The sequence below is a fragment of the Neobacillus pocheonensis genome (assembly GCF_050477905.1).
GTDB classification, from domain to species: domain Bacteria; phylum Bacillota; class Bacilli; order Bacillales; family Cytobacillaceae; genus Neobacillus; species Neobacillus pocheonensis_A.
In genome coordinates this window covers 115,343-161,218 of sequence record NZ_JBCNAD010000032.1, presented here as the reverse complement: position 1 = coordinate 161,218, position 45,876 = coordinate 115,343, and the positions used below count along the sequence as shown (strand labels likewise).

At 38.6% G+C, this 45,876-nt stretch carries 52 protein-coding genes and 1 pseudogene (1 of these 53 running past the window's edge); 10 read left to right on the top strand and 43 right to left on the bottom strand.

Annotated elements, in window-relative coordinates; genetic code table 11:
* Positions 1-187: 187 nt before the first annotated feature.
* The 8 genes from ABES02_RS18145 to rpsU all read right to left on the bottom strand — a co-directional run bounded on the left by ABES02_RS18145 (position 188) and on the right by rpsU (position 5,644).
* Positions 188-1,156 carry a PhoH family protein gene (locus ABES02_RS18145; protein ID WP_430137877.1) on the bottom strand — a complete coding sequence of 323 codons (969 nt, stop codon included), beginning with the start codon at positions 1,154-1,156 and terminating at the stop codon, positions 188-190.
* The gene (gene yqfD, locus ABES02_RS18140; RefSeq protein ID WP_430137874.1) at positions 1,157-2,356 is read right to left on the bottom strand and encodes a sporulation protein YqfD; all 1,200 of its coding nucleotides are present in this window, start codon (positions 2,354-2,356) and stop codon (positions 1,157-1,159) included. It lies immediately after the preceding gene.
* On the bottom strand, positions 2,353-2,655 hold the full coding sequence (gene yqfC / locus ABES02_RS18135) for a sporulation protein YqfC (protein WP_430137871.1): 303 nt from the start codon (positions 2,653-2,655) through the stop codon (positions 2,353-2,355). The genes yqfD and yqfC overlap by 4 nt, the downstream gene beginning before the upstream one ends.
* A gap of 81 nt (positions 2,656-2,736) precedes the next feature.
* Positions 2,737-3,219, bottom strand: coding sequence for a hypothetical protein (locus ABES02_RS18130; RefSeq protein ID WP_430137868.1), 483 nt, complete (start codon positions 3,217-3,219; stop codon positions 2,737-2,739).
* A 17-nt stretch (positions 3,220-3,236) separates the two neighbouring features.
* Complete coding sequence (gene floA, locus ABES02_RS18125; protein ID WP_430137866.1) at positions 3,237-4,226, bottom strand: flotillin-like protein FloA; 990 nt, start codon at positions 4,224-4,226, stop codon at positions 3,237-3,239.
* A 20-nt stretch (positions 4,227-4,246) separates the two neighbouring features.
* Positions 4,247-4,882: an NfeD family protein gene (locus ABES02_RS18120; RefSeq protein WP_430137863.1), complete on the bottom strand. Its 636-nt coding sequence runs from the start codon at positions 4,880-4,882 to the stop codon at positions 4,247-4,249.
* A gap of 127 nt (positions 4,883-5,009) precedes the next feature.
* On the bottom strand, positions 5,010-5,456 hold the full coding sequence (locus ABES02_RS18115) for a GatB/YqeY domain-containing protein (protein WP_430137860.1): 447 nt from the start codon (positions 5,454-5,456) through the stop codon (positions 5,010-5,012).
* Between the two features lie 14 nt (positions 5,457-5,470).
* Positions 5,471-5,644, bottom strand: a complete 174-nt coding sequence (gene rpsU / locus ABES02_RS18110) for a 30S ribosomal protein S21 (RefSeq protein ID WP_007087607.1) — start codon at positions 5,642-5,644, stop codon at positions 5,471-5,473.
* Positions 5,645-5,872: 228 nt separating this feature from the next.
* On the opposite strand from rpsU, the gene ABES02_RS18105 reads away from it, so the two are divergent.
* The gene (locus ABES02_RS18105; protein ID WP_430137858.1) at positions 5,873-6,802 is read left to right on the top strand and encodes a Na/Pi symporter; all 930 of its coding nucleotides are present in this window, start codon (positions 5,873-5,875) and stop codon (positions 6,800-6,802) included.
* A gap of 22 nt (positions 6,803-6,824) precedes the next feature.
* Here the strand turns inward: ABES02_RS18105 and deoC are convergent, their stop codons facing one another.
* From deoC to gpr, 13 genes are all read right to left on the bottom strand, one after another.
* Positions 6,825-7,496 (bottom strand): deoxyribose-phosphate aldolase, encoded by a 672-nt coding sequence (gene deoC, locus ABES02_RS18100; RefSeq protein WP_430137855.1) that lies wholly within the window; start codon positions 7,494-7,496, stop codon positions 6,825-6,827.
* A 110-nt stretch (positions 7,497-7,606) separates the two neighbouring features.
* On the bottom strand, positions 7,607-8,980 hold the full coding sequence (gene mtaB, locus ABES02_RS18095; RefSeq protein WP_430137852.1) for a tRNA (N(6)-L-threonylcarbamoyladenosine(37)-C(2))-methylthiotransferase MtaB: 1,374 nt from the start codon (positions 8,978-8,980) through the stop codon (positions 7,607-7,609).
* 6 nt (positions 8,981-8,986) lie between these two features.
* On the bottom strand, positions 8,987-9,736 hold the full coding sequence (locus ABES02_RS18090; RefSeq protein ID WP_430137849.1) for a 16S rRNA (uracil(1498)-N(3))-methyltransferase: 750 nt from the start codon (positions 9,734-9,736) through the stop codon (positions 8,987-8,989).
* 100 nt (positions 9,737-9,836) lie between these two features.
* Positions 9,837-10,778, bottom strand: a complete 942-nt coding sequence (gene prmA, locus ABES02_RS18085) for a 50S ribosomal protein L11 methyltransferase (RefSeq protein WP_430137846.1) — start codon at positions 10,776-10,778, stop codon at positions 9,837-9,839.
* Positions 10,779-10,795: 17 nt separating this feature from the next.
* Positions 10,796-11,929, bottom strand: coding sequence for a molecular chaperone DnaJ (dnaJ, locus tag ABES02_RS18080; RefSeq protein ID WP_430137843.1), 1,134 nt, complete (start codon positions 11,927-11,929; stop codon positions 10,796-10,798).
* Between the two features lie 125 nt (positions 11,930-12,054).
* Positions 12,055-13,890 (bottom strand): molecular chaperone DnaK, encoded by a 1,836-nt coding sequence (gene dnaK / locus ABES02_RS18075; protein WP_430137840.1) that lies wholly within the window; start codon positions 13,888-13,890, stop codon positions 12,055-12,057.
* A gap of 34 nt (positions 13,891-13,924) precedes the next feature.
* Positions 13,925-14,524, bottom strand: a complete 600-nt coding sequence (gene grpE / locus ABES02_RS18070) for a nucleotide exchange factor GrpE (RefSeq protein WP_430137837.1) — start codon at positions 14,522-14,524, stop codon at positions 13,925-13,927.
* Between the two features lie 112 nt (positions 14,525-14,636).
* Positions 14,637-15,668: a heat-inducible transcriptional repressor HrcA gene (gene hrcA / locus ABES02_RS18065; protein WP_430137885.1), complete on the bottom strand. Its 1,032-nt coding sequence runs from the start codon at positions 15,666-15,668 to the stop codon at positions 14,637-14,639.
* An 85-nt stretch (positions 15,669-15,753) separates the two neighbouring features.
* On the bottom strand, positions 15,754-16,899 hold the full coding sequence (gene hemW / locus ABES02_RS18060) for a radical SAM family heme chaperone HemW (RefSeq protein ID WP_430137835.1): 1,146 nt from the start codon (positions 16,897-16,899) through the stop codon (positions 15,754-15,756).
* A 70-nt stretch (positions 16,900-16,969) separates the two neighbouring features.
* Positions 16,970-18,805 (bottom strand): translation elongation factor 4, encoded by a 1,836-nt coding sequence (gene lepA, locus ABES02_RS18055; protein WP_430137832.1) that lies wholly within the window; start codon positions 18,803-18,805, stop codon positions 16,970-16,972.
* Between the two features lie 303 nt (positions 18,806-19,108).
* The gene (locus tag ABES02_RS18050) at positions 19,109-19,426 is read right to left on the bottom strand and encodes a DUF3679 domain-containing protein (RefSeq protein WP_430137829.1); all 318 of its coding nucleotides are present in this window, start codon (positions 19,424-19,426) and stop codon (positions 19,109-19,111) included.
* Between the two features lie 18 nt (positions 19,427-19,444).
* Entirely contained in the window at positions 19,445-20,641 is a 1,197-nt protein-coding gene (gene spoIIP, locus ABES02_RS18045; protein ID WP_430137827.1) for a stage II sporulation protein P, read from the bottom strand.
* Positions 20,642-20,770: 129 nt separating this feature from the next.
* On the bottom strand, positions 20,771-21,895 hold the full coding sequence (gene gpr, locus ABES02_RS18040; protein ID WP_430137824.1) for a GPR endopeptidase: 1,125 nt from the start codon (positions 21,893-21,895) through the stop codon (positions 20,771-20,773).
* Positions 21,896-22,112: 217 nt separating this feature from the next.
* On the opposite strand from gpr, the gene rpsT reads away from it, so the two are divergent.
* Positions 22,113-22,373: a 30S ribosomal protein S20 gene (rpsT, locus tag ABES02_RS18035; protein ID WP_430137822.1), complete on the top strand. Its 261-nt coding sequence runs from the start codon at positions 22,113-22,115 to the stop codon at positions 22,371-22,373.
* A 35-nt stretch (positions 22,374-22,408) separates the two neighbouring features.
* On the opposite strand, the gene holA is transcribed toward rpsT, so the two are convergent.
* Positions 22,409-23,425, bottom strand: coding sequence for a DNA polymerase III subunit delta (gene holA / locus ABES02_RS18030; protein WP_430137819.1), 1,017 nt, complete (start codon positions 23,423-23,425; stop codon positions 22,409-22,411).
* Positions 23,426-23,728: 303 nt separating this feature from the next.
* On the opposite strand from holA, the gene ABES02_RS18025 reads away from it, so the two are divergent.
* Positions 23,729-23,863 carry a YqzM family protein gene (locus ABES02_RS18025; protein WP_430137816.1) on the top strand — a complete coding sequence of 45 codons (135 nt, stop codon included), beginning with the start codon at positions 23,729-23,731 and terminating at the stop codon, positions 23,861-23,863.
* Between the two features lie 271 nt (positions 23,864-24,134).
* Here ABES02_RS18025 and ABES02_RS18020 read toward each other — a convergent pair whose 3' ends face one another.
* From ABES02_RS18020 to ABES02_RS18010, 3 genes and pseudogenes are all read right to left on the bottom strand, one after another.
* Positions 24,135-26,462, bottom strand: coding sequence for a DNA internalization-related competence protein ComEC/Rec2 (locus ABES02_RS18020; RefSeq protein ID WP_430137813.1), 2,328 nt, complete (start codon positions 26,460-26,462; stop codon positions 24,135-24,137).
* 74 nt (positions 26,463-26,536) lie between these two features.
* Positions 26,537-26,983: pseudogene (locus tag ABES02_RS18015) on the bottom strand (ComE operon protein 2); the annotation flags it as partial.
* 227 nt (positions 26,984-27,210) lie between these two features.
* Positions 27,211-27,855, bottom strand: a complete 645-nt coding sequence (locus tag ABES02_RS18010) for a helix-hairpin-helix domain-containing protein (RefSeq protein WP_430137810.1) — start codon at positions 27,853-27,855, stop codon at positions 27,211-27,213.
* Between the two features lie 87 nt (positions 27,856-27,942).
* On the opposite strand from ABES02_RS18010, the gene comER reads away from it, so the two are divergent.
* Positions 27,943-28,767, top strand: coding sequence for a late competence protein ComER (gene comER / locus ABES02_RS18005; RefSeq protein WP_430137807.1), 825 nt, complete (start codon positions 27,943-27,945; stop codon positions 28,765-28,767).
* Positions 28,768-28,839: 72 nt separating this feature from the next.
* Here comER and ABES02_RS18000 read toward each other — a convergent pair whose 3' ends face one another.
* Genes ABES02_RS18000 through ABES02_RS17965 form a run of 8 tightly spaced genes read right to left on the bottom strand, consistent with a single transcriptional unit; the run spans position 28,840 to position 33,870 of the window.
* Positions 28,840-29,589 (bottom strand): class I SAM-dependent DNA methyltransferase, encoded by a 750-nt coding sequence (locus tag ABES02_RS18000; protein WP_430137805.1) that lies wholly within the window; start codon positions 29,587-29,589, stop codon positions 28,840-28,842.
* Positions 29,586-29,942 carry a ribosome silencing factor gene (rsfS, locus tag ABES02_RS17995; protein ID WP_430137802.1) on the bottom strand — a complete coding sequence of 119 codons (357 nt, stop codon included), beginning with the start codon at positions 29,940-29,942 and terminating at the stop codon, positions 29,586-29,588. The genes ABES02_RS18000 and rsfS overlap by 4 nt, the downstream gene beginning before the upstream one ends.
* Positions 29,943-29,945: 3 nt before the next feature.
* A complete protein-coding gene (yqeK, locus tag ABES02_RS17990; RefSeq protein ID WP_430137800.1) occupies positions 29,946-30,512 on the bottom strand; it encodes a bis(5'-nucleosyl)-tetraphosphatase (symmetrical) YqeK in 567 nt (188 codons plus the stop codon).
* The gene (locus ABES02_RS17985; protein ID WP_430137798.1) at positions 30,502-31,071 is read right to left on the bottom strand and encodes a nicotinate-nucleotide adenylyltransferase; all 570 of its coding nucleotides are present in this window, start codon (positions 31,069-31,071) and stop codon (positions 30,502-30,504) included. The genes yqeK and ABES02_RS17985 overlap by 11 nt, the downstream gene beginning before the upstream one ends.
* A gap of 18 nt (positions 31,072-31,089) precedes the next feature.
* Complete coding sequence (yhbY, locus tag ABES02_RS17980; protein WP_289988074.1) at positions 31,090-31,380, bottom strand: ribosome assembly RNA-binding protein YhbY; 291 nt, start codon at positions 31,378-31,380, stop codon at positions 31,090-31,092.
* On the bottom strand, positions 31,374-32,213 hold the full coding sequence (aroE, locus tag ABES02_RS17975; RefSeq protein ID WP_430137795.1) for a shikimate dehydrogenase: 840 nt from the start codon (positions 32,211-32,213) through the stop codon (positions 31,374-31,376). The genes yhbY and aroE overlap by 7 nt, the downstream gene beginning before the upstream one ends.
* A gap of 31 nt (positions 32,214-32,244) precedes the next feature.
* Complete coding sequence (gene yqeH / locus ABES02_RS17970) at positions 32,245-33,351, bottom strand: ribosome biogenesis GTPase YqeH (RefSeq protein ID WP_430137793.1); 1,107 nt, start codon at positions 33,349-33,351, stop codon at positions 32,245-32,247.
* 3 nt (positions 33,352-33,354) lie between these two features.
* Positions 33,355-33,870 carry a YqeG family HAD IIIA-type phosphatase gene (locus ABES02_RS17965; RefSeq protein WP_430137790.1) on the bottom strand — a complete coding sequence of 172 codons (516 nt, stop codon included), beginning with the start codon at positions 33,868-33,870 and terminating at the stop codon, positions 33,355-33,357.
* A gap of 423 nt (positions 33,871-34,293) precedes the next feature.
* On the opposite strand from ABES02_RS17965, the gene ABES02_RS17960 reads away from it, so the two are divergent.
* Positions 34,294-34,434: a sporulation histidine kinase inhibitor Sda gene (locus tag ABES02_RS17960; protein WP_430137787.1), complete on the top strand. Its 141-nt coding sequence runs from the start codon at positions 34,294-34,296 to the stop codon at positions 34,432-34,434.
* A gap of 61 nt (positions 34,435-34,495) precedes the next feature.
* Here ABES02_RS17960 and ABES02_RS17955 read toward each other — a convergent pair whose 3' ends face one another.
* Positions 34,496-35,275 carry a phosphatidylserine decarboxylase gene (locus ABES02_RS17955; protein WP_430137784.1) on the bottom strand — a complete coding sequence of 260 codons (780 nt, stop codon included), beginning with the start codon at positions 35,273-35,275 and terminating at the stop codon, positions 34,496-34,498.
* Positions 35,276-35,403: 128 nt separating this feature from the next.
* On the opposite strand from ABES02_RS17955, the gene pssA reads away from it, so the two are divergent.
* Together pssA and sigK are read left to right on the top strand one after the other, a co-directional pair.
* Entirely contained in the window at positions 35,404-35,946 is a 543-nt protein-coding gene (pssA, locus tag ABES02_RS17950; RefSeq protein ID WP_430137781.1) for a CDP-diacylglycerol--serine O-phosphatidyltransferase, read from the top strand.
* A gap of 170 nt (positions 35,947-36,116) precedes the next feature.
* Complete coding sequence (gene sigK / locus ABES02_RS17945) at positions 36,117-36,833, top strand: RNA polymerase sporulation sigma factor SigK (protein WP_430137778.1); 717 nt, start codon at positions 36,117-36,119, stop codon at positions 36,831-36,833.
* Between the two features lie 13 nt (positions 36,834-36,846).
* Here sigK and ABES02_RS17940 read toward each other — a convergent pair whose 3' ends face one another.
* Complete coding sequence (locus tag ABES02_RS17940) at positions 36,847-37,815, bottom strand: F510_1955 family glycosylhydrolase (protein WP_430137776.1); 969 nt, start codon at positions 37,813-37,815, stop codon at positions 36,847-36,849.
* 13 nt (positions 37,816-37,828) lie between these two features.
* Positions 37,829-38,509, bottom strand: coding sequence for a response regulator transcription factor (locus ABES02_RS17935; protein ID WP_430137774.1), 681 nt, complete (start codon positions 38,507-38,509; stop codon positions 37,829-37,831).
* A 162-nt stretch (positions 38,510-38,671) separates the two neighbouring features.
* Between ABES02_RS17935 and ABES02_RS17930 the strand changes: the two genes are divergently transcribed.
* Complete coding sequence (locus ABES02_RS17930) at positions 38,672-38,833, top strand: hypothetical protein (protein WP_430137771.1); 162 nt, start codon at positions 38,672-38,674, stop codon at positions 38,831-38,833.
* 118 nt (positions 38,834-38,951) lie between these two features.
* Complete coding sequence (locus ABES02_RS17925) at positions 38,952-40,751, top strand: M3 family oligoendopeptidase (RefSeq protein ID WP_430137769.1); 1,800 nt, start codon at positions 38,952-38,954, stop codon at positions 40,749-40,751.
* 444 nt (positions 40,752-41,195) lie between these two features.
* Here the strand turns inward: ABES02_RS17925 and ABES02_RS17920 are convergent, their stop codons facing one another.
* From ABES02_RS17920 to mtnN, 6 genes are all read right to left on the bottom strand, one after another.
* Complete coding sequence (locus tag ABES02_RS17920; RefSeq protein ID WP_430137766.1) at positions 41,196-41,336, bottom strand: YrzI family small protein; 141 nt, start codon at positions 41,334-41,336, stop codon at positions 41,196-41,198.
* A 38-nt stretch (positions 41,337-41,374) separates the two neighbouring features.
* On the bottom strand, positions 41,375-41,515 hold the full coding sequence (locus ABES02_RS17915) for a YrzI family small protein (RefSeq protein ID WP_430137763.1): 141 nt from the start codon (positions 41,513-41,515) through the stop codon (positions 41,375-41,377).
* A gap of 430 nt (positions 41,516-41,945) precedes the next feature.
* Complete coding sequence (locus ABES02_RS17910) at positions 41,946-42,206, bottom strand: YrhC family protein (RefSeq protein WP_430137760.1); 261 nt, start codon at positions 42,204-42,206, stop codon at positions 41,946-41,948.
* 141 nt (positions 42,207-42,347) lie between these two features.
* A complete protein-coding gene (locus tag ABES02_RS17905) occupies positions 42,348-43,481 on the bottom strand; it encodes a bifunctional cystathionine gamma-lyase/homocysteine desulfhydrase (RefSeq protein WP_430137758.1) in 1,134 nt (377 codons plus the stop codon).
* Position 43,482: 1 nt separating this feature from the next.
* Positions 43,483-44,406, bottom strand: a complete 924-nt coding sequence (locus ABES02_RS17900; RefSeq protein ID WP_430137755.1) for a PLP-dependent cysteine synthase family protein — start codon at positions 44,404-44,406, stop codon at positions 43,483-43,485.
* A gap of 18 nt (positions 44,407-44,424) precedes the next feature.
* A complete protein-coding gene (gene mtnN / locus ABES02_RS17895; RefSeq protein ID WP_430137752.1) occupies positions 44,425-45,120 on the bottom strand; it encodes a 5'-methylthioadenosine/S-adenosylhomocysteine nucleosidase in 696 nt (231 codons plus the stop codon).
* A gap of 280 nt (positions 45,121-45,400) precedes the next feature.
* Here mtnN and ABES02_RS17890 point away from each other — a divergent pair, with 280 nt between their 5' ends.
* Entirely contained in the window at positions 45,401-45,610 is a 210-nt protein-coding gene (locus ABES02_RS17890) for a DUF2536 family protein (protein ID WP_430137749.1), read from the top strand.
* Between the two features lie 214 nt (positions 45,611-45,824).
* Here ABES02_RS17890 and ABES02_RS17885 read toward each other — a convergent pair whose 3' ends face one another.
* Positions 45,825-45,876 carry the end of a YrrS family protein gene (locus ABES02_RS17885; protein WP_430137746.1) on the bottom strand. It continues 602 nt past the right edge of the window, so only the last 52 of its 654 coding nucleotides appear in the window; the start codon falls outside the window, past its right edge; the stop codon is at positions 45,825-45,827.

The following is a 45,876-nucleotide window of genomic DNA, read 5'->3' as shown; positions in this document are numbered from 1 at the left end:
GGGCGTGCTGGGGAGCCTCCTCGTCGCTTCGCTCCTGCGGGGTCTCCCCTACCCCGTACTCCCGCAGGAGTCTTCGCGCCTTTGCTCCAATCAACGAGCTTAAATAATCAACAATGTTCTTTAACATAGCTAATAACAAAAAAAGGGATTAACCATGATCCGGTGCATCCCTTTAAATGAAGTGGAATTAATTTTGTTTTGCCTTTTTTTCATAGGCGTTAATGATCTTTGCAACAAGTGGATGACGGACCACGTCACTTTGCTCTAAAAAGACAAAGGAAAGACCGGTCACATTTTGCAGGATTTCTTCTGCCATGATTAAGCCTGATTTTGCACCTTTTGGCAAATCGATTTGAGTTTGATCACCTGTAATGACCATTTTTGAACCAAATCCAAGTCTGGTTAAAAACATTTTCATTTGAGCATGGGTTGTATTTTGAGCCTCATCTAAAATAACAAATGCATCATCCAATGTACGCCCTCTCATATAGGCTAAAGGGGCAATTTCGATTGTACCACGCTCAATTAACCGTTGAGTATGTTCTGCCCCTAATACGTCATGCAGGGCATCGTACAGTGGCCTTAAGTATGGGTCCACTTTCTCTTTTAAATCCCCAGGAAGGAAACCAAGGCTCTCCCCTGCCTCAACAGCAGGCCTTGTTAAAATGATTTTATTAACCTGTCCATTTTTAAGTGCATTTACCGCCATAACAACCGCAAGATAGGTTTTACCTGTTCCTGCAGGTCCAATCCCAAACACCAAATCATTTTTCTTGATAGCCATCACGTATTGTCTCTGACCAAGCGTTTTAATTCTTATTGTTTTTCCTTTTACATTTTTCGCTATTTCTTCATCATATAAATTTACAAAATAATCAAGCGTTCCTTTGTTAGCCATTTGAATGGCATAGATCACATCTCGCTGGCTTATATTTATTCCCTTTCGGATGACAAACATTAATCGATCCAAAATTTGTCCGGCTAGAGAGACCTTGTCTTCATCACCTGATAAGCTTACTGATTCACCTCTTGTGATGATAGAAACGCCAAGTTCCTGCTCAATGATTTTTAAATTTTGATCAGCATTTCCTAGCAGCGTAATCGCTTCTGCCGGATTTTCAAGCCGTACATTGATCGTTGTTAATTTCTCTGTCATTCATGAGTCTCCTTGGATATCAGATATCGGTTGTCCGACTGCAATGTTTTCTATTATCTTAAAATGGATATCTAGTATAACCTTACCATTTTTAAATGCTTTGTGTAAAATTTTTTCATCTTTGATGATAGCATCTTCATCTAATTGGCTTTTTATTTGCTTTTTAGCCAGGTCTAACGCATTTTGTTCCGCCTCTTTATTTGTATACGTCCGTGTAAATTCTTCACGTTCGCGAATTGTTTTATGAATATAGGAAATTGGTAGATCCCACTTTAAGAAATGGATTTGATGAACATTCCTTTCCGTTTCGAATTCTTTGAAACCGTGTTTTCCAAAGCCCCAAATCGGTATTTCTACCTTTCCAATTGATAGGGAATACTTCTGCTTTTCTTTTCCATTAAATACCTTGAAGTTTGTTTTAAATGGAAGTTCAACATGGCTTTTATACCATGTTTCCCCCCAAATCTCACCTTGTGCAGAAACCAATTCAGGTTTTAAACCATCTTGTCCGATAACACCAGATACCAGTAATTGTCCTGGTTCCACATGGTCATTGATGTCCACAGCCTTTTGACCGTAATCAACATTCATTCGAACAATAATTGCTTTCTTTTTTGCGATCAGATTCTGTGGGGATAATTGTTCCTGCTTCTTTGGTTCATTTTTTTCCACCACTTGCAGATGGTAGGTTGTCCCGTTTAACTCCACACCAACCCATGTAAGGTCACCAACGTTATTGGTTAACCTTCTTTGAATCCCTTCAACATTGTCTACAAAAAATTGAAGCTTTCCTATTTTTACACCCATCTTGTCTAATTCTTTACGAATCTTATACTCGGTTGCTGGTTTAGCACCTTTAATCTCAATTCCCCAAATAACATTGGATAAGAGCATAAGGATGAAAAGAAAAATGCCTGCCCCTATTAAAAATCCACTGTTTTTAAACAAGCGTTTAATTAAAAAGGGCACTCCACTTCTTTGTAAGAAGGAAATGGAACACTCACTTTTTCTTGCAAAATGTCTAATATTTTTGGCATCCTTCAGCCTCATTTTAAAGGTAATGGTTTCTGTTCCATGCCTTTTTACATTCCAAATTTGCAGTCCGTTTCTTGTTAGGACGTTTAAAAAGCGCTCAATTCCTTTTCCCGAAACTTTTACAGTAACTTTGCCAAATATAAATTCAATCCACTGGTTTTTCATTGTGTTCCTCCCGGATTTTCTGTTAAATATATGACTTGATCAATTTTCCCTTCCAGTAATATCTCTTCAGGTAAAATGGTTTTAATAACAAAGGATTTCCCTTTTATCAATATTTGTCCCTGCTTCAGAAGCAGACGGAGTTCTTTGTCTGTAAACGCCAAAAGACCTCGATGATTTTCAATATATATATGAATTTGTCCAATCATGGTTATGCGGGGTAAATCCATCATGACATCTTGAGGAAGATCCATTTTATTAGCCATCCAATTTCGGACTCTTTGGCCCCATTTTTTTGCCATAAAAAAAGAACCCCCTTTCATCTCATATTTATGAAACGAAGGGTGGTTCTAGCACATCTTTTTCCATTCAGTTAGATTGTTTTATTCTGATTCAACCTGTCTTTTCCTAGGAAAATACGGCTTCCTCGATCGCGGTTCCCCAAGGATTTCAGACCAAATAATACCGTTTATTAATGTATTGGCATCCGGTGCTTCAGAGACAAGGACTTCATAATCACTTGAAGTTGAAGATATTGGGTCTTTATGTTTATCTAGTTTTTGTATGCTTGAATTGACAGGGCTCGTAAAGCCATTTTGTACTGTCTCTGAATCCTGTTTAATTTGTAGATACTTCTTTTCTAGGTCTTGCTTTCTGGTGGACGGCTGGGACTCTATTTTCGTTTGTACAGATGGCTTTCTTAGCTGCGGGTGCTGACTGTCAGTTACATTTTGGAATATTTTTTTTAGCTCCTCAAAAGTATTCAAAGATAAGGGTTTATTTTTTGGGGGCAGTTTTTTTCCTTTATTCCTACCAAATATCGTGGAGAGAATCCCAATAATAATCAAGAAAACTACCGTTTCCATACTACCGTCTCCTTGTTCTAGCGGCCGTCTTTTTTCTCGCCTGTTATTTTTCCAATCGAGCCTCTCATATCAGTATCGGCTGAAATATTTTTAATGTTCATATAGTCCATCACACCGATATTTCCTGATTTAAGGGCTTCAGCCATAGCAAGCGGTACCTCTGCTTCCGCTTCAACCACTTTTGCTCTCATTTCTTGAACCTTAGCTTTCATTTCCTGCTCCTGAGCGACAGCCATTGCTCTGCGCTCTTCTGCTTTAGCCTGGGCAATTTTCTTATCTGCTTCGGCCTGTTCTGTTTGCAGTTCAGCACCAATGTTTTTACCGATATCTACATCCGCGATATCAATCGAAAGGATCTCAAAGGCCGTTCCGGCATCAAGCCCTTTAGAAAGAACCGTTTGCGAGATTAAGTCAGGATTTTCCAAAACCTTGCTATGGCTATCCGAAGATCCGATGGTTGATACAACCCCTTCGCCAACACGGGCTACAACCGTTTCTTCACCAGCACCACCGACAAGACGTTCAATATTGGCACGAACCGTGATTCTCGCTTTTGCTTTTACTTCAATCCCATTCATCGCCACCCCAGCAATAAAAGGAGTTTCGATAACCTTTGGATTAACACTCATTTGCACAGCTTCTAATACGTCACGTCCAGCAAGGTCGATAGCGGCACAGCGTTCAAAGGATAATTCAATATTTGCACGGTGTGCTGCAATCAGTGCATTTACCACACGGTCAACATTACCGCCGGCAAGATAATGGCTTTCCAACTGATTGGTGGTTACATTTAAACCAGCCTTATGCGCTTTAATAAGTGGATTGACTACCCTGCTGGGTGTTACTCTTCTCAGTCTCATTCCAACTAATGTGAAAATATTAATTCTTACGCCTGCTGCAAGTGCTGAAACCCAAAGCATTACAGGTACAAAGGATAATAATATTCCTAAAAATATTAAGGCCACAACAACAAGAGCAATAATAAAGATTGTTCCATTCGTAAACATATTCATAACCTCCCCAAATATTATTCTATTTCTCTGACTACAATCCGAGCCCCTTCAACCTTGATTACTTTAATGCTGGCATTTTGTTCAATATAGCCTCCTTCACTCACCACATCAATTCTTTCATTTTGGATTATGGCTGTTCCTGCAGGCCGTAGTGTGGTAAGGGCGATACCCTCCTTACCAAGTAAATCAGTTCGATTAATATTAGAGACATATCCATCTTCTTTTCTAGCTGACTCTGTCAAAACCATCTTACTAAAAAGGATAAGTTTTTTGCCAAAGACTTTTATCATTAAAAAGAAAATGACAATTGAAATAAAAATGGCAATCAAGATGGAGACTCCCATTTGCATTGCGTCTTCCCCAGCTAAAAAAAGGCTTAAAATTAAAGCAGCGAGCCCCAATGTACCTGAAATGGCACCAGGCAAGAAAAATTCTAAAAAGATTAGGAGAATTCCTGCAACGAATAGGGCTAATGTTCCAAATCCAGCAAGTCCCGCTTGAAAATGGGCATAAAAGAATATTAAAAGTGCCAATACACCAATAAATCCAGCGACTCCAAACTTCGCTGAAAAAAGCTCCACGACTATTCCAACTCCCGCTATCGTTAAGAGAACAGTCACAATAATCGGGTCAGTAAGAAATTCAATCATACCAATGCCCCCTTTCTTTCTGTATAGCCGATACTAATCAATACGTATGTAAGAAAGTAAAGTTTCACTTTTAAATAAAAATAAAAAGACCACAAGCGCTTCAGCCCGTGGTCCTGGTGTCAGAATACTATGAAAGGTGTTGTTGTACAAATTTATTTACAAGTGATCCATCTGCTTTGCCCTTCACTTTAGGCATAATGGCAGACATCACTTTTCCCATATCCGCTTTTGATTTTGCGCCGACTTCTGAAATAGTTTGAGCAACAATATCTGACAGCTCTTCTTCTGAAAGCTGTTTTGGTAAATACAGCTCGACAATCGAGAGTTCAGTGCGCAATTTTTCAACTAGATCCGCACGGCCTGCTTTATCAAATTCATGGAGGGAGTCTTTGCGTTGTTTTACTTCGCGAGAAAGGACCGTTAACTCCACATCTTCGGATAATTCTTTTACTCCAAGCTTAATGGCTTCATTTTGCAATGAAGATTTAACCATCCGAATAACAGAGAGTTTGTCTTTTTCCTTGCTTTTCATCGCTTGTTTCATGTCATTATTTAAACGCTCGAGAAGACTCATGATTACACCCTCTCTTAAAACTTACGTTTTCTTGCTGCTTCAGACTTTTTCTTACGTTTTACACTTGGCTTTTCGTAGAATTCGCGCTTTCTTGCCTCTTGCAAAGTACCAGTTTTTGATACTGTACGTTTGAAGCGACGAAGAGCATCTTCAAGCGATTCGTTTTTACGAACGACGGTTTTAGACATTCTCTTTCCCTCCCTCCGAAACACAACACACTAACATTCAATCCATGTACCTTGCAATTATAATATAACCTTGAAACAAGGTCAACTGAAATTCGCAGCGTAAAAATATACTTTTTACTTTTTTATGCATGTTTAAGGCAATTTTATTATATCCCGCCTTAAATTTCTTTTTAAAATGGCATGTCCCTTTCACACCGACCATACAATGAAGGAAGGGGGCCGGGAGACATGCTATACATAATATTATTTGTCCTTTGCATTTTATTATTTATTTTTGGAATGACCATTATTAGGTTCGGCTTATTTAATTTGTCAGCAAATAAATTAAAAACATGGCTGACAAGGCTAACTAGTTCACCGTTAAAAGGAATGTTGACTGGGACATTTGTTACTGCCTTACTTCAAAGCAGCTCAGCCGTAATGGTAATCACCATCGGATTAATTTCCGCAAGAATAATGACTTTTCCTCAGTCGATTGGAATTATTCTCGGTACTAATATCGGCACGACCTTTAAAACAGAATTAATTACGTTTAATTTAGATGCCATTCTTGCTCCGTTAGCTGTCAGTGGGGCGATTCTGATTTTATTCAAGAACAAGAAAGCAAGAAGCATAGGGATGCTTTTATTTGGAATAGCATCTGTTTTTACAGCTATGAAAGGGTTTGAATTATTAGCACATCCACTAACTGAAATGGAATTCATTAATAAATTTATCCTTTCAATAAATGACAACATCTTATTAAGCCTAGTAACTGGAACCATTTTGACAGCCATTATTCAGTCAAGTACGGCGATGACAGGAATTGCGATGGGATTTTTAACTGCTGGTCTTCATTTGGATGCAGGAATTGCAATTGTCCTTGGTGCCAATATTGGAACATGTATCACAGCCATTATTGCCTCCATTGGCGGCGGGAAGGAGTCCAGATTGGCAGCATTCGCTCATGTCTGGCTTAATGTATTTGGAGTCCTGCTTTTTATCCCTATTATTCCAATTCTAACGGATAATGCCTCAATACTTGCAAGTAGAGTAGATGTTCAATTAGCGCATATTAGTGTGATCTTCAATGTGGTGACCTCATTGCTGATTCTGCCTTTTGCAACAAGATTTGGTGAAATGATTTTATTTTTACACGATAAAAAGCCCACAAAATAAGACGGCCAACTGGCCGTCTTTTTTAATAATCTGCAGTTACCTTTAGTCCATTAATAATCGCAACACTTGAGCTTGCTCCAATTCTTGAAGCACCGGCCTCAATCATCCTCTGAGCATCCTCTGTACTTCGGACACCACCAGAAGCCTTTACGCCGATATTGGGGCCAACCGTCTTCCGCATTAAGGCAATGTCCTCAAATGTTGCGCCTCCAGTGGAAAATCCGGTTGAGGTTTTTACATAATCTGCACCTGCTTTTACTGCTAACTCGCAAGCACGAATTTTTTCATCATTTGTTAAAAGACTTGCTTCAATGATTACTTTCGTAAGTGCCTTACCTTTCGCGGTGTCTACAACTGCGCGAATATCGTTTTCCACTAATACATCATTATGATCTTTTAAGGCACCTATATTAATGACAGTATCCACTTCTTCAGCACCATTTTCAATGGCGTTTTTTGTTTCAAATGCTTTTGTTTCCAAAGTGGATGCCCCTAGTGGAAAGCCAATTACAGTACAAACCTTCACACTACTGCCCTTCAATAATTCTTTAGCAGCACTAACCCATGTGGGATTGACACAAACGGAGAAGAATTGATTCTCCTTTGCCTCTTGGCAAAGCGTTTCAATTTGCTCTTTTGTCGCCTCAGGCTTTAGTAAGGTGTGGTCAATCATTGCAGCAACATTAATCGCCATTTTTCAAGATCCCTCCAATAAAAAAACTAATAAAACTTAAGTGGATAAGATGCATTTGCTGCTGTGATTAGTATGCCCGGAACAAAATAAAAAAAGGACCCAAATAGGTCCTAAATTGCTGCTTCTTTATTTGTAAATATTTCTTCTTTGACCGTTCTAGAGTCTTCGACAACACGAACAAATTGCCCTTCATTGTATGGATAACCAGCCTTTGTAATTTTCACTTTAACGATTTTTCCAATCATATCTTCTGTCGCCGGGAAAACCACCTTCAAATAATTATCCGTATAACCAACAAATAGACCTGTACTGCCTTCTTCTTTAAATTCTTCTTCTGGAATAACTTCCAATACTTCGCCTTCAAATTGAGAGGCATATTCTTTAGCCAGTTGGTCTGAAAGGGATATTAAGCGGTGGACACGTTCATTTTTTATATCTTCATCCACTTGCTCGTCCATCCGGGCAGCAGGTGTACCTGTGCGTTTCGAATATGGGAATACATGCAATTCCGAGAATTTATGTTCATTAATAAAATTGTAAGTCTCCATAAATTCTTCCTCAGTCTCACCAGGGAAACCAACAATAACATCAGAAGTAACCGCCAATCCAGGAAGTACTTCTTTTAGGCGGTCCAATCTTTCGCCAAAGAATTCCATCGTATACTTACGGCGCATTCTTTTTAGAACAGTATTAGAGCCTGATTGAATTGGAATATGCAAATGACGGACAATAATATTGGAATGCTTGATTACCTCAATAACTTCATCAGTTATCTGACTTGCTTCAATGGAAGAAATACGAAGTCGCTCAAGCCCTTTTACTTCTGCTTCCAAATCATGGAGCAAGGAGGCAAGATTGTAATCCTTCATGTCTTCACCATAGCCGCCTGTATGAATACCAGTAAGGACAATTTCCTTATAGCCAGCATCTACAAGCTGCTGTGCCTGACGAATGACTTCTTTCGGATCACGAGATCTCATTAGGCCGCGAGCCCAAGGAATAATACAGAAGGTACAAAAGTTATTGCACCCTTCTTGTATCTTTAAGGAAGCACGAGTTCGGTCCGTAAACGCCGGAACATCAAGTTCCTCGTAGACACGGTTTTTCATAATATTACCTACACCATTAATCGGCTGGCGCTCTTGTTTATATTGCTTAATGTAATCAAGCATTTTTACACGATCCTGAGTGCCCACTACAATGTCAACACCGGGGATTGCCATAATTTCAGCAGGAGAAGTTTGTGCATAGCAGCCTGTTACACAAATAACAGCATCAGGATTTTTGCGGACTGCCCGTCTAATCACCTGACGGCTTTTTTTATCTCCTGTGTTTGTAACGGTACATGTATTTATAATATAAACGTCTGAGATTGATTCAAACTCAACCCGGTCATAGCCTTCTTGCTTAAATAACTGCCAGATTGCTTCAGTTTCATAATGGTTTACTTTACATCCAAGTGTATGAAACGCTACTGTTGGCATTTAATTTCACCTCAATAATTCAAAATGATAGGAAATCGCCGCAAGCGCATATAACGGCGCAGTTTCCGTTCTTAATATTCGCGGGCCTAATCCGCACAGGCCAAAACCATGCTCATTAAAAGCATTGACCTCAACTTCCGATAATCCTCCTTCAGGACCAAACACGATCAGGAGGGATTCACCTTTTTGCATTTTTTGAAGTGTTGCAGAAAAAGTAGAAGTTTCTCCACTTCTGCTCTCATCTTCAAAGGCAGCTAATTTATAATGAAAATCCTTACTTTTTTCTAGCAAAGCTTTGAAATTTATCGGACTAGCCACTTGGGGCACAAAATTTCGATGCGATTGTTCGGCAGCTTCTTTAGCAATTTTTTGCCATCTCTCTATCTTCTTTGCTGCTTTTTTTTCGTCCCATTTCACTACAGAGCGGGCGGCGGAAAAGGGTAAGAACTGATGTGCGCCTAATTCAGTTCCTTTTTGGATAATCCACTCAAGCTTGTCCCCTTTTGGCAGTCCACTGGCAATTGTAATTGAAATCGGAAGCTCAGAAATCTCCATTTTCCATTGTACAACGTCTGCAACGACTCTTTCATCGGTAATTTCTGCAATTTTACAGATGGCGGAATGACCATCCGGGTCGACACAAATGATTTTTTCACCAATTTCCATGCGCATGACCTTAATCATATGGTGGCGGTCTTCAGCATCAATCAAAAAACGGTCTTCATTTGTTCGCTTTTTAACAAAGTAGCGTTGCACACGATGCACCCTCTCTAAAACATTTTACGCCTTATTTTACTAAAAGTTAGTTCATTTTGAAAGCAGAAAAAAAGGGGATAACTCCCCTTTCTCTAAATAGTTATTTCCTTTTTGCGATAATGGCAACCCAATCTTCCATAAGAATGGTTTCTGAAATTTCAAAGCCTGCATTCATAATGGCTTCTTTAACCAAATCTTTCTTCTGTTGAATGATTCCCGATGCAATGAATGATCCGCCAGGCTTTACAACACGGGCAACATCATCTGTAAATCGTAAAATCACTTCAGCTAAAATATTCGCAACAACGACATCTGCTGAGTTCTCCGTAACCCCATCAAGCAGATTGTTCTGTGAAATGGTTATTTTATCATGGACTTTATTAAGCTTAATATTTAATTTCGCTTGGGTTACAGCCACTTCATCTAAATCATAAGCTCTGACATCTTCAGCACCAAGCTGGGCCGCAGCAATACTTAAAACACCTGATCCTGTTCCCACATCGATAACCCGGTCACCAGGGCGGACGGTCCGTTCAAGCGCTTGAATACACATTACCGTTGTCGGATGCGTGCCTGTTCCAAATGCCATACCTGGATCCAATTCAATGATTAATTCATCACTGCTTACTGGTTCATAGATTTCCCACGTAGGGACAATCGTAAATTTCTCAGAAATTTTTACTGGATTATAATACTTTTTCCAAGCTGTTGCCCATTCCTCTTCATTGACTTCACTGATTGTGACCCTGTTTAATCCTAAATCGATATCATAAATAATTAAATTATTAATCGATTCTTTGATGGCTTCGACTGTTTCACCGAGGAAGCTGTTCACCGGAAGGTATGCTTTTACCATAACACCTTCCTCTGGGTAATCATCGGGATTGAGTTGGTAGATTTCACCGAATTGATCTTCCCGTTCCTTCGTTAACTCAAATGGATCTTCTATCACTACACCGCTAGCTCCAGCTTCATGCAGAATATGTGAAATAGGTTCGATCGCTTCATTTGTTGTGTGGATGCTAATTTCTGACCACTTCATTCTACCAACTCCAATCCTTACTCGCCTTTAAAGGCACGTTTTACTTTTGAAAAAAAGCTTTCTTCATGTTCACCTATTGGTGCTGAACCACTGGCTTCTGCAAATTCGCGCAATACCTGCTTTTGTTTATCATTAAGCTTTGTTGGAGTTATAACTCGCACTTGAATATGCTGATCACCCACACCATATCCACGAACATTTGGAACCCCTTTACCTTTTAAGCGGAATCTTGTTTCCGTTTGCGTTCCAGCAGGAACCTTCAGCTTCACCTTGCCATGCAAGGTTGGGACTTCAATTTCATCCCCTAATGTAGCCTGCACGAATGTAATTGGCATCTCACAATAAATATCATCGCCATCTCTTTCAAAAAATTCATGCTGAAGAACATGGAAGACAACATAAAGATCTCCCGCAGGACCTCCATTAATACCTGCTTCCCCTTGCCCAGACATTCTTAACTGCTGACCATCATCAATACCAGCAGGAATTTTCACATGGATTTTTTTGCGTTTTTTCACTTTTCCTGAGCCACCACAGGTTGAACATTTATGTTTAATTTCTTTACCAGTTCCATTACAGTAATGGCATGTACGACGATTCACAATCCGTCCGAAAGGAGTATTCTGCTCGACGTTTAATTGTCCTGAACCTTGGCAATGCTTACACGTTTCTGCCTTGGTTCCCGGCTTTGCCCCTGAACCGCTGCAAGTACCGCATGTTTCCTCACGCGGAATTTCAATGTCAGTTTCTTTTCCAAATGCTGCTTCTTCAAATGAAATTGTCATTGTATATTGCAGATCTGCCCCTTGTCTTGGTGCATTTGGATCACGTCTTCTCGAGCCGCCTCCGCCACCGCCAAAAAAGGTGTTAAAAATATCTTCAAATCCTCCAAAGCCGCCGCCGAAATCTCCGCCGCCGCCAAAACCTTGGTTTGGATCGGTATGACCGAACTGGTCATAATGTGCCTTTTTCTGATCATCACTTAAGACTTCATATGCTTCAGCTATTTCTTTAAATTTATCAGCAGCATCCGCTTCTTTATTAATATCCGGATGATATTGTTTTGATAGCTTTCGATATGCTTTTTTTATTTCATCCTTTGAAGCGCTCTTACTTACACCAAGCACTTCATAGTAATCCCGTTTGCTCATGATTACCACTCCCGAATTCTTTCACATAAAGATTATTCTAACACCGCGTAGAAGTACTTTGCAATAAAAAAGCCAAAGCCACGTTCCTGACTTTGACTTTTTCGTTAGTGAATTGCTAATTGCTCTTACTTTTCGTCTTTTACTTCTTCAAATTCTGCATCAACAACATTGTCGTTTTTGCCTGCTGTGCTGCCTGCCTCTTGGCCGCCTTGCGCTGCTTGCTGCGCTTGTGCTGCCTGCTCATATAGCTTAACTGTCAAAGCTTGAACGATTTCTTGAAGAGCATCCTTTTTAGTACGGATTTCATTAAGATCATTTTTTTCAATTGCTTGTTTTAAAGCATCTTTTGCTTCGTTTGCTTTAGCAACTTCAGCCGCATCGACCTTACCTTCAAGGTCTTTTAAAGTTTTTTCAGTTGTAAAGACGAGTTGGTCTGCTTCATTGCGAAGCTCCACTTCTTCTTTACGCTGCTTATCAGCTTCAGCATTATCTTCTGCTTCTCTAACCATTTTTTGGATTTCTTCATCAGAAAGACCAGTTGATGATTTAATGGTAATTTGTTGTTCTTTATTTGTGCCAAGGTCTTTCGCACGAACGTTTACAATACCGTTTTTATCGATATCAAAAGTAACCTCAATTTGCGGAATTCCACGTGGTGCTGGTGGAATATCTGACAACTGGAAGCGTCCTAATGTTTTATTATTCGCTGCCATTGGGCGTTCCCCTTGAAGAACATGGATATCGACAGCCGGTTGGTTATCAGCAGCAGTTGAGAAAACCTGCGATTTAGAAGTAGGAATGGTTGTATTACGATCAATTAGCTTTGTAAATACGCCACCCATGGTTTCAATACCAAGTGAAAGTGGTGTTACGTCAAGTAATACAACATCTTTAACATCACCAGTGATAACACCGCCTTGAATCGCTGCACCCATGGCAACTACTTCATCAGGATTTACGCCGCGGTGCGGTTCTTGTCCAGTCGCCTTTTTAATAGCTTCTTGTACAGCCGGAATACGGGTAGAACCACCAACAAGGATTACTTTATCGATTTGTGATGGCGTTAAGCCAGCATCACTTAGAGCTTGACGTGTTGGCCCCATAGTGCGTTCTACTAAATGAGCTGATAGCTCTTCAAATTTAGCACGTGACATGCTTACTTCAAGATGAAGTGGACCAGCAGGACCCGCCGTGATAAAAGGTAAGGAAATTTGCGTTGAAGTTACACCTGAAAGGTCTTTTTTGGCTTTTTCAGCTGCATCCTTTAAACGTTGCAATGCCATTTTATCTTGAGAAAGATCAATGCCATTTTCTTTTTTGAACTGCTCAACTAAATAATCAATGATAATTTGGTCAAAATCATCTCCGCCGAGACGATTATCGCCTGCTGTTGATTTTACTTCAAACACCCCGTCACCAAGTTCCAGGATGGAAACGTCAAAGGTACCGCCGCCAAGGTCGTATACTAGGATAGTTTGGTCTTGGTCTGTTTTGTCTAAACCGTAAGCAAGCGCAGCCGCTGTTGGTTCATTGATAATCCGTTCAACTTCAAGACCAGCAATTCTGCCTGCATCCTTTGTTGCTTGGCGTTCGGCATCATTAAAGTAGGCTGGTACCGTAATAACTGCCTTAGTCACCGGTTCGCCGAGATAGTCTTCTGCATATGACTTTAAATATTGAAGAATAGCGGCAGAAAGCTCTTGAGGAGTATAGTTTTTACCTTCAACCTCTACTTTGTAATCAGTGCCCATATGGCGTTTAATCGAAATAATTGTGTTTGGATTTGTAATCGCCTGACGTTTTGCCACTTCCCCAACTTGACGTTCGCCATTTTTAAATGCAACTACGGAAGGAGTTGTACGGTTTCCTTCTGGATTTGGGATAACTTTTGGCTCTCCGCCTTCAAGTACAGAAACACATGAGTTTGTTGTACCAAGGTCAATACCGATAATTTTACTCATTGCCTTTTCCTCCTAGATAAAATATGTAAAGTTTTTATTGATTAACTTTAACCATTGATGGTCGGATGACTCTATCTTTTAAAAGATAACCTTTTTGATATTCCTCTGTGACAATATTGGAGCCGTAATTTTCATCCTCGCCCTGCATGACAGCCTGGTGCTGATGAGGATCAAATTCTTTTCCTACCGCTTCAATGGGTTCAACACCCTCTTTGTTTAAGGCATCTACCAAACTGCGATAAACCATCTCCATACCTTGCAGCAGAGATTTTGTTTGGTCGTTATCAGCTTCCACTTTCATAGCTCTTTCAAAGTTATCTAAAGCAGGTAGTAAATCTGTAATTAATTTTTGTGCTCTATATTTTTCACTCGCCTCCTGATCAAGTCTAGTACGGCGACGGAAGTTATCAAAATCTGCTTGCAACCTTAAATAACGGTTATCGGCAGCGTCCAACTTTTCCTGAAGCATTTGAATTTCTTGAAGCTGTTCCTCTAGAGGATTTGCATCAGCTTGTTCAGCATTTTCTGCTTCAGCAAAAACTGGCTCAGCCACTTCTTCTTCAGTAAGTTCAACATTCTCATTTACTTGTTCAACAACTTCTTCATTCATGGTATTGTTTTTTTCATTCGTCAACTTACTCACCTCCCTTAAAGCATTGCTCACAATCTACTATAAAATACATACATTTCCATAGAAAAGGGGGTGAAATAAACAGGCATTTCACCCTTACTCAATATGACCAGTGCTAATTATTTTGATACAGCTTTGTAAAGACTTCTGATAAATCATGGCTTAATAATTGTAGCAGGCTGATGACACGGGAATATTCCATTCGGGTTGGACCAAGGATGGCAATCGTCCCTATATTTTCAACTCCTACAGTATAAGAAGCCGTAATTAAGCTGCAGTTATCCATGGCACTAATTTTATTTTCCGTACCGATTTTGACATTAATGCCGGTCGAATTCTTTCTTATTAAATTGTAAATCCACTCTTCTTGATCAATCATGGTTAAAAGACTGCGGATCTTTGCAATATCATGAAACTCAGGCTGGCTTAACATATTGGTTTTTCCGCCGAAGAAAAGCTTTTCGTTTGTTGGCATTCTAAAACTTTCTCCAATGGTATGAAGCATCAAATCATAATTTTGGATATGTTGTCTAAGCAGAAAAGCAACTTCTTTATAAATCTTATCGTTAAGATCTTCTAAAGAAACTCCCTCTAAACGATCGTTTAAGATATTTACCGTTTTTTCCAAATCACTTGCATCTATGGATGGCGGTAAAGAAAACGAGCGGTTCTCAACATGTCCTGTGTCCGTAACAAAAATAGCTACAGCGGTTTCTTTGTTTAACGGAATGATTTGGATCTTTTTTAACCTATTAATACTAACTGCCGGGCCCAATACGATTGATGTATAATTGGTTAGTTCCGATAAGATTTTAGCAGATCTTTGAATAATTTTTTCAAACTCAAAAATTTTCTCAGCAAAAATCGATTGAATAATGGATATATCTTGCTGATTTAAAACTTGAGGTGAAAGTAAATGATCCACATAGTATCGATAACCTTTTTCAGAAGGTACACGCCCTGATGAGGTATGCGTTTTTTCAATATACCCCATTTCTTCAAGGTCGGCCATTTCATTGCGAATGGTTGCTGAACTAAAGGAGATTTCCTCCTTTTTCGACAGACTTCTTGAGCCGACAGGTTGTGCAGATCGAATAAAGTCATCAACTATAACTTGAAGAATTAACAATTGACGATCTGTTAACAACATTCATCACCTCTGTTAGCACTCCTAGTTACCGAGTGCTAATTATATTAATAAATTATCAAAAAAGGGGGGATGATGTCAATCATTACACATCACATACACCTAAAAAGACCTGAAAAACTTCATTTCCTAAAAGACGTCCCTTTTTAGTTAAATATATATGATCATCGGTGATTACTATCCATTGTTTTATAGCCAGGTCTTCAAGCTGATGTTTAAATATTTTTAAAGGATCGCGGTCAAATTTATCGATAAAATGTGAAATCGAAATTCCCGCTGTTTTACGCAGTCCTAAAAACATTTCTTCTTCCATTTGTTCCGCCATGGTCACCTGATGCTCTTCAAGCACAGGTAGTTCACCTTTTGTAATGTGATCGATATATTTTTTCAAGGGACCCACATTTGACCTTCTCGTGCCATTAAGATAACTATGGGCACCCGCTCCAAAACCATAATATTCTTCATTATTCCAATAAGTTAGATTATGTTTGCTCTCATATCCAGGCTTTGAAAAATTGCTAATTTCATATTGATGAAAGCCGTGTTTTTCCATTTCTTCCATTAACATTTCATACATGGCTGCTTCTATGTCTTCACCAGGAGTGGGCAGTTTTCCTTTTTTTAGTAAATTATAAAAAACAGTTTTGGGTTCAATGATTAATGAATAGGCAGAATAATGGGTTATATCCAATGAGAAAGCTTCAATCAAAGATTCCTTAAAGTCGTTAATTGTTTGCGTTGGTAAACTAAAAATAAGATCAATACTGATATTTTCAAAACCTGCCAATTTTGCATTTTCAACTGATCGGTAAACGTCTTTTGCCCGGTGAACACGGCCAATTTTTTCGAGTAATTTTTCATTAAAGGTTTGGACACCAAGGCTTAGCCGATTTACACCTGCATCCCTTAATATTTGCAGTTTCTCCTTTGATAAATCTCCTGGATTTGCTTCAAAGGTAAATTCCACGTTTGAGCTTTTCGGTAAATGATTATTAATACTTTCACAAAACCGGAAAAGTTGCTGTTCATTTAATGAAGTGGGTGTACCGCCGCCGACAAAAATGGTTTCAAGTTCATTTGTCTTGTATTGGCGAAGGGTTATCTCCATTTCTCGTTCAAGTCCAAGTAGATAATCATCAACCGGCTGCCCTTTTAAAAACACTTTATTAAAATCGCAATAATGACAGATATGCTCACAAAAAGGGATATGAAGATAGGCTGCTTTAATCATGTTTTCACTTCCTAATAAAAAGAGGCAGGAAACACCAATTAACTGGCTAGTCCTGACCTCCCGCTTAAGTTTATTTTTTTGTATTGTTATCGTCCATTTTCAGAACGGCCATAAAGGCTTCCTGCGGAACCTCAACAGAACCAACCTGCTTCATCCGCTTTTTACCTTCTTTTTGCTTTTCCAATAGCTTCCGTTTACGAGAAATATCTCCCCCGTAACATTTTGCAAGTACGTTTTTACGCATCGCTTTAATGGTTGAACGAGCAACAATTTTTTGTCCAATCGCAGCTTGAATAGGAACCTCGAACTGCTGCCTTGGAATTAATTCCTTTAGCTTTTCAACAATAACTTTGCCGCGTTCATAAGCAAAATCATTATGAACAATAAAGCTTAAGGCATCCACTTTTTCAGCGTTTAACAATATATCCATTTTAACCAACTTTGAAGGTTTATAACCGATAAGTTCATAATCGAACGAGGCATAACCCCGTGTGCCTGATTTCAATTGATCAAAGAAATCATAAACAATTTCAGCCAATGGGATTTCATAAATAATGCTGACCCGATTTTCACCTTGATATTGCATATCAATAAAGATTCCACGCTTTAATTGGCAAAGCTCCATAATCGCCCCAACATATTCATTTGGCGCCATCATAGTCGCTTTTACATATGGCTCTTCTACACGATCAATTTTCTGAGGATCCGGCAAATTAGACGGGTTATCTACCTTCAATTCAGTTCCATCTGTCATGTGCACGTGATAAATAACACTTGGTGCCGTTGTAATTAAGTCTATTTTGAATTCGCGCTCAATTCGTTCTTGAATGATTTCCATATGAAGAAGCCCAAGGAAACCACAGCGGAAACCAAAACCAAGTGCTTGGGATGTTTCCGGTTCAAATTGAAGGGCTGAATCATTTAATTGAAGCTTTTCAAGGGCTTCACGAAGATCATTAAATCTAGCTGTATCAATTGGATATAGTCCGCAGTATACCATTGGATTTAGTTTTCGATACCCTGGAAGCGGTTCTGTCGTGCCATTTTTAGCATTGGTAATCGTATCACCAACACGAGTGTCTCCGACATTTTTAATCGATGCTGTTAAAAAGCCAACATCACCAACGGTTAATTCATTAAGTAATGTTGCTTTAGGAGTAAATACTCCTACTTCATTTACTTCAAATTCTTTTCCAGTGGCCATCATTTTAATCTTATCGCCAACTTTTACTGTACCTTCGACGACACGGATATAGGCAACAACGCCGCGATATGCATCATATAATGAATCGAAAATTAGTGCCTTTAATGGTGCTTCAGGGTCTCCTGTTGGAGCTGGAACAGTCTTTACCACTTGTTCAAGAATATCTTCAATTCCGATTCCTGCCTTAGCAGATGCCAAAACTGCTTCGGAGGCATCTAAGCCAATTACTTCTTCAATTTCATTGCGAACCCTTTCAGGTTCTGCACTTGGTAAGTCAATTTTATTGATTACTGGCAGAATTTCAAGGTTGTTATCGAGGGCAAGGTATACGTTTGCTAGTGTCTGTGCTTCTATTCCTTGTGCTGCGTCTACAACTAAAATCGCCCCTTCGCAGGCAGCAAGGCTCCTTGATACCTCATAAGTAAAATCGACGTGTCCCGGTGTATCGATTAAATGGAATATATATTCTTCTCCATCTTTTGCGTTGTATTTAAGCTGAACCGCGTTTAATTTAATGGTAATCCCGCGTTCCCGTTCAAGATCCATGGAATCCAACAGCTGATCCTTCATTTCACGTGATGAAAGAGCATTTGTCTTTTCTAAAATTCGATCCGCCAAGGTTGATTTACCATGATCAATATGGGCAATAATCGAGAAATTTCTAATTTTTGATTGTCTTTTAAGTCTTTCGTCTCTGTTCATGTCGTTCGTTCACTCCTACTATACTCGCACATGTACACTATTTTTGATTATATCAGCACCACTTTCAAGATTCAATGAATTTCGAAAAGCGGAAGCGCCTTGACCAGGGAAAAAATAGTTCACTTTTTCCTAGGGAAAAAGCAGTTCATTTTTTCCTAGGGGCGACAGGCATAAGACGAGCGGGCAAGAAGGTTGTTTTTTTAACCTTTTTGACGGATTGGCTTATGGCCCCGTGCCCCTAGGCGCTGGAGCTAGACAATCGAAAAGCGGAAAGCGGCTCCTATTAGGAACCGCTCACATGTTTTATTCAGTAATTTGCTTAATAAGCTTTCCAGAAGCACCAGCGAGCCCGTCCGACAATTTCTTCCCCATTGAGGAAAAGAAGTTAAAGGCGCTTATTTCCTCTAGCTTCTTCTTTTTTGCTTCAATATCATGACTAGAAATATCATTTCCGAGAAAAGTTGCATGATCTGTCTCATCAATGGAAATAGCATTTTGGAAACTGGGGTCATCATAGCCTTTCATTTTATGGATGCCGTCATTTGCTAATTGCATTCCTGCTAAAACAGAGATAAACATAAGTGCCGCAATAGCAAAACTTTTTACCATGAACATCTTCATCAGAGTACTCCCTTACATCTATTGTTTATTCGTTGATTGCTCAACATCCTGATTCACTTTTTCAGCCTGCCAGAAATATTCACTAAAGATGTCCGCTAACGCATCGGCAGAACGGTTTAATTCATCGAATGTATTATCTACACCGCCAAATTCGATTAATATCGCATTTTCTGAAAGGTTTTGATTATAGACAGCATTTCCACCATATTTCACGAAAACTCCCCGGCTTAAACCCTTATATTTTTTATCTAAACGCTCATGCAGTTCTTTTGCCAATTTTTCATTCTTTTCATGGTTCGGATTTTTACCACCGATAATAAACGCAAGCTTTGCATATGATTTTCCGTTAATGGTTATTGTTGATTTATCTTTGCGGCTTGCATCCCTATGAATATCGATAAAGTATTGTAAATCACGATCAGAGGCCATAGCCGTTTGAACAATAGGCCGAGATTCCTGATAGGATAATGTATAATCTAAATGCTTTTTATTTAGATTCGACTGGACATCCGTTTTATCTAAAAAGGTTCCTATACCTCTATCCTCTAAACTCGTCTTTAAATGATCACCAATTTTTGTCACGTTTATCTGCGAATGATAGGCTAAATCCGGGTTAGTGACACCCTTAAGATATGGTAAATAGGATTCCCGGTTATGTGTAAAATATAGATAAACTACCTTTTTATCACCTGTAGTCTGCCCTGGTGTTGGAGGAGGATTCGCATCATCAGGCTTGTCCAGACCCTCTAAATTTTGTAAGGCTGCCTCGCGTTCTGCTTTCATGATCTCGATTGGCGGTGACGATTCGATTGGCATATTCGTATAATTCGTCCCCTCACCCGCAACGACAATTTGTCCATCAAATTGAAAAAAGCCAGGTAATTCACGACCAAGTAGACTTCTCGGGTCATTCAAATTAATATTACTAGACAGCTTAAATACTAAATTGGTCAATTTAGGGGCCGTTGCCCAATTATTTTCAACCTTTAAAAAATGATGATTTTCCCAGCCCATTAATTGATACAGCAGTTCGCCATTTACCTTGGTGGTTGCTTGGTTAACGGAAGTCGACATTAATCGATATTGTGGTTTTATCGAGGTTAACAAACCACTGATAGAGAAAATCAATAGTAAAAATAAAAACAGTGCAGCACCGGCTTTAAGCAAACTTGTCCCTTGCACCATCACAAAAGTCCCTGTAGATTTAGTTTTCATGGTTCCACCTCGCAAAACAGATTCTAGTAAATCCTATGAAAATACTAGAGGTGATAGAACCAAATTATTTAATTAAGAGATTTGAGATGGAAGGAGCCAAGTGTTAAATCCCTGGCTCCTAAAAAACTTCTATTTTGTATAATATCCTGCATTCCCCTGATCCACTGCGCTGTGTAGAGAGGCATTCAATCCATTAGCAATCAAATTTGCCATATCTTCAATAAATACGTCAACTTCTTTAGGGGTAACCATTAGATTATGGCCGATTGGGGCCAATACTTCGTAAATTAACTTCCTTTTCTCTTCATCTGGGAGCGTCCCAATCATGCCAAGGAAGGTTTTTCGATGCTTTTCGTCTGGCAAATCCTCTTCTGTCAACTTACGTTTTTCCCCAAAGCTCATTCCTGCCGGGGCAAGTGACCGTGATGGACGATTTCCTTCTTTAAGCTCTTTACCAAAATGTTTGAGAATAAAATCAATCGTGTCACTTGTAATCGAAACCGCATCAACTACCGTTGGAACTCCAATTGCAATAACAGGAATACCCAATGTCTCTTTACTTAATTCCTTGCGCTTGTTCCCTACCCCTGACCCTGGATGAATACCCGTATCCGAAACTTGAATCGTTGAATTTACACGTTCGATTGACCTAGAGGCGAGAGCATCTATGGCAATTACAAAGTCAGGTTTCGTTTTTTCCACTACTCCAAAAATGATATCGCTTGTTTCGATTCCCGTAAGTCCCATAACTCCTGGTGATAAAGCACTGACAGAGCGATATCCTTCCTCGACATTTTCTGGCTGGAGCTGGAAAAGGTGACGTGTTACGAGGAGATTTTCACAAACCATCGGTCCTAGGGCATCAGGTGTTACATTCCAGTTTCCCAGCCCGACAACAAGACATGAGTCAGCTTTCTTGATCCCTGAGCCTTCTAAAAAATGAGAGAATTCACGAGCGAAAATCTGCTCAGTCTTTTGCTGTACCTCTGTGTCTTGTTGACGAATCCCCTGCACTTCAAGTGTTAAATACCTGCCTGCCTTTTTCCCAAGTTGTTCTTCACCTTGTTTGGTTACTTCTACTAAAGATATTTTTATATCATCTACATCTTTTTCTTTGATAATGACGCCTTCAATTTGCGAAAGGTTTTCCTCTTGCTGTACGGAATCACCTCTTCCAGCAAGTACCATTTCTCTTGCTTCAATTGCCAAATCTGTTCGAACAGAATACTGACTTAAATCGACAGACTCACCCATATGTAATCACTCCTATCAAAAAATTCCCTTCAAATAGAAACTATTTCCTATTTTTTCCCCAATTCTAATAAAACATGCAGGGTAAACTAAGAACTAGATTAATTTCTATATTGCAATATGGGTTGTCGTTTGATAAAATATCTCTTGTTGCGAATAATGAATATTGAATGTAAAGTCGAGTTCATATAGTCTCGATTCTTTGTAGGAGGTGAAAGTAATGCCTAACATTAAATCTGCTATTAAGCGTGTAAAAACAAGCGAAGCTCGTAATGCTCAAAATACAACTGCTAAATCTGCAATGCGTACTGCTGTGAAGAAAGTTGAAGCTGCTATTTCAACTAACGATGCTGCTGCTGCAAAAGAAACATTAGTTACTGCTGCAAGCAAATTAGACAAGGCTGCTGCAAAAGGTCTTATCCATAAGAATGCTGCTGCTCGTAAAAAATCTCGTCTAATGAAAAAAGCTAACTCTCTTTAATAAAAAAACGATTCCTGCATTCAGGAATCGTTTTTTTATTTCTTCAGGCGAAACAACAGCATTTCGATCAATAAAGATTTGTTCATCCCGCCTGTTTTCATCTGATAGTCCGCTTCTGCCAGCAGCCCCATTAAATGGGATAAGTCCTCATCGGTAAAGGCGGCAGCCTGACCGAGAGCAAGCTTAACTCGGAACGGGTGTGTCTTTAAATACCCAGCAATTTGCTGCTGGCCATATCCCCTTCTTGACAGTTCCTTCACTTGATAAATTAATCGGAATTGCCCTGCCAGTAAGGCCAATATTTTGATCGGTTCCTCATTTTGTTTTAATAAATCAAAATAAATTCTTAACCCTTCATCCAGCTTCCGCTGTACTACTTTTTCAACTAGAGTAAAAATGTTTTGCTCCAGCGATCTTGCCACTAGTTGATCTACCATGGAGACATCAATTCGTTGTTTCTCTCCAGCGTATAATGCCAGCTTTTCAATTTCACTTGAAAGCATAAACATATTTGTGCCACTAAGAGCAAGTAATTGGTCAATCGCATCTTGCTCAAATTCAATTCCATTGGATTTTGCCCGTGTCTTTACCCAGTTTTTTAGATCATGTTCATTTAATTTTTTTGCTTCCACTATTTCAGCGTTTCTTTTTAGTTCCTTCGTAATTTTCTTACGTTCATCTAGTTTTTCGTATGGAGCAGAAATGACCAACACGGTATATGGTGCCGGCTCTTTTAAATAGGCTTCGAATCTTGATAAATTATGGTCCACTTTTTCTTTCGTTTTTTCCGCAGTTAAAAAAGCAGGGTTATGTAAAAAAATCACTTTTCTTTCACCAAGAAATGGAAAGGTTTCAGCGTCCTCTAACGCCAATTCGATAGGTGTTTCCTCTAAATCGTAAGCAGCGAAATTAAATTCCTTCTCTTCATCACCTAAAATTGTGTTTAGAAGTATCTGTTTGGTTTCATTGATTAAAAATGCCTCAGTTCCATATAATAAATAAATAGGAGCAATTTCCCTTTGTTTTATTTTTCTCCATATATCTAATACCATTTGCCCAGCGCTCCCCTTCATTTCACTCACATCTTATCGTAAAGAAGCTTGGACGATTTGACAAGTACTTAAAGGGAATTAGCACAATATCTTAAAGTACCAATTCCCGATCTATTATAAACGCTAGCATTAAGGCCCTAGGAACTTCTTAATGCTTGCGGAATTTCTTTGTAAATATAGTGTAGCCCGCACCGTGTCAAACTATTTTGACAACACTTGTCAGTTATTGAATACAATTTGAGGCAGGCTGGATTTTTTTAGACGAATGGCTTATACTATATCTTGAAATAGGAGGGGTAGACTGTGAACGAATTTGAAAAAAATGTGCTAAGTAAGCGTAACGATGCAATCGATTCAGGAGTTGGGTTTGGGGTTTCCTTTGGGTTTTTTGCGATAATGTTTATTATTGCAACAGTTATTAAGCTAATTGGATCATAATAAATGGATGGCTACATATGTGTAACTAGAAAGGCTGCAGCAAACGCAGTCTTTTTTATTTTTTGGCTCTGTTTAATTTGGCTGCTGATTTCCGTTCCGGGCACTCGCTTTCCGCGGGGAGGTCCTGGAGCCTTCTCGGCGCTTTGGCGCCTGTGGGGTCTCCAGTGACCTCTCTATCCCCCAGGAGTCGAGTGCCCTCCACTCTAATCAACAGGGTGCAAAATAAACACTGACTTTTAACACAGCAAATTTTTAAAAGAATTGGTATATCCTATGGCAAATAGGTTGAAAAGGTTCCTTGTCCATGGTAAAAACGATAGGTTATTGCCCCTTGCAAGTCTGTCCGATAAATCATAGTATGAGCTGCTTCTAGACGATCGAGGACTTCCTGATGCGGATGGCCGAATCGATTATGTTCACCGGCAGAAATTAATGCTACTCTAGGGTTTATTTTTTGAATAAATTCTTCAGCACTCGATGTTCTACTTCCATGATGGCCGGCCTTAAGTATATCTATTTTCAAATTAGGATAGTTTTTAATAATGGCTAGTTCTCCTTCTTGATCAAGGTCCCCGCCAAAAAACCAGTTAACTCCTTCTATTTGTGCAATGATTGCAATTGAACCTCGATTACGTTCACCTGTGAAATTTTTTTCAGGGGAAAGAATATAAAATTCATTTACTCCACTGCTCCAATGATTTCCCTTTGACACGTTTATGACGGAAATTCCTTTCTTGTTTGCTTCTTGGATAATAGCGCGTTCTGTATCTGAAGGGTCCCTAACGGACGGCATCAGGATTTGCTTTACACTTAGTTCCTTTAATATCGAAAATGTCCCGCCAATATGATCCATATCCCCATGAGTCAGGATTAATTTATCAATCGTTGTAATTCCCTGCCCTTTTAAATAAGGAACAACAACATCCCTCCCTACTTCAAAGACATTAACCCGCTCCCTCCACTTATCTTCTGAAAATTGCATAGTCCCCCCAGTATCGATGAGATAGGTGCCCCTGCCGTGGGGAAAATGAAGCAAAATACTATCACCTTGTCCCACATCGATCATCGTAATCTCACCATATGGATTTAGAAAGTTCCAACTAGGCTGAAAAACCAACAATCCAAACCCGATTAAAAGTAATTGCACATTTCTTTTTCGAGTTGACCTGGATTCCCAAATATAAAAGATCGAAACGATAAAAAGAATGTACATTATTAGTAAAAATATGTTTGGCCTTCCAGGAACAAAAGCTGTTAATGAAAAATTACCAAGTTTACCAATAAGATTATTAAAAAAATTTATGATTAGTAAGAAGAATGAAATGAGCATTTGTGGTGTATTGTTGAAAAGGATTTCGATGAGAAACAATAAGTATAAACCGGGAAGATAAACAAACGAAAATAGTGGTATATATAACAAATTGGCCAGGATCCCAATCGTGGACATTCCAAAATAATGATACAGTAAAAAAGGCATCGCTGCTAATTGGGCTATGATAGACGTAAGCAACATCTTTACGCCATTTTCCTGATAGCTTTGCAGAATAGACCCTGCAGACAATATAATCGCAAAGCTTACTGAAAAGGAAAGCTGAAAACCGACATCAAATAGAACGAGTGGACTAATAAAAATATATAACATAAATGCTAAGCTAATGGCATCAATCGGCATGAGCTTTAAAAACCTTTTCCACTTATCAGAAATTAAAATGAGAAAAATCATAAGTGCGGAACGAATAACCGACGGGGATGATCCTGTAAGAATGACATAAATAGGTAAAATAACAATGAGCAAATTCACCATAAATTGGCGGGTAAATCCTATACGGATGCCGATATAAAACACCATGCCGATCAGTAAGGAAACATGTAGTCCAGAAATCGCCAATAAATGGACTAGGCCGGTTTGTTGATAATCTCCTAATAATTCCGGATTAAGCAAACTAACGTCCCCAAAAATTAAAGCTGCTGATAGTGAAGCAATTTCTGGAGGAAAATGTTTTTCAAGATATCGGGTGCCTTGAAAGCGATACTGTTTAATCATAACTATAGGGGACTGCTTAATTGTGGAGCAATTCTGAAGGGGATTTCCCTGGATATCAACAATCCAATAGATTTCTTTCGTAGATAAATAATGGCGATAATTAAAGCCATTAGGATTTTTGGCAATTTTCGGTTGTTCCAGAGTCCCTGAAACCCTGCATAAATAGCCATAAAAACTTTTATTATGGAGTAACTCTTTTTCTTGTTCGGATTTGATTTTATAACGGACTAATAATTTCTCCTTGTACAGTTTATCAGTTACCTGTACCTGTAATAAATCGCCATCAATTTTAGGGTTCTGAGTATATTCAAGATCAAAGGAAGTAGTTTTTTTAGGAATGACTGTTTTATTTTTTAAGACCGAACCATGGCCATCGATAAAAAAAACGAAAACAGTAAGGAGGATGATTAGTAGTTGGGTTTGGTTATATTTTTTGTATTTATATAATACATACAGGTAAATTAGAATTAATAGAAAAAAAGGAAGAAATTTAATCTGAGCGCATAATTCCGCTAATAGTGCAGCAATAGCAAAAAATACAAATTTACCATACATAATTTTTCTCCAATTTTGGTTATGGAGAGCCGGTCATTTGACCAGCTCTTCTTAAGAAATTATTGATTTACCTTTCTAAAATCGATGACTGTTTCAGTTAGCTCTACCTTTTCTACTTTCACGTTAGCTTGTTCAAATAATTCAACTGCATAGGGGTGATTTTTATAATCCTCTGAATAATAAACTGTTTTAATACCTGCCTGTATTATGGCCTTACAGCATTGTAAACATGGAAAATGTGTGACGTAAATTTCAGACTCTGATGTTGGTACCCCAAACTTAGCGCACTGCAGCAATGCATTCATTTCAGCATGGATGGTCCTGACACAATGGTTATCAATTACATAGCAGCCTTTATCGATACAATGGTCTCCCCCCGCAATCGATCCATTATATCCTCCTGCAATAATTCGTTTATCTCTTACAATGGTAGCTCCAACTGTAAGTCGAGTACATGTGCTTCTAAGTGCGAGCAAATGACTTTGTGCCATAAAATATTGATCCCAGGAAATCCGCTTCATTTTCTCCCACTCCCTTTAAAGCTTTTAATTAAGGCTCTTTTCGTAAACTTTGTTGCTTTTGGAGATTAATAAGTTTCATTTACTAAGTTCCTAGGCAATTTTCGCAAATGTTCTTACGAAAAGATGCCACGAAGCTTCTAGTTATACGGGTTGATAAATTTATTCGAAAAACAAAAATCTATGCGAAAATAGCCATAATTAAAGTGTAAACGGCTTGTACCATTTGGTCAATGAACGACCACCAAATCCTTTAACTTTTCGAAGGTTTTATCACCGATTCCGCTGATGTTCTTTAAATCTTCGACCGCTTTAAAAGGACCACTTGTATTTCGATATTCGATAATGGCGGCCGCTTTTGCAGGGCCAATCCCCGGAAGGTTCTGCAATTCGCTTTCATCGGCCTTATTCAAATTAATTTTCCCCTCGTTTTGACCCGCACTGCCTAATGGTGCCACACCACCTGTACTGCCTGCTGAAACTAATCCCTCCTCACCCTTTGCAGGTATGTAAATGACCATTTCGTCTTGGACATGTTCCGCAAAGTTCACTTGCCCCTGATCTGCTTGTTCAGTTAACCCCCCAGCCCGGCTGATGACATCAATCACCCGTTCACCGGTATTGGCTTGATACACCCCAGGCTGCTTAATTTGACCCTTTATGTCCACCATTATTTTTTCAGGTTGCTTATTTTGGTCTTCTTGGCTTTTCTTTTCCGGTTCCTTTCCATCCGATTGAAGGTTACTCTCCATATTTATAGATTGTTCAGGTACTGATCCTGCATGATTGTTCAAATAAAAATAATAAAGTCCGCCAAAAGCAATCGAAGCCACAATTAATACATGTAACTTGTGTTCATTCAACCAGTCTTTCAATTGGATTCATCCTTTCTAAAGGTATATTTCATTGCAGGATTTCATATTGTTATAAAAGAATCTTTCATATGAAGGAGGGTCGAATCAATGAATATAGGCATCATCGGTACCGGAAATATGGGGACGATTTTGGTCGAGGCTATGATTGATGGAAAAGCCATTTCCCCTTCTTCAGTAATAATTACGAATAGAACGAAGGCAAAAGCGATGCTGCTTAAAAATAAATATAAAAATATTAGAATTGCGGCTAATGCGGTAGAAGTTGCGGCAGAGTCCGATTTGATATTTATATGCGTTAAGCCATTACAAATTTTTAAATTACTTGACCAAATAAATCCATATTTGAGTGAGAAGAAATGCCTTATTTCAATAACAAGTCCTGTCAGTACAAGCCAAATTGAAAAAAAGGTATCCTGTTCCATTGTTAGGGTTATCCCAAGCATCACAAATCGTGCATTATCTGGGGTTTCATTGACAACGTATGGAGAAAATTGCAGCGACCATTGGAGGACAGAAGTAGAAAAACTAATTGCGAAGATCTCTGTTCCAGTTTCTATAGATGAAAAAATTACAAGGGTAGCCTCTGACATTGTTAGCTGCGGACCTGCCTTCTTCAGCTATTTACTTCAGAGTTTTATTAATGCTGCGGTAAAAGAAACGGAAATTGATGAAGAAACAGCAACAATATTTGCTAGTGAGATGGTTGTTGGACTTGGTGAATTATTAAAGCAAGGACATTATACCTTACCGTCACTGCAGGAAAAGGTTTGCGTAAAGGGCGGAATAACGGGTGAAGGAATAAAGGTGCTGGAGAACGAGATGGGAAATATGTTTGAACACGTATTTCAGGCGACACACGCGAAATTCAAAGAGGACCTTCATAAGGTAGAAGTGCAATTCTCTAATCATTAATTCGCTAAATTAAGACAAATTCCTCTATATTTTTATAAAAAGAGCCATCTTTTTTAGAAAAGATGGCTCTTTTTATTTTTTCGTTGCGACAAAGAAGATTCTTTCAGAATTTTCCTTAGGTGCCGAGTTTTCAAAATCAGCACTTATCTGTACAATTTCAAAGCCTGCATCCCGCAGCCAATCCGAATACTGTTGTATCGAAAAGGTTCTCTGTAAATGCAGTTCATCATATCGGTCATATTTTCCCGTATTTTCATCCAAGACAAAAAAGCTTAGCTCATGCTCCACACTGTTTAGACTTTCACCAGGGAAGCTATTCCAAATATAAGAAACATGATCATCATTGTGGGCAAATGTCTGATTGATGAAAACCTCGGTGATTTTATAGATAGAGTGGACATCAAATATAAACATTCCCTCTTCGCTCAAATGTCGATAAACATTTGAAAATGTATCAACCACTTCTTGTTCAGACTCAAGGTAGTTTAAGGAATCGCAAAAAATACCAATCACATCAAACTCTCCTTGACCTTCTAAATCAGCCATGTTTTGCTGAAAAAAAGGAATCTTCATTCCAGCATCCAAGGCTTTTGTCTGTGCTACTGCCAGCATATCATCCGACAAATCGACACCCGTCACTTGAAATCCCTGCTGAGCAAATCGCACCGATAATTCACCCGTGCCACATGCTAAATCAAGCAGACGGTGAGCATTGTTAAGTTTAATTTGTACAAGTGTTTCTTTAACAAACTGTACCCACGCATCATAAGGGGCATCCTTCATCAGTTCATCGTAAAGATAAGCAAATTGTTCATAACTCATGTATTCAACTCACTACGGATATCTTCTAGTGGAGCATCACCCCATAGTCGTTCCAAATTATAATAACTTCTTTCATCACGATGGAAAACATGTGCCACGACATCTCCTAAATCAATCAATACCCATCTTGCATCATCAAAGCCTTCAATCCTTTTTACCTCATAGCCTTTTTCTTGTGCTTTTTCTTTCATTTCTCTAGCTATTGCCTGAACTTGTTTATCAGAGTTGCCGTGGCAAATAATAAAGTAGTCCGCAATTAAGGAAATTCCTTTCATATTTAAAGCTAGAATATCTTCTGCCCGCTTATCATCGGCAGCTTTTACAGTAATTTTTAATAATTCTTGATTATCCATCCATCAATCCTCCATTTTTTTTATCAGGTCATTATACGTGTGAAATGTATCTGGATATACCCTTTGATTTTTTTTCATTAAAAACATGATAGTATTTTGAACCGCTTTTATTAGAGCCTTATCCAAACTTTCCTTTGCCATTCCTCTTACTTCATCAACCCCTGGAAAATGTCTTCCAGGTTCAATATAATCAGCCAGATATATAATTTTTTCAAGCAAAGTCATACTTGGCCTTCCTGAAGTATGATAACGAATGGCATCCAAAACATCACGGTCAGTTATCCCTGCCTCTTTCTCAACTAAATAGGTACCAACAGGTGCATGCCATAGTTCAGCATTATATTCGAGCAGATCTTGCGGCAATCCTTTTGTAACAATTAATTCTTTCATTTCATCTTTGGGGCGAAATTTTGCATAATCATGAAAAATGGCTGCTAGTTCAGCTTTTTTTTCATCTGCGCCATATTGTTTTGCTAAGGTAATAGCTGTCTCCATTACCCCTAAGGTATGCTGATAACGATGCTCGGTTAATTGCTCTTTAACAAGCTGTAATGCCTTTTCACGTTCCATACAAGCTTTTCTCCTCTATATAAAGAATGACCGCATCTGGTAGTAAATAACGAATCGTCTTTCCGCTTTTTACCCGCTCTCTAATCATGCTTGATGATATCTCCATTGTTGGCACGTCAACATAAAGAACAGGATAATCTGTTTGATGACTATAATGTGGCCTGTCAACGCCAACAAATTGAACGAGCTTTACAAGTTCGTCAATTTTATGCCATTTCGGTAAATACTCAATCATATCTGCCCCTATAATAAAGAAGAATTGATGGTCAGGAAATTGGTCATTTATCATCTTCATTGTCTCGACAGTATAGGAAGGCCCTTTTCTTTCAAGTTCAATCGTTTGAATTACAAACGATTGATTATTTTCCAATGCTAATTGAAGCATTTGCAAACGGTCTTCATTTTTTACTTCATCCGATTTTTTCTTATGGGGAGGTTCCTGATTTGGCATAAACCATATCTCATCTAGTTGAAGTGCAGAAAGAACCTCATTCGCAATTAAAAGATGTCCGTAATGCGGCGGATCAAATGTACCACCCAAAATGCCAACTTTCTTCATGCTTCACCGCCTAGTTTTTTATGGAAGAGTAATCTGCTTCTTTTCAACCGACTCTTTATAAAGGACAATAGTATTCCCAATAATTTGCACGATTTCTGCACCCGCACCTTCCGCCAACTGCTCAGCAACTACATTCTTATCTTCCTCACAGTTTTGCAAAACACTCACTTTAAAAAGCTCTCTCGCTTCAAGAGCATCGGCTACTTGCTTAATCATATTTTCATTCACGCCGCCTTTTCCTACTTGAAAAATAGGATCAAGGTGATGTGCCTTTGATCGTAAAAATCTTTTTTGTTTACCTGTTAACATGTTTTTCCTCCTAATTGTTGCAGTACATTGTTTTTCATTCTTTCTATATCAGGGAAAATCCCTGTCCATTTTTCGAATGCGAGGGCCCCTTGATAAACAAACATATCAATTCCGTTTTGGATACTTGCACCTTTTAATTTTGCTTCCTGCAAAAAAAGAGTTTCAAGCGGATTGTAAATTATATCACAAACCACAGCATTTTTCTTGAGATTTGTTACATTTACTGGTAATTCAGCAATTCTTGGGGACATACCAATCGTAGTAGTTTGAATAATCAAATCGTATTCTACTAGCCGTCTGCCTGCTTCCTCTAATGTAAAAGCATTAGAGGCAATGCTGTAGGGGCAGGCTTCAATAAGGCTGGATGCTTTTTCTAATGTACGATTGGCGATATCAATAACCATCGGCCTTTCCAGTGCTAAAGTGAAATAAAGGCCTCTTGCTGCCCCTCCTGCTCCCAGGATTAACACCTTTTTTCCATCTAAAGTAGGCATGTAAGCATTTAATCCCCTTAAGAAACCATGACCGTCCGTGTTATAGCCAATAAATTTACCGCCGTCATTGACTACCGTATTGACCGCTCCGAGATTTAAAGCCAATTCATCTACTACGTCAAGGAAGGGAATAATGGCACTTTTATGAGGAACCGTTATATTAAATCCTCCGACGCCTAGCGCTTTTAATCCTTTGACAGCATCTTCAAGATTCTCATTTTTGATGTGAAAAGGGAGATAATGAGCATCAATCTTGTAATGCTCAAATAAATCATTATGCATGATTGGAGACATGGAATGCCCAATCGGATCCCCTAAAACAGCATATAACTTTTTCATTTGTATCCTCTCACCCTCTACATCTGTACCTTTATATTAAAGATTTTCTGATTAATGTTTGAACTCCCCTTGGTACGTAAGCAATCACCTTTGCTCCAGGATCATTCACTGTAATCCAGCCAAGTCCTGAAAAAACAATATCTGTTTTTGCTTCTTTTACAAAAAATTCTTGTTTTACTAGGTCAGGAAAGGAATCTAGCTGCTCCTGTCTAGGCGGTGTCAGCATTTCGCCGACATGTTTATCGTACAGTTCTGCCGCATTCTCTGTTTTTGTCCTGTGAATGTTAATCTCATTGGAAACATAACAAACAAAAGACCTTCTACCGCCGCTAACATAATCAAACCGGGCTAGTCCTCCAAAAAACAAGGTCTGTCCTTCATTTAATTGGAAAACCTTTGGTTTTATTTCCTTTTTCGGAGTTATCACTTTTAAGTCTTTTTTATCAATAAAATGGGCCATTTGATGATGGTTTATGATACCAGGTGAATCAATTAATGATTTATCATCATCCAAAGGAATTTTAATTATATCTAAAGTGGTTCCAGGAAAATGGGAAGTTGTAATAACATCCTCTTCACCAGTTACTTCTTTAATGATTCTATTGATAAAGGTCGACTTGCCGACATTCGTACAGCCTACAACATAAACATCCTTGCCGTTACGCATCACATCAATGGCTGCTGCTGTTTCTTTAATAAACAAGCCTTTTGCCGCACTAACGAGGAATACCTCTTCTGCCCTTAAGCCAAGCTCGCGCGCTTCCTGTTTCATCCAATGTATTAATTTGTTATGCTTGACGGATTTAGGCAGTAAATCAACCTTATTTCCTACAAGAACAACTTTGTTGTTGCCAACAAAACGATGTAATCCTGGAAGCCAGCTGCCATTAAAATCAAATATGTCAACGATCATGACGATTAGAGCGTCAGTTTTTCCGATTTCATTCAAGATTTTCAAAAAGTCATCGTCGGTTAACTCGACATCTTGGACTTCATTATAATGTTTTAGCCGAAAACAGCGTTGGCAAATAATCGTTTCTTTCTCTAATGCCGAAGCCGGAGCATATCCTAATTTTTCTGGGTCTTCTGTTTGGACTTTTACTCCACAGCCCATACATAAATATTGTTGATCAATCACAGCTTATTCCTCCCATTGCAGCATGCCTTTTTTGCGGAACCAATTCAAAATTCTCCGTTCCGCAAAGCGATTAAATTTAGTAAAGAAACCATCCGTCTGCGCAACAGGAACTACAAGAATCGTATGGAATCCACTCCGGTTTCCTCCAAGAACATCCGTCATTAACTGGTCACCTATCACGACCGTCTCTTCTTTTTTCAAACCCATTTGTGAAAGTGCTTTGTGAAATGCCGGACCCATTGGCTTTTTTGCCCGAAAAATGAACGGGATCTTAAGCGGGTCGGAAAATGCCTTCACTCTTTCTTCATTATTATTAGAGACGATTGTAACAAGAATATTATGTTTTTTTACTTCATCAAACCATCGAATTAAAGCCGGTGTAGCATTTGGACGGTCCCATTCCACTAACGTATTATCCAAGTCCGTAATAATTCCTTTAATCCCTTTTTGTTTTAATTGTTCAGGTGATATATCCAGAATGCTTTTCACATGTTCATCCGGTAAAAATTGTTTTAACACTAAGCTTACACCTCATTGATTTCTAATATAATGCATAGCACTTCTCATCATAACCAATTTTAACCTTTGTTTCAAAAGAAAAGTGAGAAAGTCTATTCTTATTGTTAATCAAAACGTGGCAATACATGAGATTCAAAAATATGGCGAAACTATTTCAATTAAAAAAATATTTTTCGACAAAATCCTTCAAACTCAGACTCTGTGGATAAAGTTATTAACATTATACCCATTGAATCATTCCCTTTTCCTCACTTTATAAACAAATTAATCACAAGTTATCCACTAGTTTCTGTGGATAAATAGAACGATTGTTCTATAAGAATAAATTTGGTAGATTTAGGGTACACCAATTGAACGTACTATTTTATGTTTGTTTAATTATAAATAGAACCCTTAATTTCAAATCCGGAGGTGGATTCTGACGTGCGGAAACTGTCAGATGAATTATTAATCGAATCCTATTTTAAAGCAAGAGAATTAAATTTAAGCCCAGACTTTATTAATCTAATTGAGTCTGAAATTCACCGACGCTCGCTATACAATAAAATCAAAATGACTTCTTAATTGCCCTTATAGGGCTTTTCTTTTTTTTCAGCAAAATAACTAACGGTACCTTAAAGCACCGTTATTTTAAAATGCCAATTTTCTCCCCGACTTTAATCTCCTTTGGTGTATGAATATGAGGATCAATTTCAAAAATATTCTTTTCAAACAACAAGACAACTGTGGATCCAAAGGTGAAATAGGCCATTTCCCCGCCCTTTACTAAATCAGACCCTTTATGGGTTGTTTCAATGGAATTAACAAACATCGCTCCAACCTTTACAATTGCCACATGGCCAAATTCCGTTTTGACCTCCGTAATGACACGGTAGTTCTTTGCGAGCGTTCGAACTCCGTATTTTAGCCCTAATTTATTTACAGGATATGATTTAGACCCAAGTGTCCATTGATTCATTACGGTTCCATTCACAGGGCTGTGAATTCGGTGATAATGACTTGGGCTTAAGTATAGAATCATATATGTACCATTTAAATATTTGGATAACAACTCAGCGTTTCCAAGCATCTCTTCAATGGAATAAGTCTTCCCTTTGACTATTATTTCACTTCTCTTATTGATTGGACCCACATCTTCAATTACAGCATCCACTGGACTGACAACGGAATCACGGGCATCATCGATTACCCTTGCATCTTTTTTCAGTGTTCTAATAAATAAATCATGAAGGGTTGGATATTCTGTCAATCCTTTTTCCATTTCTTCTACATTCAATTGATAGATTCTAGCGAAGGATGGGACAATAAATCGGCTGACGCGAGAACGCGCAAAACCCTTTAAAATGCTAGATGTCCATCTGCCATTTGTTAATTCAATTAAAAGACGATATACAGTTTGTATCATTGAATGACCCCCAAATAGTGTAAAAATACTCTTTACGAAAAAGCATAAAACGCTTAGAATATAATATTATAGAATAACCTTATGAAATGGAATCCCCTTCTGGCTTTAAAAAAGGAGTGATGAGGAAAATGTTTTTGTTGGACGTTTTGGATCAAACCATCAAAAAACTTAAATCCCAAACAGCCAATGTTATTACATTAACAAATTTATCATTGGGCGGATTTGCCATTATTTTTGCCCTGCATCCCAATAATTTACGATTAAGCCTATTACTCATTTTTATTGCCGCCTTAGCAGACCGATTTGATGGCTTGATTGCAAGAAAATTTAATATTGAATCAGAGCTCGGCAAGCAATTAGATTCCATGAGTGATATTATATCATTCGGAGTGGCACCAGCACTATTACTTTACCAAGGTGTGCTTCATGAATTTGGCGGCCCTGGTACATTTTTCACCGTATTTTATATAGGGTGCGGTGCATTCAGATTGGCACGTTTTAATATTTCTGAAAGCAATGGATACTTTACTGGTTTACCGATCACAGCAGCAGGCTGCTTGGCAACATTAAGCTTTTTGGCCATTAACTACGTATCATCTCAAACGTTCTTATTTATTATTATCATTCTATCCTTCTTAATGGTCAGCTCCTTTAAATTGAAAAAAGTTTAATTATTCTGAAACGAACAAAGACCTACTTGGATTTAACCAGGTAGGTCCTTTCTTATATTTTTAACAATAAAATTTTCTGGACAGACACAATTTCCCGTTTTTTTCATAGGAATTAATAATAGGCTCTAGCCTATTCTTATTAGCCAAAAAAGATACGGGGGTGGAAGTAGATGTCTGGAATTTTGACAGCTCTCGGCTATTTAGTGAAAGAGTTTTTATTTCTGGTATCGTATGTAAAAAATAATGCCTTTCCTCAACCCCTATCCGCTGCAGAAGAAAGGAAATACCTTCGATTAATGGCAGAAGGGGACCCGCATGCCCGCAATATGCTCATTGAACATAATTTACGATTAGTTGCTCACATCGTAAAAAAATTCGAAAACACAGGTGAGGATTCGGAAGATTTAATCTCCATCGGAACCATTGGTTTAATAAAAGCGATAGAAAGTTATTCGGAAGGTAAAGGAACAAAACTCGCTACTTATGCCGCTCGTTGTATCGAAAATGAAATCCTCATGCATTTGCGGGCGCTAAAGAAAACAAAAAAGGATGTATCCCTGCATGATCCTATAGGGCAAGATAAAGAGGGCAATGAAATTTCATTAATCGATGTATTAAAGTCAGAATCTGAAGATGTTATTGATACAATCCAGCTGAACATGGAGCTAGAAAAAATAAAAAAATATATTGAAGTACTCGATGAGCGGGAAAAGGAAGTAATCATTGGCCGCTTTGGCCTAGACCTGCAAAAAGAAAAAACACAACGTGAGATTGCCAAAGAACTTGGGATATCCCGTAGCTATGTTTCACGAATTGAAAAGCGCGCCTTAATGAAAATGTTCCATGAATTCTATCGTGCCGAGAAGGAAAGAAAGAAAAAGAATTAATGAAAGAGCCGGATTACTCCAGCTCTTTTTTACCGTCCTTTAAAAGCATGTTCCAGGTTTTGCCCCCATCTTTAGATTCATATAAATCATTTCGATAGGTTGTGAACGCGATTTGATTTTCGTTTTTCGGATTAACTGACAAATAGGTAATTGGATTGTCATAATCAAGAAAAGGAATCGCGATATCCGCTTGTTCGCCAGAAGAAGTGTTCTCTTTTTTTAATAAAATTGAATTGTTTTCTACACTAGAAAATAAAAGAGAATCCCCATTAAACGTAAGTGCTGTTACCATTATGGGGGCGGTAATTAGCTTCATCGTGTTTCCATTGTCATTAGAATAATATATACCTGATCTCGTTGCCATAGCCATGATATCCCCATTAGTAGGGTTGACGGACATCATTCCCAGTGAATCTGCATTAAAATTTTTAAACGCACTTTTTTTCCAAGTTTGACCATTATCTTTTGTATAGTTCACACCTTGACTTAATTCCCCATGTGGCTGCTCACTAATCACATAGATGGCATCTCCAGAAAAACTTGCCGCCATAAAATAAAAGTTCAGATCACCATAATAAGCTAATTTTTTAATTGATTCCCCTTTATCAACACTTTGCACTAATCCAAGCGGATTTTTATAACCTGTCCCTTTTTGTGGAATCCCGCTTGTCACAAAACCTTTATCAAGTGCTTGAAAACCAATATACTCATGTTTATTAGTGGTCGTCTCGTACCACTTTGAATCCTTAAACAGTTTTAAGCCTTGATCGGAAGCAACATAGAGACCATTATCATTTCCAGGGTAGCCTATACCACGAATATTCTCAATTTTTAATGATTTCGCTTCAACTATTCCGTATTTTATTTTGTTCACAGTTTCATTTTTTTGTACAGATTTTTTTGGCTGCTCACTGCTGCAGCCCGCAGCTATTAATAAAATCCCCGTTAAAATAATGAGTAAAACCTTCTTTTGAATCTTCACTTTTTTCCTCCTGTTACAAATCCTTATCCATCCACTTATACCCCAGTCCCCAGACAGTTGTCAAATATTCATCAACGGGAAAACCTGTTTTTCGTAACTTATCCCTAAGATTTCGGACATGAGAATCAATGGTCCGATCTTCAGTTGGAGCAGCATATCCCCAAATGGTCGTGAGTAAATGTTCTCGAGTGAAAACTTTGTTTCGATTCTGCAGAAAAAGCCCTAATAACGAAAATTCCTTCAATGTAACTGGGACATTCTTATCATGATAAGATACTTCAAATGAATCTTCATTTAAGGATAGTCCTCTAAAGGAAATAGAACCCTTTTTTCCACTATTTCTTCTAAGAATGGCTTCAATTCTGGCCGTTAGCTCTTCTTCATTGAATGGCTTTGATATGTAATCATCTGCTCCCGTTTTTAAGCCTTTAACTACGTCCATTTTCTCACTGCGTGCAGTTAACATAATTATTGGAACGTCCCAATTTTTTCGAATTTCTCGGCAAGCTTCCCAACCGTCCATTTCGGGCATCATCACATCCAATAGGATTAAATCCGCTTGATCACCCTCCAAGAAATGAATAGCTTCAATTCCCGAAGTCAATTTTATACAATGATATCCTTTGGGTGTTAAATAGAGGGAAAGTAAATCTAACATTCTTGATTCATCATCTACTAACAGAATTTTTTTCAAACGCAACCTCTCCCATCATATAAATCTAAGAATAAATTATACTACAATTGGCTGTAAACAGATGTGAATTTCATTTGGACAAATGCGGACATGCACATCTGCCTATACAAGCAAGGACTAGGGCTCATAACCTATTATAAAAAAGATAAAGGGGGGAATTACATGCCATATGGTTATGGTTATCCTTATCCATCCGCCTTTTACCCCGTACCCTACCCAGTTCCTTATCCTAGTGGAGGGGGAGGATGGTATGCGCTCTTTATCGTCTTATTCATCCTATTATTAATCTTTGGCGGATGGTGGTATTATTCTCGTTTTTGTTGATTCTTTTCGGCTTGTGCAGGTTAGCATAAGCCATTTTTGTTTCGGAAGCGAAATACAAGAATTTTTTGAAAAATATAGATTATAATGAAGAAGTACATATGAAAAGGGGGTACAAAAGATGACAGCCACTACATATTCTGATGTTTGGAATCTTGATGCATTTTTTAAAGGTGGAAGTGCGTCTCCTGACTTTGCAGACCATTTAAACCACACTGCTGAATTAATTGAGTTTTTCCAAACCAAGGTAAACAATTGGACTCCACTCAATTCTTCTCAAGATCAGAAATATTTACAGGTGCTGCTTGAGGATTTTGAAAAAACAGCTAAAAAACTCCGCCAGGCAGGCGCATTTGTTGGATGTCTGCAAGCACAAAATACGGAAGATAAACAAGCCTACACCCTTGAATCAAAAGTAACTAGTTTAAGCGCTGCTTTTCAATCAGCGCTAAGCACATTTGATAGCCTGCTTACTTCCATCAGTGATGATGTTTGGAAACAGCTGCTTGCTAGTCAAGCATTGTATGAGCTCTCCTTCGTGCTTTCAGAAAGACGTGAACGTGCCAAGGATAGACTTTCCAAAGAGGAGGAAGCATTAATCAGCTCTCTAGGTGTTGACGGCTATCATAGCTGGGGCCAATTGTATGATTTAATCGTTGGAAAAATAAAAATTCCTGTAACCGAAAATGGTGAAGAGAAATTACTTTCTGTCGGCCAAGCCTTTAATAAATTCTCAAGCCCTGACCGAGAAGTCCGTGCCAAAGTGTTTAAGAATTGGGAAAAGGCTTGGGGCGACCAAGCGGACTTTTTTGCTAAAACTCTTAATCATCTCTCCGGTTTTCGGTTAAATGTTTATCAAAAAAGAGGCTGGAAAGAGGTATTAAAAGAACCGCTCAACATTAACCGAATGGAAAAAGAAACACTTGAAGCAATGTGGACGGTTATTTCTGAAAATAAACAAAAACTTGTCATGTATTTAGAACGGAAAGCAAAACTCTTAGGTCTTGAGAAATTAAGCTGGTTTGATTTAGATGCTCCTTATGGAAAAACAGCATCAAAGCTTTCCTATCAAGAAGGTGCCGAATTTATCGAACAAAACTTTGCTCTTTTTGGTGAAAAAATGGCTATTTTTGCAAAAAAGGCCTTTGAGGAGCAGTGGATTGAAGCGGAGGATCGTCCTGGAAAAGCACCTGGAGGCTTCTGTACTTTCTTCCCAGAAAGTAATCAATCAAGGATCTTTATGACTTATTCGGGAACGCCATCAAATGTATCCACACTCGCTCACGAACTAGGGCACGGTTTCCACACCTTTGCGATGAAGGGGGTTCAACATCTTAATCGAAACTATGCGATGAACGTTGCAGAAACAGCCTCAACATTCGCAGAAATGATTGTTGCCGATGCCGCTGTGAAAAATGCAAAGAATGAAGAGGAAAAACTCGCTCTGCTTGATGATAAAATTCAAAGAACGGTTGCCCTTTTAATGAATATACATGCCCGCTTCTTGTTTGAAACTCGTTTTTATGAAGAAAGAAAACAAGGGCCGGTAGCGGTAGAAAGATTGAATGAATTAATGCTTAAGGCGCAGAAGGAAGCCTATTGCGAAGCCTTAGAAGAATATCATCCATTATTCTGGGCTTCTAAGCTACATTTCTTTATCACTGGTGTTCCATTCTACAACTTCCCATATACCTTTGGTTACCTTTTCTCCCTCGGGATTTATGCACTGGCACTTAAGGAAGGGAAAGGCTATGAAGAAAAGTACATTTCCTTGTTAAGAGATACTGCTTCGATGTCTGTGGAGGATCTTGCTAAGAAACATTTACAGGTTAATCTAACTGAAAAGGACTTCTGGGAAAATGCAGTCCGGATTTGTATGGATGATGTGGATGAATTTTTAGAGCTAACAAAAGATATATAGATTGGGAATAAAAAGCATCGGCCGCTCTATCCGGCCGATGCTATAATTAATTATTCTACGCTTATTTCCGCTGAGATTACGCAGCCAATTGCCCCAGTAATGACCAATGCCATCACAACCATCAACATATTCTCCACCCCTTAAAATAGATCTGCTCTTTCTACATTGAATTTATCATATTTTCACAGTAACTATCTTTATGAGATGTGAACATTTTGTTAACAAACAATACCAGCTATTAGCAAAATAAATGAATTATGATATCATTTTTTCTTTGATCTAAAGATTAGCGATAATAATAAAATATGCAGCGGCATAACGATTACCTCCTATTTTTTCAGTCAGCTAGGTGGTATCTTTCATACCCCATAAGCTTGCTCCTCGACCTTGCATTAGAAAAATCATCTGTAAAACCACCTTTCTGTTGTTTAGATTTTTTATTGATTACATAAGACGATGCATGGAAATTTGACGATCTTTATTTTGTTCATACAACTTTTCAACCATTTCCTGATGGACAGCTTCTTCAAGACTCATATTTCGTTTTTTTATTGTAATCGAGAAAAATAATATATTTAAGGTCATTATTAATCACATCCTTTCCTATAAACTTTTTCGTGGTTCTACCTTAAATGGTACATGGAAATTTGACGATCTTTGTTTTGTTCATACAGCTTTTCAACCATTTCCTGACGGACTGCCTCTTCAAGATTCAGTTTGCGTTTTTTTATTGTTAACGAAAAGAACACTAAGTTTAGGGTCATGATTTAACACCTCCTTTAAAGCATTTTTCGATTCAGCAACATTCTCAATTTATGCAAGACATATCCAATCGGCGAGTAAAAAGGGCACAAAAAGGCCGCAAGAAAAATAGTCCCCTGCGACCAGTCATTTGTAGGCATAAAAATACCGCAAGGCATCATTCTCCCTGCGGCATGGATATGTATTGTAACAAAAGGTTAAGCAATCCATTCCATTCTGGTCGAATGCATGTTATTCAAATATTTAGATGTTTTCATGCTAATGTATGTGAATCTCATCTTACTCGACCTCCTTTGGAATATTTTACTTGCTACGGTAATTATATCCACGCTTCCATACTTTGTAAACCTTTTTTTTACAATTTTTATAAAAAATAATAAAATAGCCCTTTAGAAACGCAAAAAAAGTGTTCCCGATATATATCGGGAACACTTACTTTTCCTTGAAATTATCCTGTCCGTCTTCCAGCTCTATAAGCTTCAGTTGACATTGCTTTACTTGAATAAAGAATAAAATAGACACAGCTAAAAAAGACATGGAAGCAAGGATCATCATATTTAAATCCATTACAGATTTTCCTGCATATGGAATAATTGAACCTAAATAGAAAAACACACCGAAAGCAAATAAAGTCAGTGCAAACCGTCTAAAATCAACCATCTTTTCAAAAAGAATTTTCGATTGCTGTTTCACTACCTATCACCTGCTTTTCTTAAAATCTACTAACCTACTCTACCACAGAAAGCAGAGATAAACAGTATGTAAATATTAGAAAAGGTGTCAGGGACGATGTGTAATTTCCACATCGTCCCTGACACCTTATTTAACGTTACACTATTCTAATGCTTGTGATAAGTCTTCGATGAGGTCTTCGACATCTTCTAGGCCTACTGAGATGCGCACTAATCCGTCGGTAATTCCTAATTCTGCTCTGCGCTCTGTAGGAATGGACGCATGTGTCATTCTTGCAGGAACGGAAATTAAGCTTTCGACTGCACCGAGACTCTCCGCTAATGTAAAGTATTTAATTTTGCTTAACAGTTGGTCTGCATTCTCACCACTTCCAACATCAAACGATACCATGCCGCCAAAGCCTCTTGACTGCTTCTTGGCAATGTCATGATTTGGATGAGTTTCGATTCCTGGATAGAATACCTTTTTCACTTTAGAATGCCCTTGTAAAAACTCTACAATAGCTTTCGTATTGGATTCTGTTTCTTCCATGCGAATGCCTAATGTTTTAATTCCTCTAATTAAGAGCCATGAATCTTGAGGCCCTAATACACCGCCGGTGGAATTTTGAACGAAATGCAAGTCTTCTGCCAGCTTTTCACTGTTAACAACAACTAACCCCGCAACGACATCACTGTGGCCGCCAATGTATTTAGTAGCGCTGTGCAGGACAATGTCTGCTCCAAGTTCAATCGGGTTTTGCCAATATGGGGTAGAAAAAGTATTATCAACAATCGTTAACAGATTATGTTCTTTAGCAAGCTTCGCGGCAGCTTCAATATCAGTCACCTTTAATAACGGATTTGTCGGTGTTTCAATATAAACGGCTTTAGTGTTTGGCCGAATTTCACTCGTGATATTGTCTAAATTGCTTGTATCGACAAAAGTAGCATCAATGCCGAAACGATTAAGGACTTTGGTAATCACACGGAAAGTTCCTCCGTACACATCATCAGTAAGAATAACGTGATCACCACTGTTAAGCAGCATAATTACCGCAGTAATCGCAGCCATCCCTGAACCAAATGCAAATCCGGCTGTTCCACCCTCTATATCTTTAATAAGCACTTCCAGAGCATTTCTTGTTGGGTTTCCTGTTCTAGAATATTCAAATCCCTTATGTCCGCCAACACCTTCTTGTTTATAGGTGCTTACTTGATAAATTGGGAACGATACTGCACCAGTCGCAGGATCTTCACTTATGCCGCCATGAATTAACTTCGTTTTTCTTTTCAAACTAAATGCCTCCTTCAAAAATCTTTTTGCTTAAATACCGCTCACTGCCGTCAGGAAATACAACAACAATATTGGTTCCGTTCTTAGCGGCCTCAGCTTCCTTAAGCGCTGCATAAAAAGCCGCGCCGGAAGAGCTGCCGACAAGAAGTCCTTCTTTTGCAGCAAGTTCTTTTACAAACTGAAAGGAATCTACATCCATTACGGTATGAATGGCATCAAAATATTCCGTGTCCATAAACGGAGGCAAAAATTCCATCCCTATGCCCTCCGCTTTATGCGGTCCCGATTTTCCTCCGTTTAATATCGAGCCTTCCGGTTCGACGATAACGGTCTTAATCTCTTTCTTCTGCTCTTTTAAGTAACGTGAAGTCCCCATAAAGGTTCCGCCCGAACCCGCCCCAGCAACAAAAATGTCAATCTGTCCGTCCAATTGTTCCCAAATTTCAGGTCCCATTGTTTTATAATAGGTTTCCGGATTCGCCGGGTTGGCAAATTGCTGTGGACAAAAAGATCCTGGGATTTCCTTTAAAAGTTCCTGAGCCTTCGCAATGGCCCCTTTTATCCCTTGCTCTGTTGGAGTATTCACGATCTTTGCTCCAAGTGCTTTCATGATTTCTTGCTTTTCCATACTGAATTTTTCCGGTACACAAAAAATCACTTTTATCCCTTTATTTATTGCAGCAAGTGCCACTCCAATACCTGTATTTCCTGCAGTGGGCTCAATGACCGTTCCGCCCTCCTGCAGCCTTCCACTTTCAAATGCATCTCTTAAAAGCTCTAGACCAAGTCTGTCTTTGACACTCCCGCCGGGGTTCATGAATTCCAGCTTCGCAAAAATGCGAACGCCTTCAGGTAATGTAAAGTGGGTAATTTCAACAACTGGAGTGTGCCCAATTAATTCATGCACGTTCTTATAAACCTTCATTTCAACACCCCTGATTCACTATCTTAAGGCTGCCACCATTTTCATCACCAGCGTCGCTGAATTGGTTGCCGCTTTATCAATAAATTGATCAAATGAGATTTCTGACTCTTTTCCAGCGATATCGGAAAGGGAACGAATAATCACAAAAGGAACTCCAAAGCGATGTGCTACCTGGGCAATCGCAGCCGCTTCCATTTCAACTGCTTGCAGGTCGGTAAATTTATCTCGGATAAAATCAACGCGGGCTGGGTCCTCCATAAAGGAGTCACCTGTTGCTATTAGCCCTCTAACGATTTGGAATTTATCAAGTTCTTTTGCTGCTGTTTCTGCTACCCCAATTAATTTATCGTCAGCTAAAAAGGCAGCTGGAAGCTGAGGTACCTGACCGTATTCATAACCAAACGCTGTTACATCTACGTCATGATGGCGAACCTCTGTTGAGATGACGGCATCACCAACATTTAATGATGGATTAAGACCGCCTGCGGATCCAGTATTGATGATACAATCTGGCTTATATTTTTCCAGCAGGATTGTCGTGGACATAGCCGCATTTACCTTTCCAATACCAGAACGCAGGAGGATTACGTCTGCACCGTGCATTTTTCCAAACGTAAATTCACAGCCAGCAACCGTTTCCTGAGAACGATCTTCAATATTGTCTCTTAACAGAGTCACTTCTTCTTCCATTGCTCCGATGATGGCAATTTTCATTTTTAGACCTCTTTCTTATTGTTTTACGCCTTCCATTCCCTTAAAAATGGGATTGTTGTATAATATTCAGTTTCCAATTCTTTTGTCAGGTTATGAAAGCCATTATTTTTACTTCTACGTTTGCATTATTATAATCTTCCTCAGATTCATACATCGTATCCGCAAACACTTTTTTACCACCTCTCAACTTAACATTTTCCACAATATTCTTCAACAATTTCGTTGTTTAGAAGTAATGAAATGTCTAAAATATAATTTGACAGAAAGGATGATTTGATTGATGAATTTTCAGTTTGATCTAATTGAGGATAAAGTTGAATTTTATGAGGCCAATAATCTTAAAACATTACAAAAGAAAATTGAGGCACAGATTGAGGAAAATAAAGCGATTATGCTAGGGGTTCATTCGGTTTCTCATCAAATGCATGTTAATGATAATGGACAAACCTATTTTTCTGCTGTTGTACATTTTAAAAAAAGGCTGTGTTAGACATGGATGTTGATTTCCGCTCCAGGCACTTCGCTTTCCGCGGGCGGTACGGGGAGCCTCCTCGTCGCTTCGCTCCTGCGGGGTCTCCCCTGTTCCGTACTCCCGCAGGAGTCTTCGTGCCTTACGCTCCAATCAACAGAATCAAAAGATCAACATTTACCATTAACACAGCCTAAAAAAATAGAATGGAACCCTTATTGGGCCCATCCTATCATCATTGCAGTTGTTCAACTCTGGTTGGCATCCAGCCTTGGCCATCCACCCAT

Coding starts and splice junctions, on each gene's coding strand:
- ABES02_RS18145 (WP_430137877.1), bottom strand. CDS start 1,156: ATGACAGAGAAATTAACAACGATCAATGTACGGCTTGAAAATCCGGCA.
- yqfD (WP_430137874.1), bottom strand. CDS start 2,356: ATGAAAAACCAGTGGATTGAATTTATATTTGGCAAAGTTACTGTAAAA.
- yqfC (WP_430137871.1), bottom strand. CDS start 2,655: ATGGCAAAAAAATGGGGCCAAAGAGTCCGAAATTGGATGGCTAATAAA.
- ABES02_RS18130 (WP_430137868.1), bottom strand. CDS start 3,219: ATGGAAACGGTAGTTTTCTTGATTATTATTGGGATTCTCTCCACGATA.
- floA (WP_430137866.1), bottom strand. CDS start 4,226: ATGTTTACGAATGGAACAATCTTTATTATTGCTCTTGTTGTTGTGGCC.
- ABES02_RS18120 (WP_430137863.1), bottom strand. CDS start 4,882: ATGATTGAATTTCTTACTGACCCGATTATTGTGACTGTTCTCTTAACG.
- ABES02_RS18115 (WP_430137860.1), bottom strand. CDS start 5,456: ATGAGTCTTCTCGAGCGTTTAAATAATGACATGAAACAAGCGATGAAA.
- rpsU (WP_007087607.1), bottom strand. CDS start 5,644: ATGTCTAAAACCGTCGTTCGTAAAAACGAATCGCTTGAAGATGCTCTT.
- ABES02_RS18105 (WP_430137858.1), top strand. CDS start 5,873: ATGCTATACATAATATTATTTGTCCTTTGCATTTTATTATTTATTTTT.
- deoC (WP_430137855.1), bottom strand. CDS start 7,496: ATGGCGATTAATGTTGCTGCAATGATTGACCACACCTTACTAAAGCCT.
- mtaB (WP_430137852.1), bottom strand. CDS start 8,980: ATGCCAACAGTAGCGTTTCATACACTTGGATGTAAAGTAAACCATTAT.
- prmA (WP_430137846.1), bottom strand. CDS start 10,778: ATGAAGTGGTCAGAAATTAGCATCCACACAACAAATGAAGCGATCGAA.
- dnaJ (WP_430137843.1), bottom strand. CDS start 11,929: ATGAGCAAACGGGATTACTATGAAGTGCTTGGTGTAAGTAAGAGCGCT.
- dnaK (WP_430137840.1), bottom strand. CDS start 13,890: ATGAGTAAAATTATCGGTATTGACCTTGGTACAACAAACTCATGTGTT.
- hemW (WP_430137835.1), bottom strand. CDS start 16,899: ATGATTAAAGCAGCCTATCTTCATATCCCTTTTTGTGAGCATATCTGT.
- lepA (WP_430137832.1), bottom strand. CDS start 18,805: ATGAACAGAGACGAAAGACTTAAAAGACAATCAAAAATTAGAAATTTC.
- ABES02_RS18050 (WP_430137829.1), bottom strand. CDS start 19,426: ATGAAGATGTTCATGGTAAAAAGTTTTGCTATTGCGGCACTTATGTTT.
- spoIIP (WP_430137827.1), bottom strand. CDS start 20,641: ATGAAAACTAAATCTACAGGGACTTTTGTGATGGTGCAAGGGACAAGT.
- gpr (WP_430137824.1), bottom strand. CDS start 21,895: ATGGGTGAGTCTGTCGATTTAAGTCAGTATTCTGTTCGAACAGATTTG.
- rpsT (WP_430137822.1), top strand. CDS start 22,113: ATGCCTAACATTAAATCTGCTATTAAGCGTGTAAAAACAAGCGAAGCT.
- holA (WP_430137819.1), bottom strand. CDS start 23,425: ATGGTATTAGATATATGGAGAAAAATAAAACAAAGGGAAATTGCTCCT.
- ABES02_RS18020 (WP_430137813.1), bottom strand. CDS start 26,462: ATGTATGGTAAATTTGTATTTTTTGCTATTGCTGCACTATTAGCGGAA.
- comER (WP_430137807.1), top strand. CDS start 27,943: ATGAATATAGGCATCATCGGTACCGGAAATATGGGGACGATTTTGGTC.
- ABES02_RS18000 (WP_430137805.1), bottom strand. CDS start 29,589: ATGAGTTATGAACAATTTGCTTATCTTTACGATGAACTGATGAAGGAT.
- rsfS (WP_430137802.1), bottom strand. CDS start 29,942: ATGGATAATCAAGAATTATTAAAAATTACTGTAAAAGCTGCCGATGAT.
- yqeK (WP_430137800.1), bottom strand. CDS start 30,512: ATGGAACGTGAAAAGGCATTACAGCTTGTTAAAGAGCAATTAACCGAG.
- ABES02_RS17985 (WP_430137798.1), bottom strand. CDS start 31,071: ATGAAGAAAGTTGGCATTTTGGGTGGTACATTTGATCCGCCGCATTAC.
- yhbY (WP_289988074.1), bottom strand. CDS start 31,380: ATGTTAACAGGTAAACAAAAAAGATTTTTACGATCAAAGGCACATCAC.
- aroE (WP_430137795.1), bottom strand. CDS start 32,213: ATGAAAAAGTTATATGCTGTTTTAGGGGATCCGATTGGGCATTCCATG.
- ABES02_RS17955 (WP_430137784.1), bottom strand. CDS start 35,275: ATGATACAAACTGTATATCGTCTTTTAATTGAATTAACAAATGGCAGA.
- pssA (WP_430137781.1), top strand. CDS start 35,404: ATGTTTTTGTTGGACGTTTTGGATCAAACCATCAAAAAACTTAAATCC.
- sigK (WP_430137778.1), top strand. CDS start 36,117: ATGTCTGGAATTTTGACAGCTCTCGGCTATTTAGTGAAAGAGTTTTTA.
- ABES02_RS17930 (WP_430137771.1), top strand. CDS start 38,672: ATGCCATATGGTTATGGTTATCCTTATCCATCCGCCTTTTACCCCGTA.
- ABES02_RS17925 (WP_430137769.1), top strand. CDS start 38,952: ATGACAGCCACTACATATTCTGATGTTTGGAATCTTGATGCATTTTTT.
- ABES02_RS17920 (WP_430137766.1), bottom strand. CDS start 41,336: ATGACCTTAAATATATTATTTTTCTCGATTACAATAAAAAAACGAAAT.
- ABES02_RS17915 (WP_430137763.1), bottom strand. CDS start 41,515: ATGACCCTAAACTTAGTGTTCTTTTCGTTAACAATAAAAAAACGCAAA.
- ABES02_RS17900 (WP_430137755.1), bottom strand. CDS start 44,406: ATGAAGGTTTATAAGAACGTGCATGAATTAATTGGGCACACTCCAGTT.
- mtnN (WP_430137752.1), bottom strand. CDS start 45,120: ATGAAAATTGCCATCATCGGAGCAATGGAAGAAGAAGTGACTCTGTTA.
- ABES02_RS17890 (WP_430137749.1), top strand. CDS start 45,401: ATGAATTTTCAGTTTGATCTAATTGAGGATAAAGTTGAATTTTATGAG.